The sequence below is a fragment of the Actinokineospora fastidiosa genome (assembly GCF_014648415.1).
GTDB lineage: Bacteria > Actinomycetota > Actinomycetes > Mycobacteriales > Pseudonocardiaceae > Actinokineospora > Actinokineospora fastidiosa.
In genome coordinates this window covers 1-56,487 of record NZ_BMRB01000013.1, presented here as the reverse complement: position 1 = coordinate 56,487, position 56,487 = coordinate 1, and the positions used below count along the sequence as shown (strand labels likewise).

Sequence of the window (56,487 nt, the reverse complement as noted above, 5' to 3'; positions counted from 1 at the left end):
CCGGGCCGTCGAGCACCTCGTCGGTGATCTCCCAGCCGCGGTGGGCGGGCAGGCAGTGCAGCGCGATGGCGCCCGGGGCGGCGCGGCTCATCAGGTCGGCGTTGACCTGCAGCCGCCGGAACGGGCTGACGCGGTCGCGGCCGTCGTTCTCCTGGCCCATGGAGGTCCAGGTGTCGGTGACGACGACGTCGGTGCCGTCGATGGCGGCCTCGGGGTCGGTGAACTGGGTGACGCTGCCGCCGGTCTCCGCGGCGCGCTTCTCCGCGGCGGCGACGATCTCCGGCTGCGGCTGGAAGCCCTCGGGGGCCACGACCCGCACGTGCATGCCCGCAGTGGTGCCGCCGAGCAGCAGCGAGTGGGACATGTTGTTGGCGCCGTCGCCGAGGTAGGTCGCGGTGACGCCCGCGAGCCTGCCGTGGCGCTCCTCGATGGTCTGCAGGTCGGCGAGGACCTGGCAGGGGTGGAACTCGTCGGTCAGCGCGTTGATCACCGGGATGCGCGACGCCGAGGCCATGGCGTCCATGCGCTTCTGGGCGAAGGTGCGCCAGACGACGACGTCGACGTAGCGGGACAGCACGCGGGAGGTGTCCTCGATGGTCTCCTCGCGGCCCAGCTGCATCGTGCGCCCGTCCACCACGATCGGCTGGCCGCCGAGCTGGGCGATGCCGACCTCGAAGGACAGCCGGGTCCGGGTGGAGTTCTTCTCGAAGATCGCCGCGACCGACTTCCCGGCCAGCGGCCTGCCGCCCAGCGGGTCGGCCTTGACCGCCTTGGCGAGGTCGAGGACCTCCCGCTGCTCGGCGGGGCTGAGGTCGTCGTCGCGGAGGAAGTGCCGGACCATCAGGTTCCCTCCAGGATCGACGGCAGCGCGGCGACGAACCCGGCGGCCTGCTCGTCGGTGAGGACCAGCGGCGGGGCCAGCCGGACCGCGTCGGGTTGGACGTTGTTGACGAGGAAGCCCTTGCCCTGCGCGGCTTTCGCGACGTCCGCGGCGACGGGCCGGGTCAGCGCGATGCCCAGCAGCAGGCCTGCGCCGCGCACCCCGGCGATGAGCGGGTGGTCGAGCGCCTCGACGCCTGCGGCGAGGTCCTTGCCCACGGCGGCGGTGTGGTCGAGCAGGCCGTCGGCTGCGATGGTGCGCAGCACGGCCAGCCCGGCGGCGCAGGCGACCGGGTTGCCGCCGAAGGTGGTGCCGTGGTGGCCGGGGCCGAACAGCTCGGCCGCGGCGCCGACGGCGACGCACGCGCCCAGCGGCAGCCCGCCGCCGAGGCCCTTGGCCAGGGTGAACACGTCGGGGACGATCCCGGCCTGCTGGAAGGCGAACCAGGAGCCCAGGCGGCCGATGCCGGTCTGCACCTCGTCGAGCACGAGCAGCGCGCCCGCGGCCGCGGTGATCTCGCGGGCGGCGTGCAGGTAGCCGTCCGGGGCGGGGATGACGCCGCCCTCGCCGAGGACGGGCTCGATGAACACCGCGGCGGTGTCGGCGTCGACGGCGGCGCGCAGCGCCTCCACGTCGCCGAACGGGACGTGCTCGATCCCGGGCACCAGCGGCTCGAACGGCGTGCGCTTCGGCGGCTGGCCGGTCAGGGTGAGCGCGCCCATCGTGCGGCCGTGGAAGGCGCCCGTGCAGGCGATGACCTTGGACCGGCCGGTGAGCCGGGTGAGCTTGAGCGCTGCCTCGTTGGCCTCCGCGCCGGAGTTGCAGAAGACCACGCGCGCCTGGCCGGTGAGGCCCGCGACGTCGAGCAGGGCGTCGGCGAGCTCGACGGTGACCTGGTTGGCGTAGAGGTTGGAGGTGTGGCCGAGGGTGGCGATCTGGGTCGACACGGCCTCGACGATCGCGGGGTGGGCGTGGCCGAGGACGTTGGTGGCGATGCCCGCGAGGAGGTCGGTGTAGCGGTTGCCGTCGGCGTCCCAGACGTGCGCGCCCTCGCCGCGCACGAGGGTGAGCGCGGGGGTGCCGTAGTTGTTCATCATCGCGCCCTGCCAGCGCGACTGGCCTTCGGCGTTGGAGCCGATCATTCTTCCCCCTCGTTCGGTAGCACCATGGTTCCGACCCCGGTGCCGGTGAAGACCTCCAGCAGCACGGAGTGGGCGAGTCGCCCGTCGATGACGTGGGCGCGCGGCACGCCGCCCTGGACGGCGCGCAGGCACGCCTCCATCTTCGGGGCCATCCCGCTCTCCAGCCCGGGCAGCAGCTTCTCCAGCTCGCCCGCGCGGATCTCGTGCCGCAGCGACGACCGGTCGGGCCAGTCGGCGTAGAGGCCCTCGACGTCGGTGAGCACGACGAGCTTCTCCGCCCGCAGCGCGACCGCGAGGGCAGCGGCGGCGGTGTCGGCGTTGACGTTGTGCGGCACGCCGTTGACGTCCGGCGCCACAGTGGACACGACGGGGATGCGGCCCGCGTCGACGATGTCCAGCACGGCGGCCGGGTTCACCGCGACGACGTCGCCGACCTGGCCCAGGTCGACCTCCTCGCCGTCGACGACGGCGGTGCGCTTCTCGGCGGTGAAAAGGTGCGCGTCCTCGCCGGAGATGCCGACCGCGTGCGGGCCGTGCTGGTTGATCAGCCCGACGATCTCCCGGCCCACCTGCCCGGTGAGGACCATCCGGACGACGTCCATCGCCTCCGGCGTGGTGATCCGCAGGCCCGCGGCGCGCTCGGTCGGGATGCCGAGGCGGTCGAGCATGGCCGAGATCTGCGGCCCGCCGCCGTGCACGACGACCGGGCGCAGGCCCGCCAGGCGCAGGAAGACCATGTCCTCGGCGAACGCGCGCTTGAGGGTGTCGTCGACCATGGCGTTGCCGCCGTACTTCACGACGACGAGCGCGCCGTGGAACCGACGCAGCCACGGCAGCGCCTCGATGAGGATGGCCGCCTTTTCTGAGGGGCTGGTCATGAGCTGTACGCGCTGTTCTCTTCGACGTAGCCGTGGGAGAGGTCGGTGGTCAGGACCGTGCCCGTGCCGGGGCCCGCGTGCAAGTCGATCTCCACGGTGATCTCGCGGCCGGTCAGGTCGGCCAGCGAGCGGTCGTCGCCGCGCCCGCCCGCCCGGCACACCGCGACGCCGTTGATCGTGATGTCGAGGGCCTGCGGGTCGAACGCGGTGGGCGCGTTGCCGACGGCCATGGCGATGCGGCCCCAGTTGGGGTCGCTGCCGAAGAAGGCGGTCTTGCACAGCGGGTCGCGCGCCACGGTGCGGGCGGCGGCGACGGCCTCGGCGTCGGTGGCCGCGCCGCGGACGGTGATCGACACGTGCTTGGTGACGCCCTCGGCGTCGGCCTGGAGCTGGGCCACCAGGTCGGCGCAAACGCTTTCCAGGGCTTGCGCGAACTCGGCGGCGTCGGGCTTGACGCCCGACGCGCCGGAGGCCAGCAGCAGGACGGTGTCGTTGGTGGAGGTGCCGCCGTCGACGTCGAGCCGGTTGAAGGTCCGCGCGACCGCGTCCTTGAGCGCCTTGTCCAGAGTGGACTGGTCGACGTCGGCGTCGGTGGTGATGACCGAGAGCATGGTGGCCATGTTCGGCGCGCACATGCCCGCCCCCTTGGCGAACCCGCCGACGGTGAAGCCCGACCGGGTGAGCGCGACCTGCTTGGGGACCGTGTCGGTGGTCATGACCGCCGTCGCGGCAGCCAGGCTGGCCGCCGGACCGCCCGCCAGTTCCTTCGCCGCGATGTCCACTCCGGACTTGACAGCGTCCATCGGCAGGCGCTCGCCGATGAGGCCGGTGGAGCAGACGGCCACCTCGACCGCCCCGACGCCGAGGACGTCGGCGACCTTCTCGGCGGTGGCGTGGCTGTCCTGGAAGCCCTCGGGGCCGGTGCAGGCGTTCGCGCCGCCGGAGTTGAGGACGACCGCGCGCAGCCTGCCGGTGGTCAGGACCTGCTGCGACCACAGCACGGGGGCGGCCTTGACCTTGTTGGTCGTGAACACGCCCGCCGCGGCCTGCGCGGGGCCGTCGTTGACGACCAGGGTCAGGTCCGGGTTGCCGGAGGCCTTGATGCCCGCGGCCACGCCCGCGGCGCGGAACCCCTGGGCGGCGGCGACTCCGGTGGTGCGGTCGAGTGCGGTCACGGGGCGACTCCCACGGTGGACAGGCCGGTGGTCTCCGGCAGGCCGAGCGCGATGTTCATGGACTGCACGGCGGCGCCCGCCGTGCCCTTGGTGAGGTTGTCGACCGCGCCGACGGCGATCAGCCGGTCGAGGTCGGGGTCGACGGTCACCTGGAGTTGGACGGCGTTGGAGCCGAGGACGGCCGCCGTGGTGGGCCAGCGGCCCTCGGGCAGCAGGTGCACGAACGGCTCGTGCTCGTAGGCCTTGGCGTAGGCGGCGCGGACCTCGTCGCCGCCGCCGGTGAGCTGGGCGCTGCAGGTGGCGAGGATGCCGCGCGGCAGCGGCGCCAGGACCGGGGTGAAGGAGACCGCGATCGGGCGGCCCGCTGCCCTGCCGAGGTTCTGGGCGATCTCCGGGGTGTGCCGGTGCGCGCCGCCGACGCCGTAGACGCTGAGGGAGCCCATGACCTCCGAGCCGAGCAGGTGCGGCTTGAGCGCCTTGCCCGCGCCGGAGGTGCCGGAGACGGCGACCACGACGACCTCGGGGTCGATCAGGCCCGCGGCCAGGGCGGGGGCCAGCGCCAGGGAGCTGACGGTGGGGTAGCAGCCGGGCACGGCGATCCGCCGGGCGCCGACGAGCGCGTCGCGGCCGCCGGGGAGTTCGGGCAGGCCGTAGGGCCACGCGCCCGCGTGCTCGCCGCCGTACCAGCGGTCCCACGCGGTGGGGTCGTTCAGCCGGTGGTCGGCGCCGCAGTCGATGACGAGCACGTCGTCGGGGAGCTGGGCGGCGATGGCGGCGGAGTGGCCGTGCGGCAGGGCGAGGAAGACGACGTCGTGGTCCTTCAGGACCTCCGGCGTGGTCTCGGCCAGGACGCGGTCGGCCAGCGGAAGGAGGTGCGGCTGGTGCTCGCCGAGCGCGCTGCCCGCGTTGCCGCCCGCCGTCAGCGCGCCGATCTCGACGTCGGGGTGGCCGAGGAGCAGGCGCAGCGCCTCCCCCCCGGCGTACCCACTGGCCCCCGCGACCGCGACCCGAACCGTCATGCGAATGATTATGCACACTCATGCAAAGTCAATCAAGACAGGGGGTGTGAACCCCACCGGGGCCAGGGCCCGTGTAGGCGGCGTAGGCAACCAGGGACGGGCTGCGAAGCCCCGCGAACCACGGAGACACCATGCGCAAGGCGAAGACCTACCGAGTCGCGCTGGCCGGAGTCATCGGCGCACTCGGCCTGACCATGCTGGGCGCCGGTCCGGCGCAGGCGGCCACCCCGGGCACGATCAAGGTCTGCACCGGCAAGGACTTCTTCATCACGGTGAAGTTCCCGGGCCGGGGCGGGCTGTCCATCACCCCGGCCAAGCGCCCGTACAGCGTCACCTGCCTGGACACGTGGGTGGGCGGCAACGGCGCGAACGAGCGGATCGACGTCTACACCGGCTCGCGCTACCTCGGGTCGTCGATCTACAACAGCGCCCGCGGGGCCGAGGTCCACGGCGTCCCCGGCCCGAGCTTCTACGTCGTCTAGGAGCGCTTGCGGGCGATCGTCACGCCGTCGCGCAGCGGCAGCATCACCACGTCCACGCGCGGGTCGGCCACCACGAGGTCGTTGGTGCGCATGATGGCGGCGGTGGCCTCGTCGGCCGGGTCCGGGTCGAGGACCCGGCCGCCGCGCAGGACGTTGTCGAGGAGGACGAGTCCGCCGGGGCACAGGCGGGTGACGATCTCCTCGTAGTAGTCCGGGTAGGACACCTTGTCCGCGTCGATGAAGGCGATGTCGAGGTGTTCCTCGGTCGGCAGGGCGCGCAGCGTCTCGATCGCGGGCGCGATGCGCAGCTCGATCCGGTCGGCCACCCCCGCGCGCTCCCAGTAGCGGCGGGCGACGGCGGTCCACTCCTCGCTGACGTCGCAGGCGAGGAGTGTGCCGTCGGCGGGCAGGCCGCGGGCGATGCAGAGCGACGAGTACCCGGTGAACACGCCCACCTCGACCGCGCGGCGGGCGCCGGTGATCCGCACGAGCATGGTCAGGAACTCGCCCTCGTCGTGCGAGATCTGCATGCTCAGCGCGTCCGGGAAGGACCGCGCGGTCTCCTCGGCCAGCTCGCGCAGCAGCTCGTCCGCCGGGCTGGAGTGGGCCAGCAGGTAGTCGGACAGGTCGGCGGGCAGGACGTCCATCGGGTCCCCTATCGGTAGTGGTCGAACGCCTCGGTGACGCGGTCGCGGTCGGCGCCGTCGGCCAACAGCAGGTGCAGGAGCACGCGGGCCTTCGCAGGGTCGAGGAACCCCGCGTGGACAAGGCCGCGGTCGAGCAGGTCGCGCTCGGAGCCGGGGTAGCCGTAGGTCTGGCGCAGCACCGAGCCCGACCCGGTGCGCGAGGCCAGCACGACCGGGATGCGCGCGGCCACCTCCGCCACCAGCGGGACCATGTCCGCTGGGACGTGGCCCGCGCCCAGCCCGGCGAGGACGACGCCGTCGAAGGCGGGGGCCGCGCAGCGCAGCAGACCGCCGTCGTCGCCGAGCGCCACCGTGACCAGGCCGACCCGGATGTCCTCGACCTTCGGCCCGATCGGCACGGTCAGCCCGACCCTGGGGAAGCCGCGCAGCCTCGGCTCGCCCTCGACGACGAGGCCGAGCGGGCCGAAGCCGGGCGAGGCGAACGCGCCGGTGCTGCTGGTGTGGCCCTTGCGCACGAACCGGGCGCCGTGCACCTCGTCGGACATGACGACCAGCACGCCGAGGCCGCGCGCGTCCTCCGACGTGGCGACCTTCACCGCGGCGAAGAGGTTCGCGGGCCCGTCAGCGCCCGGCGACGCGGGCGGGCGCATCGCGCCGGTGACGACCACCGGGGTGTCGCCGGGGACGGTGAGGTCGAGGAAGATCGCGGTCTCCTCGATGGTGTCCGTGCCGTGGGTGACCACGATGCCGTCGGCGCCCGCGGCGATCTCCTCGCGGACAGCGTCGGCGAGGGCGACGAGGTCGGCGAAGCCGATCGACGGGCTGGGCAGGGTCCGCACAGTCCGGGCGGTGATGGCGGCGTCGAGGTCCGGCAGGGCCTTGACCAGGTCGTCGGCGCCGAGCGCGGGGACGACGCCGCCGCCGGGGGCGGGGACCATGGCGATGGTGCCGCCCATGGCGAGGATGGCGACTCGTTTCACAGGGCCTCGATCAGGTCGAGCAGCGGCTCCCACGGGTCGTCCGACGGTCCGTCGGCGATGTGGACGCCGTAGCTGAGCAGGGTTTCCAGGTGGGCCTCCCACCTCGGGTGGGCCCGCTGCGCGGGGTTGGCCTGGGGCCGCACGACCACCGGGACGCCCGGGGTGCCGACGGCCTCGTTGAGCGCGGTCATGGCCTGGTTGTCGGAGATGCCCACGGCCAGCTTCGCCACCGAGTTCGCGGTGGCGGGCACGAACAGGAACGCGTCCGGCATCGGGTACGGCTTGGGCTCGTCCGGCAGCCGCGACTCCCACCGCACCGGCAGGTCGGTGAGCGACCGCAGCCGCGCGACCTCGCCCGCCGCCTCCAGCCACCGCGCCGCGGTCGGGGTGAGGGTGATGGCCAGCCGCCAGCCCCTGCGGGCCGCGGGCACGGCGACCTCCAGCCGCAGGCGGTGCTCCACGCCACCGCCCCCGGCGGAGACCAGGCCGAGGATCATCTGCGGACCAGCGCGCAGAACATGGCGTCGGTGCCGTGCCGGTGCGGCCAGAGCTGCACCGCCGGTCCCGCGCCGAGGTCCGGCACGCCGGGGAAGAACTCGCGGGCGTCGAGCTGGGTCGCGCCGGTCTTGCGCAGCACGTCGGAGACCACGCCCTCGGTCTCGGCCAGGTGCGGCGAGCACACCACGTAGGCGACGACGCCGCCGGGGCGCACGAGCTCCAGCGCCGCGGTGAACAGCTCGCGCTGGAGCTTGGTGAGGTCGCCGACGTCGCTCGGCTGACGCCGCCACCGCGCCTCCGGACGCCGCCGCAGCGCGCCGAGACCGGTGCAGGGGGCGTCGACCAGGACGCGGTCGAAGCCCGGCTCGAGACCGCAGTCGCGCCCGTCGGCGACGTGCACGGTGACCGGCATGCCCGCGGTGGACTGCTCGACCAGCCGCGCGCGGTGCGGGGCCTGCTCGACGGCGTCCAGCGTGCCGCCGTTGATCCCGACGAGCGCGCCCAGCAGGGCCGCCTTGCCGCCGGGACCCGCGCACAGGTCCAGCCAGCGCTCGTCAGGGCCGTCGACGGGCACCCTGGTCAGGGCCAGCGCGCACAGCTGGCTGCCCTCGTCCTGCACGCCCGCGAGGTTCTCGCGCACGGGCGGGAGGTCGCCGGGATCGCCCGCGCCCGCCTCCATGCGCACGCCGTAGGGCGAGTACGGCGCGGGGTCGCCCCCGGTGAGCGCGGCCAGCTCCTCCGCGCTCAGCTCGCCCGGCCGGGCCACCAGGTGCACGGCGGGGCGCTCGTCGTCGGCGCGCAGGGCGGCGGCGAGTTCCTCGCCGGTGGTGCCGAGCGCGTCGGCGAACGCGCGGGCGATCCAGTGCGGATGCGCCGTGCGGGCGGCGATGTTGCCGATCGGGTCGTCCGGGGCGAGCCGGTCGAGCCAGGCGTCCTCGTCGTTCTCGGCGACGCGGCGCAGGACGGCGTTGGCGAAGCCGGTGACGCGGGAGCCGAGGTCGGCGCGGACCAGGTCGACGGTCGCGGCGACGGCAGCGTGCGCGGGGATGCGGGTGCGCAGCAGCTGATAGGCGCCCAGGCGCAGGGCGTCGAGCAGCGGCGGCTCCACTTTGGACAGCGGGCGGTCGACGCACGCGGCGAGGACCTCGTCGAGCAGGCCCCAGGCGCGGCAGGTTCCGTAGGCCAGCTCGGTGGCCAGCGCGGCGTCCCGGGTGGACAGCCTGCGCTCGCGCAGGAGCTTGGGCAGCACGAGGTTGGCGTAGGCGTCGTCGGCGCGCACGGCGCGGATGGTGTCGAGCGCGGCCCTGCGGGCCGGGTCGTCGACGGGCGGCCGGGCCGGGCCCGACGAGCGCCGCGGCGGGTGCGAGCGCGGCGGGCGGGCGGGGCGGCGGTTCACGACAGGGCCTCCCCCGGCTCCGGACGCACGCCGCGGGCCCAGTCGGTCGCGGCCATGCGCTTCTTGCCCTGCGCCTGCACGTCGCCCAGCGCGACGGCGTGCGTCGCGGTGCCCACGAGCACGCGTTTGCGCTCCACGCTCAACTCCCCCGGGGCCAGGTCCACGTCCGCGACGGTGGTCACCGGGCCCAGCTTGACCCGCTCACCGCGGAACAGCGCCCACGCGCCCGGGTCGGGCGTGACGGAGCGGACCAGCCGGTCCACCGCGAGCGCCGGGTGCTTGAAGTCGACCTTGGCGTCCTCGACGAGGACCTTCGGCGCGTAGCTGACGCCGTCGGCGGGCTGCTCGACGGCGGCCAGCGCCCCGGCGGCGACGCCGTCCACCGTGGACACGAGCAGGCCCGCGCCCGCCTCGGCCAGCCTGCCGAGCAGGTCGCCCGCGGTGTCATCGGGCCGGATCGGCTCGGTGAGCACGCCGAACACCGGGCCCGCGTCCAGTTCCCTGACGATGCGGAACGTGGTCGCCCCCGTGATCTCGTCGCCGTGCTTGATCGCCGCCTGGACCGGAGCGGCGCCGCGCCACGCGGGCAGGACGGAGAAGTGCAGGTTGATCCAGCCGTGCTTCGGGATGTCCAGCACCGACTGGGGCAGCAGGTTGCCGTAGGCCACGACCGGGCAGCAGTCCGGCGCGAGGTCGGCGAGCCGGGCCTTGAAGTCCGGGTCGGACGCCTTGACGGGCGTGAGCACCTCGATGCCGTGCTCGTCGGCCAGCGCGCCGACCGGCGAGCGGACCAGCCCCCGGCCGCGGCCCGCGGGCGCGTCCGGCCGCGTGACGACGGCGACGACCTCGTGGCGGCCGCTGGCCAGGAACGCGCGCAGCGAGGGCAGGGCGGCTTCGGGGGTTCCCGCGAACACCACCCGCATCAGCGCGCCCCGAACAGCGGGTGGGGGCTCTGCTTGATGGTGGGCACCGTCCCGTCGAACCAGGACGCCGACCGGATCTCGGCCATCGCCCGCTTGCGCGTGTCCTCGTCGAGGCGGTCGAGGAACAGCACGCCGTCGAGGTGGTCGGTCTCGTGCTGGATGGCCCTGGCCAGCAGGTCGCTGCCCTGGATCTCGACCGGCTCGCCGTGCATGTTCCAGCCCCGCGCGACGACGTTCTTGGCCCGCACGCAGTCCCAGTACAGGCCCGGGATCGACAGGCACCCCTCCTGGCCGTCCTGCTCGTCGTCGCCGACAGCGGTCCAGGCCGGGTTGACCAGGTGCCCGGCCACCCCGTCGCAGTTGTAGGTGAACACCCGCAGCCCGATGCCGATCTGCGGCGCGGCCAGCCCGGCGCCGCCCTGGGACTGCATGGTGTCCCAGAGGTCGCTCACCAGCGTGCGCAGCTCCTTGTCGAAGTCCACGACCTCGACCGCGGGCGTGCGCAGCACCGGATCACCGAAGAGCCGGATCGGCTGGACGGTCACGCCTTCTCCCTACTGTCGACTGGCCACCAGTCTATGGGTGGTTCAGATGAGGTCGAGCGGGTCCACCCGCACCCGCAGCGGCTCCTGGTCCTTGCGCATGGCGCGGCCGCGCTGGGCGTGGTTCAGGGCCTCGGTCAGCTCCCGGCCGCGCGCCCTCGGGACCCGGACGAGCACGCGCTCGCGCGTCTCGGCGACCGGGACCGGGCCCAGCACCTCGCCGCCCGCAGGCATGCGCAGCTCGGCCAGCAGGGTCGCCACGGCGTCCGGGCTGCCCTCCACCGACGCCATCCGCACCGCGGGCGGGAACCCCAGCTCGACCCGGCCCGACAGCTCCAGGTCGGCGTGCCACACCGGGTCCCAGCGGACCAGCGCCTGCACGGCGGGCAGCGCGGAGTCGGCCACGACCACGACCCGGCCGCCATCGCCGCCGGGGCGGACGAGCGCGGCGGCGGTCATCCACCGGCGCAGCGCCTCCTCGGCGGCGCGCAGGTCGGCCCGGGACAGCAGGGCCCAGCCGTCGAGCAGCAGGGCGGCGCCGTAGCCGCCGTCGGCCACGGGCTCGGCGCCCGGGGTCGCCACGACCAGCGCGGGCTCGGCGTCGACGCGGGCGAGCACCTCGGCCGCCCCGGACGTGCGCACGGGGACGTCGGCGAAGGCGCGGCCCAGCTCCTCGGCGGTGCGCTTGGCGCCGACGACGGCCGCGCGCAGCCGCCGCGACCCGCACGCCGAGCAGCGGAAATCGGCAGCGGGCGTCGCGCACCAGCGGCAGACCGGCGGCCGGTCGGGACCGCCGACCAGGCCGAGCGGCCCGGCGCAGCGGCGGCACCGGGCCGGGGTGCGGCAGTCCTGGCAGGTCACCGCGGGCACGTAACCCCGGCGCGGCACCTGCACCAGCACCGGGCGGCCCGCCTTGATCGACGCGCGCGCCGCGTCGAACGCCAGGGACGGGATGCGCGCCGTGCGGGCGGCCGGGTCGCGGGCCAGCTGCGAGTCGTGCTCGCCGACCGCGCTCACCCGGGGCGCGCTCGCCCGCACCCGGTCGCGCCCGGCGATGATCTGCGGCGCCCAGCCGGACTCGGCCAGCAGCTGCGCCTCGGCCGTCCTGGCGAACCCGGCCACCAGCACGCCCGCGCCGCCGAGCCGCGCCCGCTCGATCAGCACCTCCCGCACGTGCGGGTACGGCGACCGCTGGTCTGCGTGCTGGTCGTCGCCGTCGTCCCAGATCACCAGCACGCCCGGGTCGGCGACCGGCGCGTAGGCCGCGGCCCGGGTGCCGACCACGATGCGCGCCCCACCGCGGCGCACCCGCAGCCACGCCCGGTACCGCTTGGCGGGCCCCAGATCGGCGGACAACGCGACCACCGCGTCCTCGCCCGCCAGCGCTACACACGCCGCGTGCAGCCGGGCGACGTCGCGGTGGTCCGGCACGACCAGCACCGCGCCGCGCCCCGCGGACGCCGCCGTCACCGCGACCTCGGCAAGGCGGGCGGGCCAGTCCTCCCCCGGCAGCGCCTGCCACACCGCGTTGGCCTGCCTGCCGGACCGGATGGCGTCCAGGAACGCGCGCCCGCGCGGGTACTCGGCCCAGCCGTCGGCGGGCGGCGCGGCGGGCACGGGCGCTGGCTCGCCGGGCGGCTCGGCCTCGACGCGGGCGTGCCTCGGCGGGACGGCCAGCCGCAGGACGTCGATCATCGCGCCCGCGTAGCGGTCGGCCACCGCCCGGCACAGCGCCGCGATCTCCGGAGCCAGCACCGGCTCCGGGGAGATCACCTTGTCCAGAAAGGACGGGTTCTTGTGCTCGGAGCGCGCCACCCGCTCGATGAGGAACGCGTCCACCAGCTGACCGGCGAACCGGACCCGCACCCGCGCGCCCGGCACGGCCTCGGCGTCGAAGCGGGCCGGGACCAGGTAGTCGAAGAGCTGGTCGAGGTGCGCCAGCGGCACGTCGACGTACACCTTGGCCACCGGCAGCCGCGCGGCGGGCTCCGGTCGGCCCTTCGGCGGCGGCGGGGCGGGGACCTCGACGGTGAACAGCGCGTCGGGGTCGGTGTCAGGCATGCCCGTGGTGTATCAGACCACGACGACGGTTACCGGGATCGGGGGTCGCGCCCACCGGAGTCGTCACGCTGGCCGGGGTCGTCGCCGGGCCCGGAGTCGTCGTGGTAGGCCGCGTACATGGCCGCGACCTCGGCGCGGTTCGCCGGGGCCGCCTCCTCCCGGATGCGCCGGTTCAGCCCGACCGGGTAGCCGTGCTTGATCAGCCTGCGCTCGGAGGCGTCCTCCATGAACGACAGGGAGAAGTACAGGCCGGTGACGTAGCCCGCCGCGATCATCGACAGGCGCAGGCTCAGCGGCCCCGGGACGAGCAGCAGCAGCCACAGCGGCAGGAACAGCACCATCACCCTGGCGAAGTGGCGGGCCACCCAGGTCGGCGCCGTGAGATCCCACAGCACCCAGGGGCGGTAGCGGTCGGGGAGGGTGCCGCCGACCGCGTACCAGAGCCAGCGCAACGGACCGGGCCGCACGGCCTCGATGGTATGCCGGGTCATCCCTTCCGGTTAGCCAGGGTCGGTGCCGGTGAAACCCAGAGCGGGCCGCCCGGTCGGACGGCCCGCTCGGCAATGCGTCGGTCAGGAGCCGACGGCCTGCTTGAGGTCGTCGGCGCGGTCGGTGCGCTCCCACGGCAGGTCGACATCGGTGCGCCCGAAGTGCCCGTAGGCGGCGGTCGGGGCGTAGATGGGCCGCAGCAGGTCCAGGTCGCGGATGATCGCGGCGGGGCGCAGGTCGAACACCTCGCGGATCGCCTCCTGGATCTTCACCGGGTCGGCGTTCTCCGTGCCGAAGGTCTCCACGAACAGCCCCACCGGCGCGGCCTTGCCGATCGCGTAGGCGATCTGGACCTCGATGCGCGAGGCCAGGCCCGCGGCGATCGCGTTCTTGGCGACCCAGCGCATGGCGTAGGCGGCCGAGCGGTCGACCTTCGACGGGTCCTTTCCGGAGAACGCGCCGCCACCGTGCCGGGCCATGCCGCCGTAGGTGTCAACGATGATCTTGCGACCCGTCAGCCCAGCGTCACCCATCGGACCACCGATGACGAAGCGACCAGTGGGGTTCACCAGCAGGCGCACGCCCTCGGTGTCCAGCTCCAGGTTCGCCAGCTCGGGCAGCACGACCTGCTCCCGCACGTCGGCGCCGAGCAGCTTCTCCAGGTCGATGCCGTCGGCGTGCTGCGACGACACCACGACCGTGTCCAGGCGGACCGGCTTGTCCCCGGCGTACTCGATGGTGACCTGGGTCTTGCCGTCCGGACGCAGGTACGGCAGCACGCCGTCCTTGCGGACCTTCGTCAGCCTGCGCGCGAGGCGGTGGGCCAGCGCGATCGGCAGCGGCATCAGCTCGGGGGTGTCGTTACAGGCATAGCCGAACATCAGGCCCTGGTCGCCAGCGCCCTGCCGGGCGATCTCGTCCTCGGCGTTCTCCACCCGCGACTCGTAGGCGGTGTCGACGCCCTGGGCGATGTCCGGGGACTGCGCGCCGATGGCCACGTTGACGCCGCAGGAGTTGCCGTCGAAGCCCTTGGCGGAGGAGTCGTAGCCGATCTCGAGGATCTTCTCCCGCACGATGGTCGGGATGTCGGCGTAGGCCTCGGTCGTCACCTCGCCGACCACGTGCACCTGGCCGGTCGTCACCAGCGTCTCCACCGCGACCCGGGACCGGGGGTCCTGGGCCAGCAGCGCGTCCAGGACGGAGTCGCTGATGGCGTCGCAGATCTTGTCCGGATGCCCTTCGGTGACCGACTCCGAGGTGAACAGTCGGCGGCTGCCTGTCTCAGTCACGGGGTACCCCACTCATCCGTCCGAGGGTTTGCTGGTTGACGCCCATTATCGGGGCCGGATTCATTCCCGCACCGAACCGAGCATGTTGGCGACTGCGTCCCACACTTCGGTCGCCATTTGCGCTTTCGACCCGAGCGCGATCGGCCGCTCGGCGCCGTCGGCGGCGAGCAGCCACCCGGAGTTGTCCTCGGTGCCGAACGCCTTGCCCTCCCCCACGGCGTTGACAACCAGCAGGTCACAGCCCTTGCGGGCGAGCTTGTCGCGGGCGTGGTCGAGCACGTCCGCGCCGCTGTCGCCGGTCTCGGCGGCGAAACCCACGATCACTTGCGCCTTGCGCTCCGGGTCACCCGAACGGGCCTCGACGAGCTCGGCGAGCACGTCGGGATTGCGCACGAGCGCGACAGGGTCCGGGTCGCGGCCGGTCTTCTTGATCTTGTACTCGGCGCGCTCCGCAGGCCGGAAGTCGGCGACCGCGGCGGCCATCACGACGATGTCCGCGTCGGCGGCGGCCGCGTGCACGGCGGCGCGCAGCTCCTCGGCGGTGCCCACCCGGACGAGGTCGACGCCCGCGGGCTCGGGCAGCGGCAGCGTGTGCGCCGACACCAGGGTCACGTCGGCGCCCCGGGCCGCGGCCGTGCGGGCCAGCGCGTAGCCCTGCTTGCCCGACGAGCGGTTGCCCAGGAAGCGCACGGGGTCCAGCGGCTCGCGCGTGCCGCCCGCGGAGACCACAACGCGGCGGCCCACCAGGTCGCGGGGCAGCGCGTCCGGCCTGCTCAGCAGCAGCCGGGCGAGGTCGATGATCTCGGCGGGGTCGGCGAGCCTGCCCTTGCCGGTGTCCGCGCCGGTCAGCCTGCCCGCGGCGGGGTCGGGCACGATGACGCCGCGCTCGCGCAGCGTGGTGACGTTGGCGCGGGTGGCGGGGTGCTCCCACATCTCGGTGTGCATGGCCGGGGCCATCAGCACCGGACAGCGCGCGGTGAGCAGCGTGCTGGTGAGCAGATCGTCGGCCAGGCCGGTCGCGGCCTTGGCCAGCAGGTCGGCCGTGGCGGGCACGACCACGACCAGATCGGCTTCCTGTCCGAGCCGCACGTGCGGCACCTCGGGCACGTCGGCGAAGACGCCGGTGGCCACCTTCTGCCCGGACAGCGCCTCGAACGTCGCCGCCCCCACGAACCGCAGGGCCGCCTCGGTCGGCACGACGCGCACGTCGTGACCGGTCTCGGTCAGGCCGCGCAGCACCTCGCACGCCTTGTAGGCGGCGATGCCGCCGCCGACGCCGAGTACGACCCGGGGACGGCGGGCGGTCACTCGCCCTCGGTGTGCTCGAGCAGCCCCGAGTGGATCTCGCGCAGGGCGATGGACAGCGGCTTCTCGCGCGGGCCGGGCTCGACCAGCGGGCCGACGTACTCCAGCAGGCCCTCGCCCAGCTGGGCGTAGTAGTCGTTGATCTGGCGGGCGCGCTTGGCCGCGTAGATCACCAGGGCGTACTTCGAGCTGACCTTGTCGAGCAGGTCATCGATCGGGGGGTTGGTGATGCCTTCCAGCGGCGTGCCGGTCTGCTCGCCGATTCCCAGCTCGGTGGGGGTGATCACTCGCAACGCTCCAGCTTGTCAGACGAATCCGTGAGCACCAAGGTTAGCAACTCCGCGGCGGCGGTCCTGACGTCGGCGTTGACCACGACGGCGTCGAACTCCTCGGCGGCGGCCAGCTCACGCTTGGCCACCTCCAGCCTACGCGCGACCACGTCCTCCGGTTCGGTCCCTCGGCCGGTGAGCCGGGCGACGAGCGTCTCCCAGCTGGGCGGCATCAGCATGACGAGCTGCGCGTCGGGCATCGCCGCGCGCACCTGGCGGGCCCCCTGCAGCTCGATCTCCAGCACCGCGGGCCTGCCCTGGGCGAGCGCGTCCGCGACCGCCGCGCGAGGCGTGCCGTAGCAGTTGCCCGCGTACTCGGCGTGCTCCAGCAGCTCGCCGTCGGCGACCATGCGGTCGAACTCCGGCCGATCGACGAAGTGGTAGTGCGCGCCGTCGACCTCCCCGGGCCGGGCGGCCCGGGTGGTCACCGACACGCTGAAGTAGATGTCCGGGTGGAGGCGGCGCAGCTCCGCCACCACGCTGGACTTCCCGACCCCGGATGGCCCCGACACGACAGTGAGCCGGGGCCGGGCGATGTGCTCGCCCGACCCCGGCCCACGGCCGCTCATCGGCTCGGTCACTCGCCGGAGAACTCGGCGAGCAGCGCCTTGCGCTGGCGGTCGCCCAGGCCGCGCAGCCTGCGGCTGGGCGCGATCTCCAGGCGCTCGATGATCTGCTGGGCCCGCACCTTGCCGACGCCCGGTAGGGCCTCCAGCAACGCGGTGACCTTCATCTTGCCCAGCACCTCGTCGTTGTCGGACTGGGCCAGGACGTCCTTGAGGGTGGTGCCGCCTCGCTTCAGGCGCTCTTTGAGTTCGGCGCGGGCGCGTCGGGCGGCAGCCGCCTTCTCCAGCGCTGCGGCCCGCTGCTCGTCGGTCAGCTGGGGAAGGGCCACGATTTCCTCCGTGGGGTGGGATTTCCGGATCGGTGCCGCGACGTTACCGAGCCCTGGCCTGCGACGACAACGCGGGGGCCGGGTTGTACCGGCGGTGACGGCGGCGCTAAAGTTGATCAACGATCGGTGACGGCAGACCGAGTTGACCAGGCGAAACAGCACTAAACCGGACACCTCGGGATTTCGTCACCCACCGCGCCCGTCCGCCCACGTGCTGCGCACGGTGAGGCGTGCGCCACTCACCAGGCCGCCGGAGTCCACCCGGACAGAGCAACGTCGCGACCTGCGCTAACGATGTGAATGGGGACAAAGAGGACCCGAACGGCCGCGAGTCGGCCGTCCGGGTCCGGACAAAACGTGCGTCAGGCGGTGGCGGCCACCTCGTCGCGCAGCCGCAGCGCCGCCGCGCGGACGGCACCCGCGTCGGGGCCGTGCCGCAGGACGTCGCGCGAGCTGGTCGGCAGCACGTGCCGACCGGCGCCGAACAGGCGGGCCAGGTCGGCCGGACCCGCGCCCTGCGCGCCGACGCCCGGGGCCAGGATCGGCCCGTTGAGCGCGCTCAGGTCGACCCCGGTCTCGGCCAGCGTGGCGCCGACGACCAGGCCGATTGACCCCATCGGCACGGCGCCCGCGTTGCGGGCCGCAGCGGCGTCCACCACGGCCTGGGCCACCGAGCGGCCGTCCGCCCGCGCCCGCTGGACCTGCGCGCCCTCGGGGTTGGACGTCAGCGCCAGCACGAACACCCCGCGCCCGGTGGCCTCCGCGGTCGCCAGGGCGGGCTCCAGCGAGCCGAACCCGAGGTAGGGCGACAGCGTGACCGCGTCCCCGGCCAGCGGCGAGCCGTCGGCGAGGTAGGCCTGGGCATAGGCGGCCATGGTGGAGCCGATGTCGCCGCGCTTGGCGTCGACCAGCACCAGCGCGCCCGCCGCCCCGGCCTCGGCGATGACCCGTTCCAGGACGGCGACCCCGCGCGAGCCGTGGGCCTCGAAGAAGGCCGACTGCGGCTTGAGCACCGCGATCTCGCCCGCCAGCGCCTCGACGCAGGTCAGCGCGAACCGCTCCAGCCCCTCGGCGTCGCGGGGCAGGCCCCACGCGTCCAGCAGGCCCGGGTGCGGGTCGATGCCCACGCACAGCGCCCCCCGGGCGTCGACCGCGGCGGCCAGCCGCGCGCCGAAGCCGGTCACCGGGACGCCCGCAGCGCGGTCTGCAGCTCCTGCAGCGGCCGCACGCCGATCTCGTCGCGGATGAGCGCCTCGATGCCGTGCACCGCGGCCGCTGCGCCCTGGATCGTCGTGACGCACGGGATGTCGCGGGCCACGGCGGCCGTGCGGATCTCGTAGCCGTCCACGCGGGGGCCGTGGTTGCCGTACGGGGTGTTGATCACCATGTCGACGCCGCCGGAGTGGATCAGCTCGACGATGTTGTCCTTGCCCTCGAAGTGCTTGCGCACCACCGTGCACGGGATTCCGTTGCGGCGCAGGACCTCCGCGGTGCCCGAGGTCGCCAGGACCTCGAAGCCCAGGTCCGCCAGGCGCTTCACCGGGAACACCATCGCGCGCTTGTCGCGGTTGGCCACGGAGACGAACACCTTGCCGGAGGTCGGAAGCGAGCCGTAGGAGGCCGTCTGCGACTTGGCGAACGCCTTGCCGAAGGACTCGTCGATGCCCATGACCTCGCCGGTGGACTTCATCTCCGGGCCCAGCAGCGAGTCGACGCCGTGGCCCTCGGGCGTGCGGAACCGGTGGAACGGCAGCACGGCCTCCTTGACAGCGACCGGCGCGCCCTCGGTCAACTCGGCCCCGTCGCCGTCGGCCGGGAGCATGCCCTCGGCGCGCAGGTCGGCGATCGTGGCGCCGAGCATGATCCGGGCGGCGGCCTTGGCCAGCGGCACGGCGGTCGCCTTCGACACGAACGGCACCGTGCGGCTCGCGCGCGGGTTGGCCTCCAGCACGTAGAGCACGTCGTCCTTGAGCGCGTACTGCACGTTCAGCAGTCCCCGCACGCCGATGCCCTTGGCGATGGCCTCGGTCGAGCGGCGCACGGCCTCCAGGTCGGTGCGGCCCAGCGTGATCGGCGGCAGCGCGCAGGCGGAGTCGCCGGAGTGGATGCCCGCCTCCTCGATGTGCTCCATGACGCCGCCGAGGTAGACCTCCTCGCCGTCGCACAGGGCGTCGACGTCGATCTCGATGGCGTCGTCGAGGAACCGGTCGACCAGCACCGGGTGCTCCGGGGTGATCTCGGTGGCGCGCTTGATGTACCCGGCCAGGGAGTCCTCGTCGTAGACGATCTCCATGCCGCGGCCGCCCAGCACGTAGGACGGGCGCACGAGCACCGGGTAGCCGATCTCGTCGGCGATGCGCTTGGCCGCGGCGAACGAGGTGGCCGTGCCGTACTTGGGCGCGGGCAGCCCGGCGGAGGTGAGCACCTCGCCGAACGCGCCCCGGTCCTCGGCCAGGTGGATGGCCTGCGGCGAGGTCCCCACGACCGGGACGCCCGCGTCGGCCAGCCGCCGCGCCAGCCCCAGCGGGGTCTGCCCGCCGAGCTGGACGACCACGCCCGCGACCGTGCCGGACATGCGCTCGGAGTGCACGACCTCCAGGACGTCCTCGAAGGTCAGCGGCTCGAAGTACAGCCGGTCGGAGGTGTCGTAGTCGGTGGACACGGTCTCCGGGTTGCAGTTGACCATGACCGTCTCGTAGCCGGCCGCCCGCAGCGCCATCGCCGCGTGCACGCACGAGTAGTCGAACTCGATGCCCTGCCCGATGCGGTTGGGCCCGGAGCCCAGGATGAGCACCTTGGGCTTCTCGTGCTGGGGCGTGACCTCGGACTCCGCGGCGGGGTCCAGCTCGTAGGTCGAGTAGTGGTACGGCGTGCGGGCGGCGAACTCGGCGGCGCAGGTGTCGACGGTCTTGAACACCGGCCGCACCCGCAGCCGGTGGCGCAGGGCGCGGACGCCGTCCTCGCCAGCCAGCTCGGGCCGCAGCGCGGCGATCTGGCGGTCGGAGAGGCCGTTGTGCTTGGCCCGCCGCAGCAGGTCCTCGTCCAGCACCGGCGCGGACTCGATCTCCGCGCGCAGCTCGACCAGCATCGCGATCTGGTCGATGAACCACGGGTCGATGCCGGAGGCGTCGTGCACGTCGGCGACCGACGCGCCCATCCGCAGCGCGCGTTCGACGGTGTAGAGGCGGCCGTCGTGCCCGGTGCGGAGCGCGTCGAGCGCGGACTCCTGGGTCATGGTGTCCGGGTCGGGCGTCGTCCAGAAGCCGACGGCCTTCGTCTCCATCGACCGCAGCGCCTTGCCCAGCGCCTCGGCGAAGTTGCGGCCCAGGCTCATCGCCTCGCCGACGGACTTCATCGTGGTGGTCAGGGTCGGGTCGGCGCCGGGGAACTTCTCGAAGGCGAACCGCGGCACCTTCACCACGACGTAGTCCAGCGTCGGCTCGAAGGAGGCCGGGGTCTCGCCGGTGATGTCGTTGGTGATCTCGTCGAGGGTGTAGCCGATGGCCAGCCGCGCGGCGATCTTGGCGATCGGGAAGCCGGTCGCCTTCGACGCCAGCGCGCTGGAGCGCGACACGCGCGGGTTCATCTCGATGACGACCATGCGCCCGGTCTGCGGGTGGATGGCGAACTGGATGTTGCAGCCGCCGGTGTCCACGCCGACCGCGCGCAGCACGGCGATGCCGGTGTCGCGCATGACCTGGTACTCGCGGTCGGTCAGCGTCATCGCCGGGGCGACGGTCACCGAGTCGCCGGTGTGCACGCCCATCGGGTCGATGTTCTCGATGGAGCAGATGACGACCACGTTGTCGCGGCGGTCGCGCATCAGCTCCAGCTCGTACTCCTTCCAGCCGAGGACGCTCTCCTCGATGAGCACCTCGGTGACCGGGCTCTCGGCGAGCCCGGTGGAGGCCAGCCGCTCCAGCTCCTCGTGGGTGTGCGCCATGCCGGAGCCGAGCCCGCCCATGGTGAACGACGGCCGGATGACGACCGGCAGGCCCAGCTCGGCGACGGTCTCGCGGACCTCGTCCATCGAGTGGCACACCCGGCTGCGCGGGGTCTCGCCGCCGATCTCGGCGACGATGTCCTTGAACTTCTGCCGGTCCTCGCCGCGCTGGATGGCGTCGATGTCGGCGCCGATCAGCTCGACGCCGTACTTCTCCAGGACGCCGCGCTCGTGCAGCGCGACCGCGGTGTTGAGCGCGGTCTGCCCGCCCAGGGTGGCCAGGATCGCGTCCGGGCGCTCCCTGGCGATCACCTTCTCCACGAACTCCGGGGTGATCGGCTCGACGTAGGTGGCGTCGGCGAACTCCGGGTCGGTCATGATCGTGGCCGGGTTGGAGTTCACCAGGCTGACCCGGATGCCCTCGCTGCGCAGCACGCGGCAGGCCTGGGTGCCGGAGTAGTCGAACTCGCAGGCCTGGCCGATGACGATCGGGCCGGAGCCGATGACCAGCACGTGCTGGATGTCGTCGCGCTTGGGCATCAGCGACCGCCCTCCATCAGGTTCGCGAACCGGTCGAACAGGTCCGCGGCGTCGTGCGGGCCCGCGGCGGCCTCGGGGTGGTACTGCACGGAGAAGGCGGGCACGTCGAGCGCGCGCAGACCCTCGACCGTCCCGTCGTTGGGGCAGACGTGGCTGACCTTGGCGCTGCCGAAGGGCGTGTCGAACTCCTCGCCCGCCTCGCCCTCCAGCGCGAACCCGTGGTTCTGCGCGGTGATGGCGACCGCCCCGGTCTCCACGTCGATCACCGGGATGTTGATGCCGCGGTGGCCGTAGCGCATCTTGTAGGTCCCCCGGCCGAGCGCGCGGCCGAGGATCTGGTTGCCGAAGCAGATGCCGAACAGCGGGATGCGCCGCTCCAGCGCGGCCCTGGTCAGCTCGACCGCGTGGTCCATCGTCGCCGGGTCGCCGGGCCCGTTGGACAGGAAGACCCCGTCCGGCTCGACGGCCAGCAGGTCGTCGATGGCGCTGGTGGCGGGCAGCACGTGGGTCTCGATGCCGCGCGCGGCCATCATGCGCGGGGTGTTGGACTTGATGCCCAGGTCCAGCGCGGCCACGCGGAACCGGGTCTCGCCCGCGGCGGGGACGACGTAGGTCTCGCGCGTGGTGACCTCGTCGGCCAGCGCGGCGCCCAGCATCCTCGGGCTCTCCAGCACCTGGACGACCATCGCGTCGTCGGTGGTCAGGGCCTCGCCGGAGAAGACACCGGCGCGCATGGCCCCGCGCTCGCGGATGTGGCGGGTCAGCGAGCGGGTGTCGACCCCGCTGATGCCGACGACGCCCTGGCTGGTCAGCTCGTCGTCCAGCGAGCGGCGGGAGCGCCAGTTCGACGGCGTCCGCGCGGGATCGCGCACGACGTAGCCGGAGACCCAGATGCGGGTGGACTCGTCGTCCTCGTCGTTCCAGCCGGTGTTGCCGATCTGCGGCGCCGTGGCCACCACGATCTGCCGGTGGTAGGACGGGTCGGTCAGCGTCTCCTGGTAGCCGGTCATGGCGGTGCAGAACACCACCTCGCCGAAGGTGGCGCCGTGCGCGCCGAAGGCGCTGCCGCGGAACACCCGGCCGTCCTCCAGCACGAGCGCGGCCGGTGTGCGTGTGGTGGTCATGGGGTTCCTCCCGTGAGCGCGCGGAGCGCGGGCACCCACGTCTGGTAGTCGTCCTTGTCGTCGGCGCGGAAGCCGGTGTCGAACTCGTGGCCGTCGACGCGCCAGCGCACGACCAGCAGCCCGTCGCCGCCCATCACCTTCCCGGCGATGCCGGGCGCGGTGCGGGCGTCGACCACGTCCTCCGCGGGGATCCAGACCGGCTCGGCGCCGGTCCGGTCGAACAGCACGCCGTCGGCGAGCAGGTGGGCGGTGGCCTCGGCGCGGAAGCCGACGTCGCCCACCGCGACCCGGTCCTGCCAGCCCGCGTCGGTGACGGTGCTGGCGTAGACGCCGGTGCTCGGCGGCAGCAGGTCGGCGGCGGTGCCCGCGCGGACCGCGGCCAGCAGGTCGGCGGGCGCCTGCGGGAAGGCGGGCAGGTCGGCCTGGCGCCTGCGGCGGTTGCGGTAGCCCCACCACATCAGCGCGACCAGCCCGACCAGCACCGCGAGCGTCGCGAGGGTGAGCAGCGCCCTGGCCATCAGCGGTCCGCCTTCCCGGAGTCCACGGTCGCGGAGTCGTTCATCAGGCCACCTTCCCGTCCCGCGCGGTGAAGCGCCCGCGCAGCAGGGTGGCGATGACCGCGCCGGGCAGCTCCATGCCCTCGTACGGGGTGTTGCCCGCGATGCTGGCCAGGGCGGCGCCGTCGACGGTCCACCGGGCGTCCGGGTCGACCAGGGCCAGCGTGGCGGGCTCGCCGACGGCGATCGGGCGGCCGTGGTCGGGCAGCCCGGCGATCTCGGCGGGCCGCTCGCTCATGACCCGCGCGACGCCGCGCCAGTCGAGCAGGCCCGGCTCGACCATGGTCTTGACCACGATGCCCAGCGCCGTCTGCAGGCCGAGCATGCCCGGGCGGGCCGCGGACCACTCGCAGTCCTTGTCCTGCGGGGCGTGCGGGGCGTGGTCGGTGGCGACGCAGTCCACCACCCCGTCGGCCAGCGCCTGGCGGAGCGCCGCGGCGTCGGAGTGGCCGCGCAGCGGCGGGTTGACCTTGTTGACCGGGTCGTAGGTGGCCAGCCGGGAGTCGTCCAGCAGCAGGTGGTGCGGGGTGACCTCGGCGGAGACCCGGGTGCCGCGCGCCTTCGCCCATGCCAGGACGTCGACCGTGCCCGCGGTGGAGACGTGGCAGACGTGCAGCCGGGCGCCGACGTGCCGGGCCAGCAGGCAGTCGCGGGCGACGATGGCCTCCTCGGCGACCGCGGGCCAGCCCGCCAGGCCGAGGCGGGCGGCGGTCTCGCCCTCGTGCGCCTGCGCGCCGACGGTCAGCCGGGGCTCCTCGGCGTGCTGGGCGATCACCGCGTCGAGCGCCTTGGTGTACTCCAGCGCGCGCCGCATGATCAGCGGGTCGGCGACGCAGAGGCCGTCGTCGGAGAACAGCCGGACGTTCGCCTGCGAGCGGGCCATCGTGCCCAGCTCGGCCAGCTTCTCGCCCTTGAGGCCGACGGTGACCGCGCCGACCGGGTGCACGTCGACCAGGCCGACCTCGCGGCCGCGGCGCCACACGTGCTCGACGACGACGGCGTTGTCGGCGACCGGGTCGGTGTTGGCCATGGCGAAGACCGCCGTGTACCCGCCGAGGGCGGCGGCCCGCGAGCCGGTCTCGATGGTCTCGGTGTCCTCGCGGCCCGGCTCGCGCAGGTGGGTGTGCAGGTCGACGAAGCCGGGCAGGGCCACGGCGCCCTGCGCGTCGAAGATCTCGCCCGCGGTCAGGTCCTTGCCGATCTCGGTGATGACGCCGTCCTCGACCCTGATGTCGACCGCGTCCTCGCCGTAGGGGCGGACGTTCTTCAGCACGATCACGCTTGGTCCTCCTCTCCGGCCAGCAGGTGGTACAGGACCGCCATCCGCACGTGCACGCCGTTGGCGACCTGCTCGGTGATGGCCGCCCGCGGCGAGTCGGCGACCGCGTGCGCGATCTCCATGCCGCGCAGCATCGGGCCCGGGTGCAGCACGACGGCGTGCTCGGGGAGCATCGCCAGCCGCGTGGCGTTGAGCCCGTAGTGGACCGCGTACTCGCGGGCGGACGGGAAGAAGCCGCCGTGCATGCGCTCGGCCTGCACGCGCAGCATCATCACCGCGTCCAACGTAGGCAGTTCGGCGTCGAGGTCGTAGGAGACCGTGAGGCCGCTCACCGGCCAGTCGGCCAGTGCGGTCGGCAACAGCGTCGGCGGCGCGACGACCACCACCTCCGCGCCGAGGGTGGTCAGCAGATGCACATTGGACCGGGCCACCCGGCTGTGCAGCACGTCGCCGACGATGCCGATCCGGCGGCCGTCGATCCCGCCGAGCCGGTCCCGCAGGGTGGCCGCGTCCAGCAGCGCCTGGGTCGGGTGCTCGTGCGTGCCGTCGCCCGCGTTGACCACGCAGGTGCCCACATCGGACAACCAGCCCGCCAGCCGGTGCGCGGCGCCGGATGCCGGGTGGCGGACGATCACGCAGTCCGCGCCCGCGGCGGCCAGGGTCAGCGCGGTGTCGCGCAGGGACTCGCCCTTGCCGACCGACGACCCGCCCGCGGAGACGTTCACCACATCGGCGCTCATCCACTTCCCGGCGATCTCGAAGGAGACCCGGGTCCGGGTGGAGTTCTCGTAGAACATGGTGATCACGGTGCGCCCGCGCAGCGTCGGCAGCTTCTTCACCTCGCGGCCCAGCAGCGTCCGCTTGAGACCGTCCGCGGTGTCCAGGATCGCCAGCGCGGTGTCCGCGTCGAGGCGGTCGGCGCCGAGCAGATGCCTCATGGGGTGTCCCCGCGGTTGAGCAGGACGGCGTCGCGGCCGTCGATCTCGGCGAACAGGACGGAGACCTCCTCGGTGCGTGCGGTGGGCACGTTCTTGCCGACGTAGTCGGCGCGGATCGGCAGCTCGCGGTGGCCGCGGTCGACGAGGACGGCCAGCTGGACCGCGCGGGGGCGGCCCGCGTCGCGCAGCGCGTCGAGGGCCGAGCGGATGGTGCGGCCGGAGAACAGCACGTCGTCGACCAGGATGACCAGCGCGTCGTCCACCCCGGACGCGGGCAGCTCGGTCGCCCCGAGCGGACGCGTCGGGCGGCGGCGCAGGTCGTCGCGGTAGAGGGTGACGTCGAGGGTGCCCGTGGGCACGGTCACGTCGGTGAACTCGGCGATCTTGGCGGCCAGCCGCCGGGCCAGGGGGACCCCCCTGGTCGGGATGCCCAGTAACACCACAGGGCGGGCCTCGCTCGCGTCGAGCGAGGTCTTCTCGATGACCTGATGGGCCATCCGGGCGATGGTGCGCGCGACGTCGCCCGGCGTCAGCAGCTCGCGCCGCCCGGCCGGGTCCGTCGCGCCACGGTCTCGCGGCGCCACGCTGGACTCCTTCCCCGCCTCGCTGGACGGGTCCTTAAAGGATGTCGGTTAGGCTCCTGACCTGGAGCCACCGCGACGGTACCAGGCGCGGGCGCGGACCCGAGCGGGTGGTGTGCCCGGTTCGACACGGTTTGGAAAAAGACCCAGCTTGACCTGGTGACAACTCTGGGTAACCATTACTCTGCGTGTCGATTTGAAGCTACCCGCGGCAGTCCATAGCGCCGACGGGGCGAACGAATGGAGAACCGCCGCATGGGCGACTACGCCAAGGCGCTAGGAGCCAAGCTCCGCGCGATCCGCCAGCAGCAGGGGCTGTCCCTGCATGGCGTCGAGCAGAAGTCCGGTGGCCGGTGGAAGGCTGTCGTCGTCGGCTCCTACGAGCGCGGCGACCGGGCCGTCACCGTGCAGAAGCTGGCCGAGCTCGCGGACTTCTACGGCGTGCCGGTGGTGGAGCTCCTGCCCGAGGGCCGGGTGCCCTCCGGCGCCGAACCCGCCACCAAGATCGTGATCAACCTGGAGCGGCTGCAACAGCTGCCCGCGGAGAAAGTGGGACCGCTGGCCCGCTACGCCGCCACCATCCAGAGCCAGCGCGGCGACTACAACGGCAAGGTCCTGTCCATCCGGACCGAGGACCTGCGGTCGCTGGCGATCATCTACGACATGACCCCGGGCGAGCTGACCGAGCAGCTCATCGACTGGGGCGTGCTGCCTCCCGAGGCCAGGCCGTCCAAGGAAGACTGACGGGAAAGCGGGCGCACCTCCATGCCGAGGGTGCGCCCGCTTCCGCATCGCTAGAGGGTGGCCCGCAGCCGGTCGGCGATCCCGCCGATGCGGCCGAGGACGCCGTTGACGAACCGGGGCGAGTCGTCGGTCGACAGCGACTTGGCCAGCTGGACGGCCTCGTCGATGGCCACCGGGTCGGGCACGTCCGTCGCCCACAGCAGCTCGTAGAGGCCCATCCGCAGGATCGCGAGGTCCACGGCGGGCATGCGCTCCAGGGTCCAGCCCTGGGCATGCTCGGTGAGCAGCTCGTCGATGCGCGCCCGGTGCGCGGAGACGCCCTCCACCAGGGTCACGGTGTAGTCGTTGACCGGCGGCACGTCGGGCGAACCGACCCGGTCGGCGAGCAGGGTGACCGGGTCGACGCCGCGGACGGCGGCCTCGAACAACAGGTCCACCGCCCGCTTGCGGGCCTTGCTCCGCGCTCCCATCTCAGCCGCTGACCCGGCCGAGGTAGCGGCCGTCGCGGGTGTCGACCTTGACCTTCTCGCCGGTGCTGACGAACAGCGGCACCTGGATCTCCGCGCCGGTCTCCAGCCGCGCGGGCTTGGTGCCGCCGGTGGACCGGTCGCCCTGCAGGCCCGGGTCGGTGTGCTCGATGACCAGCTCGACGGAGGTCGGCAGCTCGATGAACAGCGGGGTGCCCTCGTGCGAGTTCACCGTCGCGGTGCTGTTCTCCAGCATGTACTTGGCGGCGTCGCCGACGACCTTGGGGTCGATGCTGATCTGCTCGTAGGTGTCGGTGTCCATGAAGACGTACTCGGACCCGTCGTTGTACAGGTACGTCATGTCCCGGCGGTCGACGGTCGCGGTGTCGACCTTGACGCCCGCGTTGAAGGTCTTGTCGACGACCTTGCCGGTCAGCACGTGCTTGAGCTTGGTGCGCACGAACGCGGGGCCCTTGCCGGGCTTGACGTGCTGGAACTCCACGACGGACCAGAGCTGGCCCTCCAGGTTGAGCACCAGGCCGTTCTTCAGGTCGTTGGTCGAGGCCACGGGGTTGTTCTCCTGTGTTTCCGGCGCGCCCGGGTGGCGTCCGACGGGGTCAGACGACCATGAGCTGCTTGGTGGTCAGCGTGAGGAGTTCAGGACCTGCGTCCCGCACGACGAGCGTGTCCTCGATGCGGACGCCGCCCCTGCCGGGCAGGTAGACGCCCGGCTCGACGGTGACCGCCATGCCAGCGGCGAGTGTACCGTCGCCGGTCTTGGCCAGACTCGGGGCCTCGTGGATGCGCAGCCCGACGCCGTGGCCGAGGCCGTGCGGGAAGAACTCGCCCTGGCCCGCCTCCTCGATCACCCGCCTGGCCGCGGCGTCGACCGCGGCGACCTCGGCGCCGGGCCTGACCGCCGCCCTGCCCTCGGCCTGGGCCAGCGCGACCAGCTCGTACAGCTCCCGCTGCCAGTCCTCGGGCTCGCCGATCACCAGCGTGCGGGTCATGTCCGAGTGGTACCCGTCGACGAGCGCGCCGAAGTCGAGCTTGACGAAGTCGCCCTGCTGGAGGACGGCGTCGGTGGGCCGGTGGTGCGGGATCGCCGAGTTCGCGCCCGCGGCGACGATGGACTCGAAGCTGGGGGCGGCCGCGCCGTGGTCGAGCATGCGGGCCTCCAGCTCGCGCGCCACCTCCCGCTCGGTGCGCCCCGGCCGGATGCCGCCGTGCTCCACCAGGTCGGCGAGCGCGCGGTCGGCGGCGGCGCAGGCCATGCGCAGGGCGTCGACCTCGGTCTCGTCCTTCACCAGGCGCAGTCGCTCGACCAGGTCCGGCGCGCGGGTCAGCTCGGCCTCGGTGGCCGCCTTGAGCACGTCGAGCCCGTCGACGGTGACGTGCTGGCTCTCGAACCCCACCCGGCCGCGCGCCTCGGCGGCGACGGCGGGCGCGCTGGCCCGCTCGATGACATGCCGCATATCGGGCACCTGGCGCTGCGCCTGGGTCGTGTAGCGGCCGTCCGTGCAGAAGACGTCGTCGCCGTCCACGGTGACCAGGAGGGCGGCGTTGGACCCGGTGAAGCCCGTCAGGTACCGGATGTTGAGCAGGTCGACGACGAGAAGCGCGTCCAGGTCGCGGTCGCGCAGGAGGGCGCGCAGGGCGTCCCGGCGGGGAGCGTGGGATTCGGCCATACCCGCGAGCCTAGGCAGGGCGGCGGCTACCCTCCAGTAATGCGGATGTGGCTGGTGCGCGGCGCGGTGCTGGCGGTCGTCCACGCGGCGGCGGCCGTCCTCGTGGCGCTGCTGAGGGCGAGCGACCCGACCGGGCAGTCCACGCTGTCGGCGCTGGTGCTCGGTCTGCTCGCCGGCGTGGCGGCGGTCTGGGCCGCGGTCGACGGCTGGCGGGGCCTGCCCGACCGGGGCCGGACCTGGGTGTACGCGGCCCTGATCGCGGGCGTGGGCTCGGCCGTGCTGGGCGTCATCGGGCGGGCGGTGTTCGTGGACGAGACGGGCGTGAGCGCGCTGGGCTCGGCACTGACCGGCGGCGCGGCCTTCACCGCGCTGCTGGTGCTGGTCCCGGCCGGGCTCGGCCTGCTGGTCGGTCCCCGCCTGGCGACGCGCTAGAGGTGCGCTCCGCGCGGGTAGGCGTCCCACTCGGCCTGGCTGATCTCGGTCGCGCGGGAGCCGTTGACGGCGAGCAGCACCGGGTCGGTGATGGTCCAGAGCCTGCCGTCGTCCAGGACGAAGCCCACGCGTGACCCCGCGCGGACGGCCGGGGCGCCCGCGGGCAGGTGCGCGGCGACCGGCACGGCGTCGAGCCCGGGGACGCGGGGCAGCACGCGGTAGGAGATCCGCTCGGCGACCGACCGCCGCTCGACCCGCAGGACCCGTCCGCCGCGGATGACGTCGACCGTGCGGCGGGGCGACGGGACGGCGAAGCCGTCGAGCGCGGCCAGGATGCGGGCCGGGTCGTCGCAGGCCGCGGTGTCGGTGAGGTCCAGCCCGAAGTGCGCCAGGTCGGTCGGGGCCGCCTCGACCCGGGTCGCCCGGACGAGGTCGACGGGGACGCGGTCGCACGGGTCGGTCCGGGACGGGACGGCGTGCCCGCTGCCGTTCCTGACCAGCCCGGGCCCCTCGGCCCACGGGCCCGGCACCAGGACCGGGTCGTAGGGCTGGGTGCGGAACTCGCGGTCCCAGAAGGTCAGCGTGGTGCCGCCGTCGGTCTCGTGGGCGATGGCGAACGCGGCGAGCGCGTCGACCCACATGAAGTCCACGCTGAACGCGTCGACCACCGAGCGGAGGCGGGGTCCGCCGGTGCCGCCGGGGACGAAGCCGTCCGGGCCGAGCACCTCGACCCCGGACCGGAACGCCGGGTCGGACGAGCGCAGCACGAACTGGCCCGCCCCGTTCCACCCGGCCGCCCGGCCGGTGGTGTCGGTGAACATCAGGTGGAAGCGGCCGTCGAGGAACACCGCGGCGGGCTGGCCCGCGCCGTAGGCGTTGTCGCGGAGTTCGTCGCGGGCGGAGGTCACGATGGGCCTGCCGCCGTTCGCCCTGGTCCAGCGCTTGCCGTCGGTGCTGGTGGCCAGCCCGATGGCGTTGCCGTGCGCGTGGTCGCCCGCGGCGCCGGTGTAGTAGAGGTAGTAGATCCCGCCGACCCGGATCACCGACGGGTCGCAGGTGTGCATGCCGTCGAAGCCGGTCCGGCTGCCGGAGAACACCGCCTGCCCGCCGCTGCCGTCCGGCCCCCGGAAGGGCTTGGCGAGGTCGGTGGTCTCGGCGAGCAGCAGGTCGTCGCCGGGTGGCGCGGCGGAGCCGAGCTGGCTGCACCACCACATCCGGTACTTGCCGCCCTCGCGCAGCAGCGTCGGCGCGTAGTTGTAGGGCGCGCCCGCGCTGCCCGCGGCGACGACGCCCTTGCTCTGCCTGCCCCGGTCGGTGCCCAACGGGGCGGGCGCGGCAGGGCGGGGCTGCACGGCGGGCGGCGTGGTCGTGACCCGCTCGCCCGGGGGCGGCGGCTCGACCACGCCGGTGCCGGTCGTGCACCCGGCCACGACGAGGAGAGCCAGGACCACGGCGAGCCGCGGTCGCCGGACCCGGCTGAGCATGAGCGGTGGGGACCTTTCGTGCCGGTGACGCGTTCCGCCCAGTCTAGGAGCGCCGATCGGCCCACGGCCGCGTTCGGCGACATGGCCGAATTGATCACACCCGGGCTCAGGCCCGGGCGGCCCCCGCCAGCCAGCGCAGCGCCAGCGCGTAGCCGTCGACGCCGAGGCCGACGATCACGCCCACCGCGATGTCGGACAGGACGCTGTGCCTGCGGAACTCCTCGCGCTTGTGCACGTTGGAGATGTGCACCTCCACCAGCGGCGCGCTGAGCTGCGCCGCGGCGTCGCGCACGGCGATGGAGTAGTGCGTCCACGCGCCCGCGTTGAGCACGACCGGCAGCTTGCGGTCGGCGGCCTCGTGCAGCCAGCCGACCATCTCGCCCTCGTGGTCGGTTTGCCGCACCTCGACCTCGACGCCGAGCTCCAGGCCGGTCTTCACGCACAGCTCGACCAGGTCGGCGTGCGTGGTGCTGCCGTACACCTCGGGCTCGCGGGTGCCGAGCCTGCCCAGGTTCGGGCCGTTGAGGACGAGGATCACAGCAGCACCCCGCCCCCGCTCGGCTCGGCGGCCACCGCCGAGTAGGCCGCGGCCAGCAGCGCCGGGTCGGGCCCCTCCAGCCGGGTCGGCTTGGCCAGGCCGTCGAGCACGACGAAGCGCAGCACGCCCGACTTGGTCTTCTTGTCCCCGAGCATGCCCTCGATCAGCTGCGGCAGCGCGTCGGCGTCGTAGCTGACCGGCAGCCCCAGCGCGGTGAGGATCGCCCGGTGCCGGTCGGCGGTGGCGTCGTCGAGCCTGCCCGCCAGCCGGGCCAGCTCGGCGGCGAACACCATGCCGACGCTGATCGCCGCGCCGTGCCGCCAGCGGTACCGCTCGCGGCGCTCGATGGCGTGGCCGAGGGTGTGCCCGTAGTTGAGGATCTCCCGCAGGCTCGACTCGCGCAGATCGCTGGCCACCACGTCGGCCTTGACCTGGATCTTGCGCCGCACCAGCTCGGCGATCACCTCGCCGTCGGGGTCGACGGCGGCGGCCGGGTCGGCCTCGATCAGGTCGAGGATCACCGGGTCGGCGATGAAGCCGCCCTTGACCACCTCGGCCATGCCCGCGACCAGCTCGTTGCGCGGCAGCGACCCCAGCGTCGCCAGGTCCACCAGCACGGCGGCGGGCTCGTGGAACGCCCCGACCAGGTTCTTGCCCGCGTCGGTGTTGATCCCGGTCTTGCCGCCGACGGCGGCGTCGACCATGCCCAGCAGCGTCGTGGGCACGTTGACCAGCCGCACGCCGCGCATCCAGGTGGCCGCGACGAACCCGGCCAGGTCCGTCACCGCCCCGCCGCCGAGCGCAACGACCGTGCCCTGCCGGTCGAGCCCGATCCGCCCGAGCACCTCCCAGCAGAACCCGGCCACCGACAGCGCCTTGCCGTCCTCGGCGTCCGGGATCTCGATGCGGTGCGCGTCCACCCCGGCAGCGGCCAGCTCCTCGCGGATCTGCTCGGCGGTCGCGGTCAGCGTCGGCTGGTGCACGATGGCCGCCTTCGACGACCCCCGCACCACCTCGACGAGCTCGCCGAGCAGCCCCTTGCCGATCACCACGTCGTACGGCTGGCCGGTGGCCACCCTGATCCGCACCGGCTGCTCGGTTCCCACGGTCTCTCCAGTCCTCTCGGTCACGCCGGGCCCGTCACGCCTCGGCGAGTTCGGCGGTCAGCCGGGCCACCACGTCCTCGGCGCTGCTGTGGTCGGTGTCGACCTCCACGGTGGCCACCTCCCGGTACAGCGGCAACCGCGCGTCCAACAGCTCCTTGAACTTCGCCCTCGGGTTCACCCCGGCCAACAGCGGCCGCGCCGTGGACAGCCCCGTCCGCCGGACACCCTCGGCCAGCCCGACGTTGAGGAACACCACGGTGTGCCCGCTCAGCCGCTCCCGCGTCCGCGCCGACAGCACGGCCCCACCGCCGAGCGACAGCACCCCGTCGTGCTCAGTCAGCGCCCTGGCGACCGCGTCCTCCTCGGCGGCCCGGAACGCCTCCTCGCCGTCCTCGGTGAAGATCTCCGCCACGGACTTGCCCACAGCAGCTACGACATCGGCGTCGGTGTCGCGGAACCCGACCCCAAGCGCCGCCGCCAGCGCCTCGCCCACGGTCGTCTTCCCGGCCCCCGGCGGCCCCACGACCACGGCGACGGGACGGGCCCCGCCCCCTCCCCCGCCCCGACTCACCAGCGCTCCCGCAGCGACGCGAGGTAGCCCTCGACGTTGCGCCGGGTCTCCGGCAGCGAGTCACCGCCGAACTTCTCCAGCGCCGCATCGGCCACCACCAGCGCCACCACGGACTCCAGCACGACGCCCGCCCTCGGCACGGCGCAGACGTCGGAGCGCTGGTGGATGGCCACCGCGGGCTCGCCGGTCACCACGTCGACGGTCGCCAGCGCCCTGGGCACGGTGGAGATGGGCTTCATCGCCACCCGCACCCGCAGCGGCTCGCCGTTGGTGATGCCGCCCTCGAGCCCACCGGCCCGGTTGGACCGCCTGCTGACCCCGGTGACGGTGCCCTCCGCCCGGTCGATCTCGTCGTGCGCCTGGCTCCCCCACCGCGTCGCCGTGGTGAACCCGTCGCCGATCTCGACCCCCTTCATGGCCTGCACACCCATCAGCGCCCCGGCCAGCCGCGCGTCGAGCCTGCGGTCCCAGTGCACGTGCGAGCCCAGCCCCGGCGGCAGCCCGTAGGTGATGACCTCGATGACCCCGCCGACGGTGTCGCCCGCCTTCTTGACGGCCTCCACCTCGGCGACCATCGCCTCGGTCCCCGCCGGGTCGAACGCGCGCACCGGGCTCTCGTCGATGGCCGCGAGGTCACCGGGCCCCGGCAGCGGCCCCTCCGGCGCCCGCGCCCCGCCGATCGACACCACGTGGCTGACGATCTCGGCCCCGAACAGCTGCCGCAGGAAGTTCCGCGCCACCGTCCCGGCCGCCGTCCGCGCCGCCGTCTCCCGCGCGCTGGCCCGCTCGAGCACGGGCCGCGCCTCGTCGAACCCGTACTTCTGCATGCCCGGCAGGTCGGCGTGCCCCGGCCGTGGCCGGGTCAGCGGCTCGTTGCGGGCCTGGCTGGCCAGCACCTCGGGGTCCACCGGGTCGGCCGCCATGACGGTCTCCCACTTGGGCCACTCGGCGTTCTCGATCCGCACCGCGATCGGCCCGCCCTGGGTGATCCCGTGCCGCACCCCGCCGAGGATCTCGACCTGATCGGTCTCGAACCCCATCCGCGGGCTGCGCCCGAACCCGAGCCGCCTGCGGGCCATCTGCGCGCCCAGGTCGGCGGTGGTGACCTCGACTCCGGCCACCATTCCCTCGAGCACGGCCACCAGCGCGGGTCCGTGCGACTCTCCAGCGGTCATCCAACGCAGCACGCCCGGAATACTTCCATGCCCGCCGCGCGCCCGGTCGCCGGGATCACCCCGAGCCACCACGGGAGCAACCGCGAATCCGCAGCTCAGACCACCCGCGTCCGCTCACCGGACACCGAACCACCTCCCGGAATCTGCATCAAGTGACATCACGACCTCACATCCCGACGATCACCAAGGCGCACGCCGCCCCGAGCATCCCCGGCCCGTGGGGCGCGCCCGACCGCCACCGGGGCACCGCGGCGATCAGCGCCAACGTCACCAGCGACGCGCCCACGAGCGCCACCAGCAACGCCTCCACGCCGACCACACCCAGCACCGCACCGACCATCAGCGCCAGTTTCACGTCACCCCCGCCGAGCGAGCCCGGCCGCACCCACGCGATCACCGCGTGCACCGCGAAGAACCCGACCGCCCCGAGCACCGCGCGCACGGCCACCTCACCGCCGCCACCCGCCACCGCCGCGACCGCCAGAGCGGCCGCGAGCAGCGGCAACGCACCCAGGGTCAGCGCGTCGGGCAAGCGCCGATGGCGGATGTCCACGAGCACGAGCGGCACCGCCACCCACGTCAGCACGCACGCCGTCGGCACCCACCACCCGGGTAAGCCGCCTGCCGCCCACTGCGCCGTGATCACCGCCCACAGGGCCGCCGTCGCCACCTCGCACGGTCCAGGCGGCACCGGCGTTCCCCGGGGCAGAGCGCTCACCAGCAAGCGCGCGGCCACCCCGGCAGCGCCGCCACCGAGGACGGCCAGAACCACCGCGACGGCCGGTTCGGCGACCAGCAACGCCACAGCCATCGCGGTGACACCGAGCAAGCCGACAAGAAGTCCAGTACGCATCGAAGATCTCCCGTTCGCATCAATCGGAGCACTCGCTCCGATTGCTACGGTACGCACGAACAGGCGTTCGACGCCAGGGAGTTCACTCAGAGCGGAAGGGGCAGCACTCCGCCGGTGGCCGAGCACAGGGCGTCCCGCATCTCCCGGCGCGGCGCTTCCCTGCCCGTGAACTGCTCCACCTGCCCGAAAGCCTGGTGCAGCAACATATCCAGCCCCGTCGCCAGCACCCCGTCCCGCGCCTCGGCCAACGGCGTCGGCCACGGGTGATAGATCACGTCCAGCACATGCGGGGCCCGCGCCAACGACGAGGCCAACCCCTCGGTCGCCCCCGCCGGAGCGGTGTTCACCAGCACGGACGCCGACTCGGCCAGCGCGTCGAAATCCGTCTCCGACCACCGGAGCACCCTCAGCGCCAGGCCCAGCCGCTCCGCGCACACCACCGCGTCACCCGCCCGCGCGGGCTCCCGAACGACCACCACCGCACCGGGAATCCCCAGCTCGACCACGGCGGCCAACGCCGCACACGCCGTCCCGCCCGCCCCCAGGACCACCGCGTCCCCGGGCCCCGGGGCGAACCCGTTGGCCCGAAGCGCGCCCGTGACCCCGTCGATGTCCGTGCAGTCCGCGCGCCAGCCCGAGTCGACCCGCACCAGCGTGTTCGCCGCGCCGACCGCGCGCGCCCGGTCCGTCGCCGAGTCCGCCACCGCGAGCGCTGCCCGCTTGCCCGGCATCGTCACCGACAGGCCCGCCCACTCCGGGCCCAGCGACCCCACCAGGCCGGGCAGCCGCCGCTCATCGCACTCGACCCGGTCGTAGGTCCAGTCCAGGCCCAGCGCCGCGTACGCGGCCGAGTGCAGCACCGGCGACAGCGAGTGCGCCACCGGGGAACCCAGCACGGCAGCCCGAGTCCGCTCCATCAGAACGCGCCGTTCTCCCTGGCCAGGTCGCGGTTGTCCAGGTGCTCCTCGTAGGTCTCCGCGAAGCACGACGTGCCGTCCTTCTGGCACAGGACGAAGAACAGCCACTTGCCCGCCGGGGGCTCGGCGACCGCCGCCAGCGCCTCCTTGCTCGCGGACGAGATCGGCGTCGGCGTGAGGCCCATGTTCTTGTACGTGTTGTACGGCCCCGCGCGCTCCCGGTCGGCGTCGCTGGTGGCGATGTTCGGCCGATCCAGCACGTAGTTCACCGTCGAGTCGAACGCCAGCTCCATGCCGATCTCGAGTCGGTTGTAGATGACCCGCGCGACCTTGCCGAAGTCCTTCTCGATCCCCTCGCGCTGCACGAGGGAGGCCATGGTGAGGAACTGGTACGGGGTGAACCCGGAGGAGTCGGCGATCCCGGGCATGCCGTAGCTCTGCCAGTGCGCGGAGGAGTCCGCGAGCAGCTTCTTCCACAGCTCCTCGGCCGTCGCGCCCGGCCGCACGTCGTAGACCGCGGGCGCGACCAGCCCTTCCAGCCTGCGCTCACGCGGCGCCTTGTTCGCGTCGGCGAGCGCCCAGTCCGGCACGCCCAGGTTCGCCAGGTCGGCCTTCTCCGCCACCTGCAGCAGGTCCTTGGCGGCCACGCACGTGCTCTTGCCGTTCAGCTCCGCGCAGGACGCCTTCGACAACAGGGACGCGACGCCCGGCGTCACGGTGTTGTCGGCCTTCTTGATGTCGTGGAGCTGCGTCCCCGGCTTGATCTGCAGGTTCCCGACCCGCGCCTCGGGGTCGACGATGCGGGTGACCGCGTCCTGCCCGGAGATCTTCGTGCGCATCACGTAGAAGCCCGGCTGGATCGACCGCACCTGCGCGTTGTTCTCCGCGGCCGCCACGAACGCCCGCGAGCTGGCCACCACGCCCTGCTCGACCAGCGTCCCGGCGATCGCGCCGGTCGAGTCGCCCGGCTTGACCTCGATGACGATGTCGGTCTCGCCGGGCCCGGCGAAGTCGTCGTACCCGCCCAGGCCGGAGAGCTGCCGCCAGCCGTACCAGACGCCCGCGCCGATCAGCAGGACTATCAGCAGCCCGAAGACCGCCAGCTTGACCCGCTTGCCCCGGGAGCGGTGGTCGCGGTCGGAGTGGTCGTCGAACAGGTCGAGTCCGTCGTTCATGGCTCCTCCGCGGTCCGGGCGAGCGCCGCCGCCCTGGCGTCCAGCCAGCCCTGCAGGATCTCCACGGCGGCGGCCTGGTCGACGACCGCCCGCTGCTTCTTCCCGCGTACCCCGCGGTCGCTGAGCATCCGCGAGGCCGAGACCGTGGTGAGGCGCTCGTCGGCGAGCCGGACCGGCACAGGCGCGATCCGCTCGCCGAGCGCGGCAGCGTAGGCCCGCGCGCCCTCCGCGGCGGGCCCGTGCCGTCCGGCGAGCGTGCGCGGCAGTCCGACCACCACTTCCACCACCTCGTGCTCGGCGACGAGCGCGGCGAGCTGGTCGAGGTCCTTGAGAGTCCGCTCGTCGCGGGACAGCGTAACGAGCGGCGTGGCGAGCACCGGAGCCGGATCGCTCAGCGCGACCCCGACCCGCACGGAGCCGACGTCGACCGCGAGCCTGCGCCCGCGGCCGGGGTCGTCGGCCCCGGGCCGGTCGGGACGGGTCACGAGGCCAGCGCGCCGCGCAGGGCGGTGATGGCAGCGTCGATCCCGCCGGGCTCGGTGCCACCGCCCTGGGCCATGTCGGGCTTGCCGCCGCCGCGGCCGCCGATGGACGGGGCGAAGGCGGGCACGAGCTTGCCTGCGGCCAGCCCGGCGTCCCGGCCCGCGGCCGTGGTGGCCACGACGAAGGCGACCTTGGGGCCGTCGGCGGAGAACAGCGCGACCACGCCGGGGCGCGAGCCGAGCCGGTTGCGGACCTCGACGGCGAGCGTGCGCAGGTCGTTGCCGCCGATGCCGTCCGGGGCGCGCAGCGCGACCAGGGCGGTGCCGTTGATGTCCTCGGCGGCGCCCGCCAGCTCACCGGCGGAGGACAGCAGCTGGGCGGCGCGCAGCTTGTCCAGCTCCTTCTCGGCCTGGCGCAGACGCTCCACCAGGGCCTCAACGCGCGCGGGCACGTCCTCGTCGGGCACGCGCAGCATCGAGGCGAGGTTCTGCACGAGCGCGCGCTCCTTGGCCAGGTAGCGCATGGCGTCCATGCCGACGTAGGCCTCAAGGCGGCGGCTGCCCGAGCCGACCGACGACTCGCCGATCAGCGTGATCGGGCCGATCTGGGCCGAGCGCTCGACGTGCGTGCCACCGCAGAGCTCGCGCGACCACGGGCCGCCGATCTCGACCACGCGCACGGTCTCGTCGTAGGTCTCGCCGAACAGGGCGACCGCGCCCATCTCCTGGGCGCCGCCCATGTCCGTGTAGACCACGCGGACGGGCAGGTCGTTGCGCACGGCGAGGTTGGAGACCTCCTCGATCTCGCTGCGCGTCTCCGGGGAGAGCGCGCCGGACCAGGCGAAGTCCAGACGCAGGTAGCCGGGCTTGTTGTAGGAGCCGCTCTGCAGCGCCGACGGGCCGAGCACCTCGCGCAGCGCGGCGTGCACGACGTGCGTCCCGGAGTGGCCCTGCCGGGCGCCGATGCGCCACTCGGGGTCGACGCGAGTCTGCACAGCCAGGCCCTCGGTGACCTCGCCGCGGCGCACGCGGGCCTGGTGCACCCACAGCTTGCGGGCGACCTTCTGCACGTCGAGGACTTCCAGCTCGACGCCGTCGCCGACGATCAGCCCGGCGTCGGACTCCTGGCCGCCGGACTCGGCGTACAGCGACGTGCGGTCGACGACGACCTCGACGATGTCGCCCTCCACCGCGGACGGCACCCGCACGCCCTCGCGGACCAGGCCGCGGACGACGGCCTCGGTGTCGAGCTCCTGGTAGCCGGTGAACTCGGTGGCGCCGAGGGCGAGCAGGTCGCGGTAGACCGTCTGGTCGCCGTGGCCGGTCTTCTTGACCGCGGCCTTGGCGCGGGCGCGCTGCTCGGCCATCAGGTCGCGGAAGCCCTGCTCGTCGACCGACAGGCCCTTCTCGGCGGCCATCTCCAGGGTGAGGTCGATGGGGAAGCCGTAGGTGTCGTGCAGCTGGAAGGCCTTGTCGCCGGGCAGCTGCGAGCCACCGGAGGACTTGATCTCGCCAGCGGCCATGTCGAAGATCTTCAGGCCGCTGGCCAGGGTGCCGAGGAAGGTCTCCTCCTCGTTGCGCACGACCGACTCGATGCGCGGGAAGTCCTTGACCAGCTCCGGGTACGACGGGCCCATCGTGTCGCGCACCACGGCGGCGAACTCGGGCAGCACCGGCTCGGTGACGCCCAGCAGGCGCACCGAGCGCACGATGCGGCGCAGCAGGCGGCGCAGCACGTAGCCGCGGGCCTCGTTGCCGGGGGTGACGCCGTCGCCGACCAGCATCACGCCGCTGCGGGCGTGGTCGGCGATGACGCGGAAGCGCACGTCGTCGACCGGGTTGCCCGCGCCGTAGCGGCGTCCGGACATCTCCTCGGCCTTCGTGATGACCGGGCGCACCAGATCGGTCTCGTAGACGTTGTCGACGCCCTGCAGCAGATAGGCGACGCGCTCGATGCCCATTCCGGTATCGATGTTCTTGGCGGGCAGCTCGCCCAGGATCGGGTAATCCTTCTTCGCCCCGCCCTCGCCGCGCTCGTTCTGCATGAAGACGAGGTTCCAGATCTCCAGATACCGGTCCTCGTCCACGACCGGGCCGCCTTCGCGGCCGTGCTCGGGGCCGCGGTCGTAGTAGATCTCCGAGCAGGGGCCGCACGGGCCGGGGACGCCCATCGACCAGAAGTTGTCCTCGACACCGCGCCGCTGGATCCGCTCGGCGGGCATGCCCGCGATCTTCTGCCAGAGGTGGAAGGCCTCGTCGTCGTCGAGGTAGACGGTGACCCAGATGCGCTCGGGGTCGAAGCCGTAGCCGCCGCTCTCCTGGCTCCCGGTGATCAGGTTCCAGGCGTGCTCGATGGCCTCGGCCTTGAAGTAGTCGCCGAAGGAGAAGTTGCCCGCCATCTGGAAGAACGTGTTGTGGCGGGTGGTCTTCCCGACCTCATCGATGTCACCGGTGCGCACGCACTTCTGCACGCTCGTGGCGCGCGGATAAGGCGGCGGGGCCTCTCCCAGGAAGTACGGCTTGAACTGCACCATCCCGGCATTGACGAACAGGAGGTTGGGGTCGTCCAGGATCAGCGACGCGCTGGGCACCTCGGTGTGCCCGGCGTTCGTGAAATGCGTCAGGAAACGGCGGGAGATCTCGTGGGTCTGCACGGTCTTGGTCCTCGGTTGGTCTGACAGGCGGGCGGGCGGCGGCGGACGGCGGTCAGGCTCGGCCGTCCGCCCGGCGCGCTCGCGCGTCGGTGCGGCGGGTGCGCACGCCGCTGCGGCGCTCCACCATGTCGGCCAGCTCGTCCTCGCGCTCGGCCATGCCCGCGCGCACGTCGGCGCCGAACGCGCCGATGGCGCCCGCGAGCTCGCGGACGGCGTCACCGACGTTCTCGGCCATGCCCGACGGGGTGACGGCGTGGGCGGTGCGCCGCGCCTTGCGGGACAGGGCGACGCCCGCGGCGAGGCCGACGCCGACCCAGAAGATCCGGCTCATCAGCGCGCACCCCGCTTGCGCCGGGCGTGCTTGCCCTCGATCTCGCCCTTGGCGCGGCGGCGGGCCTTGATCGCCTTGCCGATGCCGTAGGACAGGGCGGCGGCCTTGACCAGGGGGCCGCCGAGGGTCGCGGTGAACACCGAGGTCAGCGCGGAGACGTTGCCGGTGACGGCCTGCGCGTTGGCCGTGATGCCGTCGACCCGCTCCAGCTGCGTGTTCACGTGGGTGATCGTGGTGTTGGCGCCGGTGAAGAGCGGGTCGCTGTTGCGCTCCGCCTTCTGGACGGCGCTGGTGACGGCGTCCAGGGTGCGACCGAGCTTGAACAGCACGATGCACAGCACGATCGCCACGACCGCGAACGCGCCCGCGCCGATCAGCCAGGCAATCTCCCCTGCGGTCACACGCCCTCCTCGTCCGGATTGATCGGCGTCAGGCTACCGCGCGGTCCGGCGGCCGGTGCTGCCGGACCAGTGTCCGCGCCCTTGTGAGCCGTAGCCACTCAGATTTCGCGAATGTGGACAACTTCGGGCCTGTGGACAACTGCCGCCGAAGCCCGGCCGATTCCCGGTTCACTGGTCACGTATCACCCGCCGCAATTTCGGAAGGCGATCGGCCAATGCGCGTTCGGAACCACGATTCGTGGGGTTGTAGTAGTCACGACCGACAAGCTCGTCCGGCGGGTACTGCTGGGCGAGCACACCCTCGGGCACGTTGTGCGGATAGCGGTATCCGGTGGCGTTGCCGAGCTTCTTGGCGCCCGCGTAGTGCCCGTCCCGCAGGTGGGTGGGGACGCTCCCCGCCGCGCCCGCGCGCACATCGGACATCGCGGCGTCGATGGCGGTGATGACGGCGTTCGACTTGGGGGCGGTGGCCAGGTGCACGGTGGCCTGCGCCAGCGCGAGCCTGCCCTCGGGCATGCCGATCAGCTGCACGGCCTGAGCGGCGGCGACGGCCGTCTGCAGCGCCGTCGGGTCGGCCATGCCGATGTCCTCACTGGCGTGCACGATCAGCCGCCGGGCGATGAACCGCGGATCCTCGCCCGCCTCGATCATGCGCGCCAGGTAGTGCAGGGCGGCGTCCACGTCGGAGCCGCGGATCGACTTGATGAACGCGCTGGTGACGTCGTAGTGCTGATCGCCCTGGCGGTCGTAGCGGACGGCGGCCTTGTCCACTGTGGCCTCGACGGTGGCGAGGTCGACGACCTTGGCCTGGGTCGCGCCCGCCGAGTCCGCCGCGGCCTCCAGCGCGGTGAGCGCGCGCCGGGCGTCGCCACCGGCGAGCCGGACGATGTGGTTTTCGGCGTCGGCGTCGAGGGTGACGGCGCCGCCGAGTCCGCGCTCGTCGCCGACGGCGCGGCGGACGAGGGCGCGGACGTGGTCGTCCTCAAGGGGCTTGAGCTGGAGCACGAGCGAACGGGAAAGGAGTGGTGAGACGACGGAGAAGAACGGGTTCTCGGTGGTCGCGGCGACCAGCAGCACGGTCCGGTCCTCGACCGCCCCGAGCAGGGCGTCCTGCTGGGTGCGGGAGAAGCGGTGGACCTCGTCGATGAACAGGACGGTCGACTCCCCGGAGCGCCCCAGCCTGCGACGGGCGTCGTCGATGACGGCGCGGACCTCCTTCACGCCCGCGGTGAGCGCGGAGAGCGCGACGAAGCGCCTGCCGATGGCGGAGGAGACGAGCGTGGCCAGGGTCGTCTTCCCGGTCCCGGGCGGTCCGTAGAGCAGCAGGGAGGCGGGCGCGGCCCCCTCGACCAACCTGCGCAGCGGCGCCCCCGGCCCCAGCAGGTGGTCCTGCCCCACGACCTCGTCCAACGACGCGGGCCGCATCCGGACAGCCAGCGGCGCCCGCTGGTCAGCCACCCGGGTGGCCGGTGCAGCCTCAGCGCCGTACAGGTCGAAGTCGAACTCCTGTTCCACAACCCCCGACGCTACCCGCTGCCCCGAGAATCGCGACCACAGGTGGTCAGCCCACACCGCGCCCACGACCTCGGCCCGAACTCACGGCCCAGGCGGTCGGTGGTGCGTCCACACGGCCCTCGCCCGTCGACGCTGGCCTCCCCGCGCCCTGCCCGCTGGCGTCCTGATCCGTGCCCGCTGGCGCCCTGGGTCGCCGCCGTCCCTGGTCGCCGAGGACGCTAGGCGCCGAGGACGCCGGCCGCCGCCATTGGTCACCGGCACTGGCCGCCGCGTCGCTCGCCGTCGCGGTCGCCAGCCGCCGCTGTCCGCCGCCGTCACTGGCCGCCGCGCGGCTGGTCGTCGCGCCGCTGGTCGTCGCGGTCGCCAGCCGTCGCGGTCGTCAGTCGTCGTGGTCGCTGGCCAGTGCGGTCGCCGGGCCGTCACGGTCACTGGTCGCAGCGGTCGCTGGTCGTCGCCGTGCTGCCTGTCGCGGTCGGGGCGTCTGCCGTCCCTCGTCGTCTGTGGCGGTGCGGGGGCTAGGCGGCTTCGGCCTGGTGGACTGCTGCCCACTGGGACAGGCGGTGGGGTGCGTCTTGCGGCGTGCACCGCCACATCCCGGCGTCGGTGCAGCGGCGGACCACGTCGCCGTGGTCGCGCCAGAGGCGTAGGCCGCGGCGGATCAGGAGGGTGACGTTCTTGCGGGACTCGGCGATGTCGCGGGCCAGGCGGCGGATGAAGGTGCGGGCGCCGCCGGGGGCCAGGACAACGGCGTCGGCCAGGACTCCGGCGTCGCGGCAGGCGGTGACGATCCGGTCGGCGAACAGGCCCTCGGCGATGAAGGCGGGGGCTCCCGTCGCTATGACTCGGGTGGAGCCCACTCGTCGGTCGGTCGCGATGTCGTAGGTCGGGATGTCCGCCTCGCCGGTTGTGGCCAGGCGCACGATGGCCGCGACGGCGTCGTCGGCGTTCCAGGAGCCGGGGGCGTCCCAGTCGACCCGTCCGGCGGCGTCCCTGGGCAGCAGCGGGTCGCCGCCCTCGCGGTAGAAGTCGTCCAGCCGCACCACCGGCAGGCCGAGCCGAGCCGCCAGTGTGGACTTCCCGGACCCCGACGGGCCGGACAGCAGAATCACCGGAATCAACGCCACGGGACGCCATTATCCCATGCCACCGACCATGCTCGACTGATCGTCGGCCGTGTCAGGATGACGGGGCACATCCGACGCGCCAGGGGGAGACATGTCGTACCTCGGTTCCCACTCATCCGCCCAGACGGACGACCCGTACCGCGGGGACACCGGCGAGGTCAGCGGGATCTACCGCCCCGCCGACGGCATCGATGCCCTGGTCCGCCCGAAGTCGACCGCCACGTTCGTCGCCCCCGGCTCCGCCACCGACGGCAGGTTCGGCCTGTTCCGCTGGCAGATGGCCCCGAGGGCGGGCGGCCCGAGCGCCCACTTCCACCGCACGTTCTCCGAGTCGTTCTACGTCCTCGACGGCACCGTCCGCCTCTACAACGGCGAGAAGTGGATAGACGCCACCGCGGGCGACTTCCTCTTCGTCCCCGAGGGCGGCGTCCACGCCTTCCGCAACGACTCCGACGCCCCCGCCGACATGCTGATCCTCTTCGCCCCCGGCTCCCCGAGGGAGAACTACTTCCAGGAGCTCGCCGAGGTCGCCGACAAGGGCCTCACCCTGTCCCCGGAGGAGTGGAAGGACCTCTACGCCCGCCACGACCAATTCATGGTCGACGGCTGACACCAGCCACGAAGGCCAGCACGTCGGGACAAGTCGGCGCGCCCGCGCGAGGAAGCAGCACGAGACGCGCCGGGTGGTGTCCTCTCGCCACCGCTGGCTGAGCTTCCCGAGGGGCGGGGCGAAGCTTTCCGCAGCAGAAAGGCCGCCGGGGCGCACCACCTGCGACCGGTGACGGCAGCAGCCCGCAACGGCACCCTCGCACCGACACCCACGCGCGACGGAAGCAGCTGGCGACCCAAAGCGACGGCCGATCGAAGCACCCACCGATCGGAACGACTGGCAACCCGAAACGACCGCCGATCGAAGCAATCGCCGATCGAAGCGACCGACGGGTGCCGACGGAACGGTTGGCGCGACGACGACCGGCCATGGAACAGACGAACTGGCCCAGGTAGGTGAACCCGGCTGGGATGGTGTCGTCGGGGTGCACCGGCGACGGAACCGATCGGCCACGGAACCAACCGGGCGACAGAACCAACCGGCGACGGCGGCTGACAACCGCCGCCTGTTCGTCTCCGGCCGCCACGACGACATGATCGTGTCCAGCGGCGAGAACGTCTTCCCCGCCCTGTGGAGGAACTGCCGCTGAGCCTGGACCAGGTCGCCGAGGTGCCTGCTCAACCCCGTCCCCCAACCCCGGCCCCAGACGTCGGGAGGTGCAGGTGGGAGGGGTGCGGCGCAAGCGCTGAGACGTGAGCACTGATTCTTTGGCGGGTCGTCTACCTGGCGACACCCAGATCTCACCGGTGGTGAGGGCGGGGGCTCGATCGTGTGAGCGTGACGGCGCTGGGGATTACTCCGCTCACCTGGACCGCGACGCGGTTGGCTGTGTTGGGCGATTCCACGGGGGTTGGGGTCGGGGACCCGGTGGCGGGCGGGTGGCGCGGGGTGGGGGCGCTGCTGGCCGAGGCGTTGGGGGCCGTGGAGCACAACGTGGCGTTCGAGGGGGCTCGGGTCGCGTGCGTGCGGGGGCGGCAGTTGCCCCTGGTGCTGGAGGGCAGGCCCGACGCCGCCATCGTGATCGCCGGGATGAACGACACGCTGCGGTCGGACTTCGATCCGGTCCGGTTGCAGGAGGACCTCGGGCACATCGTGACGCGGTTGCAAGCGAGCGGGGCTCGGGTGGTGCTCGCGCGCTACCACGACCACGGACGGGTCTTCCGCATGCCGTCAGTCCTGAAACGAGCCCTGAAGAAGCGGATCGACCAGCTCAACGACGTCATCGACCAGGTGCAGGCCGACACCAAGGCCGGGCTCCTCGACCTCGACGCCATCCCCGGCGCGTACGAGCACGCCGTGTGGAGTGTCGATCGGCTGCACCCCTCCGAGCTGGGGCACCGGCTGCTCGCCGAGGGCTTCGCCGCGCGGCTGGCCGAGACCGGGTGCGCGATCAGCACTCCGGTGAGCCTGGTCTGCCAGGGCGGACGCCGGATCACCGTCGCCCACCACATCGCCTGGTTGATCGTCCGGGGCATCCCGTGGCTGTGCCGCCGGGGCCGCGACCTGCTCCCGCTGATGGTGCGCGCGGTGGTCGAGCGCCGGACGTAGGGTGCGGGCATGCCACTGGTCGACCGCACCCTGCTGGGCCCCGGCCCGTCCAACCCCTACCCCGAGGCCACCGCCGCGCTGGCCGCGCCGCTGCTGGGCCACCTCGACCCGGAGTTCCTCCGGATCCTGGACGAGACCTGCGCGCGCCTGCGCACCGTCTGGGGCACGGGGAACGCCCGCACGCTGCCGCTGTCGGGCACCGGCTCGATCGGCATGGAGGCGGCGTTCGCCAACTTCGTGCGCCCGGGCGACACCGTCGTGGTCGCCGTCAACGGCCTGTTCGGCGAGCGCATGACCGACGTCGCCGCCCGCTACGGCGCGGACGTCGTGCGGGTCGACCACGAGTGGGGCCAGCCGGTCGACGTCCAGCGGGTCGTCGAGGCGCACCCGAGCCCGGCGATCATCGCCGCCGTGCACGCCGAGACCTCGACCGGCGTGCGCAGCGACATCGCGGCCCTGGCAGCGGCGGCCCCCGACAGCGCGCTCGTCCTGGCCGACTGCGTCACCTCGCTGGCGGGCATCCCCGTCGACATCGACGGGTGGGGCGTCGACATCGCCTACGCGGGCACGCAGAAGTGCCTCGGCGTCTCCCCCGGCCTCGCCCCGTTCACCGTGTCCGAGCGCGCCTGGGAGCGGCGCGCGCAGCGCCCGCCGACCTGGTACCTCGACCTCAACCTCATCGGCGCGTACGTCGACGGCTCGCAGGGCGGCCGGACCTACCACCACACCGCGCCGGTCGCGCTGATCGCGTCGCTGCACGCCGCGCTGGGCCGCATCCTCGACGAGGGCCTGGAAGCGGTCTACGAGCGCCACCGGGCGGCGGGCGAGCACCTGCAGCGGGGACTCCAGGACCTGGGCCTCACCCTGTTCGCCGAGGAAGGCCACCGGCTGCCCGAGCTGACCACCGTCACCGTCCCCGACGGCGTCGACTCGGCCAAGATCCGGCAGATCCTGCTGACCGAGCACAACATCGAGATCGGCGCGGGCGCGGGCCGCTACGCCGCGTCCGTGTGGCGCATCGGCCTGATGGGCCACAACGCCCGCGTCGAGCGGGCCGACCTGGTCCTGGCCACGCTCGGGCGGCTGCTCAGGAGCTGAACGCCGGGTACAGCGGCAGCGGCGTGTCGCCGAAGCGGGCCCGCAGCCCGCGGGCGACGGCGATCGCGTGCTCGGCGATGTGGTCGGCCCCGCCGCGGTGCGCGGCGGTGGCCAGGCCCGTCCACCGGGCGGCCAGCAGCGGCCCCTGGTCCGGCGTCGGCCCCGAGTGCCGCGAGCCCACCCGCTCCGCGGACGGGTGGGTCAGGTGCCGCCAAGTCGCCAGCCACACCCAGAAGAGGTGGGCGTCGAGCAGCCGGGGCAGCAGGACGGAGTCCTCGGCGAGGTCGGGCCACATGGCGGTGACCTCGGCGCGCCACGCCGCGATCATCGCCTCGATCATCCCGGGCGGCAGCGCGAAGGCGCACCAGCACGACGGGAACGGCACGGCGATGGCGGCCGCGTCGAACATCATGTTGCGGACGCAGCCGCCCTCGAAGTCCAGGAACCGCACGCCGCGGCTGGTGATCAGGTTGTTGTCCGGGCAGGTGTCGGACGGGCTGAACGCGCGGTGGCGGGCGGCGTCGAGCAGGTTGAGGGTGCCCGCGGCGTGGCCGATGACCTCGTCGGAAGTGGCCACGCCGAACTCCGCCAGCAGCAGCCGGGGCAGGTCGGCGATGGCGATCGGGCCGTCCTCGGACAGCGGGTCCTTGTTCGTCGGCGGGTTGAGCCTGCGCAGCAGGGCGTCGAAGTCGGCCTCGCGGCCCGCGGTCGTGGCATGCAGGCGGCCCAGCGACCGCGCCCAGGACAGCAGGGCGGCCTCGGCGGCGCGCGAGTCGGTCCCGTGCAGCTTGTCGGCCAGCGTCGGCGCGCGGCCGAGGTCCTCCATCACCAGCAGCCCGGCCTCGCCGTCGTGGGCGAACAGCTCCGGGCACATGCGGTCCTCGGCGGCCAGCGCGTTGAACATCTGGTAGCTGACGGCCTCGCGCACCCACGAGTCGCGCGGGGCGGCGCCGGTCGGCACGTAGCGCTTCACCGCCAGCGTGCGGGGCAGGGAGAACGGGCTGGCCGCCACCTTCACCCGCAGCACGACGGACCGGTCGCTGCCGCCGAGGTCCTCGGGGTCCCCGAGCTGGATGCGCGCGCCGAACCGCTTGCTGAGCACCGACTCCGCGGCGACGACAGTGGCCAGGACCTCTGCCTCCGCGGCGTCGCGGCTGTCCTCGGGCGGATCGGTGGTGATCTCCACTGTCATCCTCTCCGACCCTACTCCCGCTCCGTCTTCTTCCCTTGACCGGCGTGCAGGCGCTCCTGGCGACCGTACTGGTGGTCATCGATCAAGAGGGAGGTCCGCCCGGCGAAATAACGAGGTCGGACCAGTGTCAGCCCGGCGACAACGGGCGGTTGGCGTCCCCTGCCGCGCGGCGCCGCAGCACCAGCACGGCGGCCGCCGCCGCGACGATACCCACCAGGTTGATGGCCAGCTGCGCCGCCGACTGGCCCATCCGCTCCCACTGCCCGAGGATGGCGGCGACGGCCACGTAACCGGCGGCGGGCACGGTGGTCACCGAGATGAACACCCCGACGAGCGCGGCGGACTTCGCCGAGGTCATCGACAGCATCCCGGCAGCGCCCGCGAGCACGGCCACGATCAGCGACCACGGCCCGACCTCGTAGACGAAGTCGACCTGGTGGTCCTCCCCGGCGATGGCCGAGGCGTCGAACAGCCCGGCCGCGTTGCCCAGCCAGGCGCCGAGCGCGGTGACGAGGATGGCCAGCGGGAACCCGACGGCCAGCGCCAGCGCGGCCCGCCTGACCAGGTCGAACCGCTTGCGGACCAGCCCGACGGCCACGCCTGCCAGCGGCCCGAACTCCGGGCCGACGACCATCGCGCCCACGATCGTCACCGGCGAGTCGGTGATCACCCCGACCGCGGCGAGCAGGCAGGCGATGACGAGGAACGCCAGGAACGTGCCGTTGAGCCGGGACTCCTCGCCGGTCTTGGCGAGCAGGTTCTCCCACACCACCGCGTCGGCGGCCTCGCCGGGCGCGCGCGCCTCGGCCTCGTCGGCCTGGTCGGACAGCACGACGTCGATCTGCTCGAGGCTCAGCCCGCCGCAGTGGTCGATGCCCAGCCCGGCGAGGGCGGCCAGGATCTCGTCGGCCGCCTCGCGGGCCACCATCGCCTCGATGACGTCGCCCGCCGGGTGCACGGCGGCGCCCGGCAGGTGCACCAGGTGCGCCGCGCCCGGGTGCGCCCGCAGGACGGACAGCACCGCGGACGCGTCGTCTGCCGGGCAGACCGCGCGCAGGTGCAGCATCAGTCGGTCGCGGGCGCCTTCGGCTTGGCGTCCACGCCCGCCTCCTTGCGCTGGTCCGCGGTGATGGGCGCGGGCGCGCCGGTCAGCGGGTCGTAGCCGCCGCCGGTCTTCGGGAAGGCGATGACGTCGCGGATGGACTGCTCGCCCGCCAGCAGCATGACGATGCGGTCCCAGCCGAAGGCGATGCCGCCGTGCGGGGGCGGGCCGTAGGCGAAGGCCTCCAGCAGGAAGCCGAACTTCTCCCTTGCCTCCTCCGCGCCGATGCCCATCAGCGCGAACACCCGCTCCTGCACGTCCTTGCGGTGGATACGGATGGACCCGCCGCCGATCTCGTTGCCGTTGCAGACCAGGTCGTAGGCGTAGGCCAGGGCGTTGCCCGGGTCCTCCTCCAGCCGGTCGATCCACTCCGGGGTCGGCGAGGTGAACGCGTGGTGCAGCGCGGTCCAGCGGCCGCTGCCGACGGCCACGTCGCCCGCGCTCGCGGCGGCCTCGGCCTCCTCGAACAGCGGGAAGTCCACGACCCACACCAGCGACCACGCCGACTCGTCGATCAGCCCGCAGCGGTGGCCGATCTCCAGCCGGGCCGCGCCGAGCAGCCCGCGCGCGGAGTTGGCCTCGCCCGCGGCGAAGAAGACGCAGTCGCCGGGCTCGGCGCCCGCGGCCTTGGCCAGGCCCTCGCGCTCGGTCTCGGACAGGTTCTTGGCGACCGGGCCGCCGAGCGTGCCGTCCTCGCCGACGAGCACGTACGCCAGGCCCTTGTGGCCGCGCTGCTTGGCCCACTCCTGCCAGGCGTCGAGCTGCTTGCGCGGCTGGGACGCGCCGCCGGGCATGACCACGGCGCCGACGTAGGGCGCCTGGAACACCCGGAACGGGGTGTTGGCGAAGTACTCGGTCATCTCGGTCAGCTGCAGGTCGAACCGCAGGTCCGGCTTGTCCGAGCCGTAGCGGGACATGGCGTCGGCGTAGCTGATGCGCGGGAACGGCGTGGGCAGCTCGACCTCGGCCAGCTCCTTCCAGAGCGCGCCGATGATCTTCTCGCCCAGGGCGATGACGTCGTCCTGCTCGACGAAGCTCATCTCGATGTCGAGCTGGGTGAACTCCGGCTGCCGGTCGGCGCGGAAGTCCTCGTCGCGGTAGCAGCGGGCGATCTGGTAGTACCGCTCCAGGCCGCCGACCATGAGCAGCTGCTTGAACAGCTGCGGGGACTGCGGCAGCGCGTACCAGGAGCCGGGCTGCAGGCGGGCGGGCACCAGGAAGTCGCGCGCGCCCTCGGGGGTCGACCGGGTCAGCGTCGGGGTCTCGACCTCGAGGAAGCGCTCGCCGTGCAGCACGTCGCGGGCGATGCGGTTGGCCTCGCTGCGCATGCGCATGGCCCGGGCGGGGCCGCCGCGGCGCAGGTCGAGGTAGCGGTGGCGCAGCCGCGCCTCCTCGCCGACGGTCAGGTGCTCGTCGATCGGGAACGGCAGCGGGGCGGCCTCGCTCAGCACCTCGAGCTCGGTGGCCAGCACCTCGATCGCGCCGGTGGCGATCTCCGGGTTCTCGTTGCCCGCCGGGCGCGCGGCGACCTCGCCGACGACGCGGACGCAGAACTCCGCGCGCAGCCGGTGGGCGCGCTCGGCCATCTCGCCCTCGCGGAACACGACCTGGGCGACACCGGAGGCGTCGCGCAGATCGATGAAGATGACGCCGCCGTGATCCCGCCGCCGGGCCACCCAGCCGCTCAGGGTGACGGTCTGCCCGGCGTGCTCGGCGCGGAGGGTTCCGGCCTCATGGGTGCGGATCACGGTCGTCGCTGCTCCTAGTCCAGGTAATGGGTGGCCATGAGGCTAGCCAATCGACCGGCGCGCCCGTCCAGCAGGTTTCCGCGCCCCCGGCGTCACCCCACTAGGGGCCTCTCCCCCGGTCGGGTGGTGCACTTAGGTGGTCTTATACACCCGAACGGACGTATAGTTTTACCGCTGTTCGCCCTATCCGGTCACCGCTGGCAGCGATTTGGTTACCCATTAATTAACACTGCGGCTACCCACGGGGGCGTCCACGACGTAGTGTGACCCGCAGGGCGTAAGGGGTAACCCAGGGAGTGAACATGGGTAGCGGTATCACCCGCGAGCCAGTTCGTGAACTTCACCAGAACGGGAGGGTCCGCCAGGCGGTGACGGCAGAACAGCCGGAGTCCATGGCGGCCGACGCGTTCCCCACCGCACTGCGGGCCGCGATCCAGGCCAGCGGGTTGAGCCTCGATCGCATCCAGTACCGGCTGCGGGCGCGTGGGGTCTCGATCAGCGTGACGGCACTGAGCTACTGGCAGTCGGGCAGACGCAGGCCGGAGCGGGCGGAGTCGCTCGCGGCGCTCGGCCACCTCGAGGACGTGCTCGGCGTGCCCACCGGCTCGCTGATCGCCCTGCTCGGTCCCCCTCGGCCGAGGGGACGGGTCAACCGCGAGTCCTCCCGGCTGTCCATCGAGGCTCTCTGGGGCAACACCGAGCCGATCGCGCTCCTGCTCAAGCGCATCGACTTCACCACGGACGCCGCGCTGACCAAGCTCAGCCAGCACGACCGGATGGAGATCGGCGCCGACCGCGGCGAGAAGCTGATCGGCGTGCGCCAGGTCTTCCGCGCCGAACGCGACGGGGCCGACCGCACGATCATGGTCTACGACCTCGAACTGCCCGGCAGGCCGTTCCCCAGGGTCGTCGCGGGCGACACCTGCCGCATCGGCCGGGTGGCCAGGGACGAGGACGCAGGCCTGATCGCCGCGGAGATCCTGCTGGACCGGCCGCTGGGCCGCGGCGACACCACGATCGTGGACTACGCCCTGCAGCACCCCGGACCGCCCTACTCGCGCGGCGACGACAGCTACTGCCGCAAGTTCACCAGCCCGGTGCGGGAGTTCGTGCTGGAGCTGCGGTTCGACCCGCGCGCGCTGCCCACGTACCTGGAGCAGTACACCGCCGACCCCGACGACCAGGTGACCAGCAGGCGCAAGCTGGAGATCTCCCCCGACGGCAAGGCGCACGCGGTGGCCCTGGACTTCGGGCCGGGGATCATGTGCGTGCGCTGGGAGTGGCCGGACTGACGCCACCGCTGAGGGGTCTCCGCGGACACCCCTCAGCGGATCGTCAGTGACAGGTAGGCCCGCGCGATCCGGCCGTTCGGGCCCGTCGCCGTGACCGTGACCGCGTACGTGCGCCTGGCGGCCGACGCCCCCACGGTCACGGTCAGCCTGCTCTCCGCGCCCGCGGCGAGGCAGTCCGGCTCGAACAGCCCCAGCACCGCCTCCGGCAGGCCGGACACGGTCAGGGTCAGCGGCAGCGGCGCGGGTCCCGCCCAGGTGCGGATGTGCGCGCTGGCCTCGGCGAGCTGCCCGACGCACAGCGACAGCGGCCGCACCGCGACCCCGAAGTCGCCGTGCGGGGTGTCCTCGTCGAGGAACGGGTCGAACGCGTAGACCACGACGGTCCTCCTGCGATGGTCATGTGGTGACCACGATCGCGGGAGGCGTGCCGCGCTAACAATCCGTACGTCTCGCAGTACCGGTACGCAATCAACTGCGGAGGGTACTCACAGAAGCGTCAGCTGGCGGGGGCCCTCGACCGGCGGCACGGCTTGCGACCTCGGCATACCCCGGTCGAGCCCGTGCGCGCGGGCCAGCGGGGCGAACCGCTCGGCGAGCGCGGAGCGGTAGTGCGCGGACGCGGTGGCGCCGCCGCGGTAGAGATCGCGGTAGGCGGCCACCAGGTCGGGCCGCTCCCGGCCCAGCCAGGCCAGGTACCACTCGCGCGCCCCGCGCGGCAGCCGCAGCGGGATCATCGTGACGCCCGTGGCGCCCGCCGCTGCGATCTCGGCGAGCAGCGCGTCGAGCCGTTCGGCGGAGTCGGTGATGCCGGGCAGCACGGGCGCGACCATCACCCCGCAGGGCAGGCCCGCGTCGGTGATCCGGCGGACCAGGTCGAGCCGGGCCTTCGGGCTGGGCGTGCCCGGCTCCAGCGTGCGCTGCAGGTCGCGGTCGAGCAGGGCGATCGACACCGCGAGGCTGACCGGCACGTCGACGTCGGCCAGCAGCGGCAGGTCGCGGCCGAGCACCGTGCCCTTGGTGAGGATCGAGAACGGCGTGCCGGAGTCGGCGAGCGCGGCGATGATGCCCGGCATGAGCCGGTAGCGGCCCTCCGCGCGCTGGTACGGGTCGGTGTTGGTGCCCATGGCGACGTGCTCGCGCCGCCAGGAGCGCGCCTTCACCTGCCGGGCCAGCACCTCGGCGGCGTTGACCTTGACCACGATCTGGCGGTCGAAGTCGGCGCCCGCGTCGAAGTCGAGGTAGCTATGCGACTCGCGGGCGAAGCAGTTGTGGCTCACCACGCCGTTGGCGATGAAGTCGCCGGTGCCCGTGGTGATGTCGTACAGGGGCAGTTCGAGGCCCAGCGGGGCCACCGAGACCACCTTGAGGTCGACGTCGGACTTGATGGCCGCGCCGTCGATGGCCCGCTTGGCGGTGACCGCCGGGTCGATGGTGTGGAACAGGCGCAGGTGCTCGGCCAGGCCGCCGTCGACGCGCACGCACGCCTTGCCGTCCGGGGCCCTGCGCAGCTCGATCGCGTGCCGGAAGCCGAAGGCGGTCAGCGCCTCGGTGACTGCGCCCAGCGCGCGGGCGCCGAGGTTGGGCAGGCGGACGATGCGGTTGGCGTAGGTGCCGTCGGCATCGAACACGCCCGCGAGCAGGCCCTTGCGCCACTCGTCGGTCGGGGTGCGCGGCCACGGCACGGGCAGGCTCACGCCCAGTTCGCTGTCGAGGTACTCGACCACGCGGGCGGCGGCCTGGTCCAGCGCGGCCGGGCCGCCGTCGCCGCGGGCGACCCCGGCGAGGTAGCCGCGGCGGTAGTCGGCGGTGTCCTTGGGCGGCAGCGCGAAGCGGCCGGTGCCCATCAGCTTGTTGCCGGTGGTCAGGTGCGGGCGGCGGTTGCCGCCGACCATGTCGCCGGTGACGTGCTTCCAGCCGCGCTCGGTGAGGAACCGGTGGTCGCCGCTGGCGATGAGCGCGGTGCCGTCGGCCAGGGTGACCCGGTAGGCGGGCTTGACCGTCGACCAGTGCGCGAGCACCTCCGTGGGCACGTAGTGGCGGTAGCTGCCGCGCCGCTCGGTGCCGTAGATGCGGTCGCCGACGACCAGCCTGGAGATCGGCTTGACCGTGCCGTCGGCCATCAGCACCGGGGTGTCGCCGTGCAGGCAGTAGCTGCAGGCGTGGGTGCAGCCGCGGTACGGGTTGACCGTCCAGCGGAACGGCATCGGCGCGCCGTCGGGGAGTCTGTTGAGCACCGACTTGGCCAGGACCTCGTGGAACACCGTGTCCGCGAACTCCGGGGCGCGCACGCTGCGCACCAGCCCGGGAATCCCCGGCAGGGCGGGCTCGCCGCCCCGATCGACCCGCTGCCCGTCCCATCGCACACCCACAGTCGAACACATGTTCGAGATCATGGCAAGTGCCCGTAGGCTGCGGCCGTGTCACTCGATCAGGTGCTCGACCCGCTGCGGGCCACGGCGTTCACCCTGTTCGGCGCGCCCACCTCCCGGATGGAGGTGATCGGGTTCCTCACCGGGGCGCTGTGCGTCTGGCTGGTGGCCAGGCAGAACCCGTGGAACTGGCCGATCGGGATGGTCAACAACGTCGCGTTCTTCGCGCTGTTCATCACCGCGGGGCTGTACGCCGACGCGTGGCTGCAGGTGGTGTACCTCGCGCTGGCGGTGTTCGGCTGGTGGAAGTGGCTGCGCGGGGGCGACGCGAGCGGCACGCTGCCGGTGACCCGGACGTCGGTGCGGGAGTGGCAGGCGCTCGCCGCGGTCGGGGTCGCGGGCACGGCGCTGTTGACGTGGATCCTCGTGGTGGCCACGGATTCGACCGTGCCGTTCTGGGACGCTGTCACCACGGTGCTGTCGCTGTTGGCCACTTGGGGGCAGGCGCGCAAGAAGGTCGAGTGCTGGTGGCTGTGGATCGCGGCCGACGTGATCTACGTGCCGCTGTACGGGTACAAGGAGCTGTGGCTGACCGCGATCCTCTACATCGGATTCATGGCGCTCTGCGTCAACGGCCTGCGGCGGTGGTCGGCGGACCTGCGCTCGCCGGTGGCGGCGTGAGGTTCCGGCACGCGCTGGTGGTGGGCAAGTTCTACCCGCCGCACCGAGGGCACCACCACCTGATCCGGTCGGCGGCGGCGGTGTCGGAGCGGACCACGGTGGCCATGCTGGGGGCGTCGGTGGAGTCGATGTCCATCCCGGACCGGGTGTCGTGGCTGTCGGCCGAGCACTCGGGCGACCCGGGGGTGATGGTGCTCGGGGACCTCGACGACCACCCCATCGACTTCCACGACGACGCCGTGTGGGAAGCGCACCTGGGCGTGATCCGGGCGGTGCTGGCGCGCCGGGCGATGGCCGACGGCGGGTCTCCGGTGGTGGACGCGGTGTTCAGCGGCGAGGACTACGGGCCGGAGCTGGCCGCGCGGCTGGGGGCCGCCCACGTCCGGGTGGAGCGGCTGTCGGTGTCGGGGACGGCGGTGCGGCGCGACCCCGTGGGCCGGTGGGGCGACCTGGCGACGTCGACCCGGGCGGGGCTGGCGGTGCGGGTGGTGGTCGTGGGCGCGGAGTCGACGGGGACGACGACGCTGTCCCGCGCCCTGGCCGAGCACTTCGGCGCGCCGTGGGTCGGGGAGTACGGGCGCGAGCACACCGAGCGCAAGCTGGCGGCGGCCCGCGAGCTGGAGAAGGCGGCCCCGCCCGGGCTGGACGAGCTGATGTGGACCGACGGGGACTTCGTCGACGTGGCGCTGCGCCAGTCGGCGGCCGAGGACGCGGCGGCGGGCCAGGGCCCCCTGCTCGTGTGCGACAACGACGCCTGGGCGGCGACGGTGTGGGCGGAGCGGTACCTGGGCAGGCCGTGCGCGCTGCCGATCCCGTCCCGCGAGCCCGCGCTGTACCTGCTGACCGACCACGTCGGCGTCCCCTTCGAGCAGGACGGCTGGCGCGACGGCGAGCACCTGCGCGCGTGGATGACCGCCCGTTTCGCCCGCGCCCTGCGCGATCGGGGCGTGCCGTGGGTACTGCTGTCGGGAACACCGCGCCACCGACTGCGCCGCGCCGCCCGCGCGTGCGCCGAGGCCATGCGCACCCACCTGCGCTGGGCGCCCCCGCTCACCCCGGCGACCGAGGAAGGATGACCAGCGTGGACGACTGGCCCACCCACCCCATCCCCCGCGTCCCGAACCCGCCCTCCGGCAGCCCGCACCCCACCAACGGCCCGCACCCGACAGGCGGCACACACTCCACCAGCGGCACACACTCCACCAGCGGCACACACCCCACCAGCGGCACACACCCCACCGGCGGCCCGCAGCCGACAAGCGGCACACACCCCACCAGCGGCCAGCACCCGACAGGCG

At 73.3% G+C, this 56,487-nt stretch carries 56 protein-coding genes (1 of these 56 only partly in view); 9 read left to right on the top strand and 47 right to left on the bottom strand.

Annotated elements, in window-relative coordinates:
* The 5 genes in view from argF to argC are tightly spaced (each overlapping or abutting the next) and all read right to left on the bottom strand, a layout consistent with a single transcriptional unit that may run on beyond the window.
* Nucleotides 1-841, bottom strand: the 5' portion of a protein-coding gene (gene argF, locus IEY98_RS31905; protein WP_189214426.1) for an ornithine carbamoyltransferase. The gene continues 77 nt to the left of window position 1, outside the view; only the first 841 of its 918 coding nucleotides appear in the window; its start codon is at nt 839-841; the stop codon falls past the left edge of the window.
* The gene (locus IEY98_RS31900; RefSeq protein WP_189214425.1) at nt 841-2,022 is read right to left on the bottom strand and encodes an acetylornithine transaminase; all 1,182 of its coding nucleotides are present in this window, start codon (nt 2,020-2,022) and stop codon (nt 841-843) included. Before IEY98_RS31900 ends, argF begins: the two co-directional genes overlap by 1 nt.
* Entirely contained in the window at nt 2,019-2,900 is an 882-nt protein-coding gene (gene argB, locus IEY98_RS31895) for an acetylglutamate kinase (RefSeq protein ID WP_189214424.1), read from the bottom strand. The genes IEY98_RS31900 and argB overlap by 4 nt, the downstream gene beginning before the upstream one ends.
* Nucleotides 2,897-4,075 (bottom strand): bifunctional glutamate N-acetyltransferase/amino-acid acetyltransferase ArgJ, encoded by a 1,179-nt coding sequence (argJ, locus tag IEY98_RS31890; protein ID WP_189214423.1) that lies wholly within the window; start codon nt 4,073-4,075, stop codon nt 2,897-2,899. Before argJ ends, argB begins: the two co-directional genes overlap by 4 nt.
* Nucleotides 4,072-5,094 carry an N-acetyl-gamma-glutamyl-phosphate reductase gene (gene argC, locus IEY98_RS31885; RefSeq protein ID WP_189214422.1) on the bottom strand — a complete coding sequence of 341 codons (1,023 nt, stop codon included), beginning with the start codon at nt 5,092-5,094 and terminating at the stop codon, nt 4,072-4,074. The genes argJ and argC overlap by 4 nt, the downstream gene beginning before the upstream one ends.
* Before the next feature lie 131 nt (nt 5,095-5,225).
* Here argC and IEY98_RS31880 point away from each other — a divergent pair, with 131 nt between their 5' ends.
* Nucleotides 5,226-5,576: a hypothetical protein gene (locus IEY98_RS31880; protein WP_189214421.1), complete on the top strand. Its 351-nt coding sequence runs from the start codon at nt 5,226-5,228 to the stop codon at nt 5,574-5,576.
* On the opposite strand, the gene IEY98_RS31875 is transcribed toward IEY98_RS31880, so the two are convergent.
* From IEY98_RS31875 to pyrR, 20 genes are all read right to left on the bottom strand, one after another.
* Nucleotides 5,573-6,223: an O-methyltransferase gene (locus IEY98_RS31875; RefSeq protein WP_189214420.1), complete on the bottom strand. Its 651-nt coding sequence runs from the start codon at nt 6,221-6,223 to the stop codon at nt 5,573-5,575. The two genes, IEY98_RS31880 and IEY98_RS31875, sit on opposite strands and share 4 nt — an antisense overlap.
* Nucleotides 6,224-6,231: 8 nt before the next feature.
* Nucleotides 6,232-7,203 carry an asparaginase gene (locus tag IEY98_RS31870; protein ID WP_229787842.1) on the bottom strand — a complete coding sequence of 324 codons (972 nt, stop codon included), beginning with the start codon at nt 7,201-7,203 and terminating at the stop codon, nt 6,232-6,234.
* The gene (locus IEY98_RS31865; protein WP_189214419.1) at nt 7,200-7,700 is read right to left on the bottom strand and encodes a flavoprotein; all 501 of its coding nucleotides are present in this window, start codon (nt 7,698-7,700) and stop codon (nt 7,200-7,202) included. The genes IEY98_RS31870 and IEY98_RS31865 overlap by 4 nt, the downstream gene beginning before the upstream one ends.
* A complete protein-coding gene (locus tag IEY98_RS31860) occupies nt 7,697-9,097 on the bottom strand; it encodes an RsmB/NOP family class I SAM-dependent RNA methyltransferase (RefSeq protein ID WP_189214418.1) in 1,401 nt (466 codons plus the stop codon). Before IEY98_RS31860 ends, IEY98_RS31865 begins: the two co-directional genes overlap by 4 nt.
* Complete coding sequence (gene fmt / locus IEY98_RS31855; protein WP_189214417.1) at nt 9,094-10,020, bottom strand: methionyl-tRNA formyltransferase; 927 nt, start codon at nt 10,018-10,020, stop codon at nt 9,094-9,096. The genes IEY98_RS31860 and fmt overlap by 4 nt, the downstream gene beginning before the upstream one ends.
* On the bottom strand, nt 10,020-10,565 hold the full coding sequence (gene def / locus IEY98_RS31850; protein WP_189214416.1) for a peptide deformylase: 546 nt from the start codon (nt 10,563-10,565) through the stop codon (nt 10,020-10,022). Before def ends, fmt begins: the two co-directional genes overlap by 1 nt.
* Before the next feature lie 42 nt (nt 10,566-10,607).
* The gene (locus IEY98_RS31845) at nt 10,608-12,623 is read right to left on the bottom strand and encodes a primosomal protein N' (RefSeq protein WP_189214415.1); all 2,016 of its coding nucleotides are present in this window, start codon (nt 12,621-12,623) and stop codon (nt 10,608-10,610) included.
* 29 nt (nt 12,624-12,652) lie between these two features.
* Nucleotides 12,653-13,114, bottom strand: coding sequence for a DUF5313 family protein (locus IEY98_RS31840; RefSeq protein WP_189214414.1), 462 nt, complete (start codon nt 13,112-13,114; stop codon nt 12,653-12,655).
* A gap of 81 nt (nt 13,115-13,195) precedes the next feature.
* Nucleotides 13,196-14,377, bottom strand: a complete 1,182-nt coding sequence (gene metK, locus IEY98_RS31835; RefSeq protein WP_229787846.1) for a methionine adenosyltransferase — start codon at nt 14,375-14,377, stop codon at nt 13,196-13,198.
* Between the two features lie 84 nt (nt 14,378-14,461).
* Entirely contained in the window at nt 14,462-15,709 is a 1,248-nt protein-coding gene (gene coaBC / locus IEY98_RS31830) for a bifunctional phosphopantothenoylcysteine decarboxylase/phosphopantothenate--cysteine ligase CoaBC (RefSeq protein WP_189214412.1), read from the bottom strand.
* Nucleotides 15,706-15,993, bottom strand: a complete 288-nt coding sequence (gene rpoZ, locus IEY98_RS31825) for a DNA-directed RNA polymerase subunit omega (protein WP_189214411.1) — start codon at nt 15,991-15,993, stop codon at nt 15,706-15,708. Before rpoZ ends, coaBC begins: the two co-directional genes overlap by 4 nt.
* Entirely contained in the window at nt 15,990-16,604 is a 615-nt protein-coding gene (gene gmk, locus IEY98_RS31820) for a guanylate kinase (protein WP_189214410.1), read from the bottom strand. Before gmk ends, rpoZ begins: the two co-directional genes overlap by 4 nt.
* Before the next feature lie 8 nt (nt 16,605-16,612).
* Nucleotides 16,613-16,930: an integration host factor, actinobacterial type gene (gene mihF, locus IEY98_RS31815; protein WP_189214409.1), complete on the bottom strand. Its 318-nt coding sequence runs from the start codon at nt 16,928-16,930 to the stop codon at nt 16,613-16,615.
* Between the two features lie 362 nt (nt 16,931-17,292).
* Entirely contained in the window at nt 17,293-18,114 is an 822-nt protein-coding gene (gene pyrF, locus IEY98_RS31810; protein WP_189214408.1) for an orotidine-5'-phosphate decarboxylase, read from the bottom strand.
* On the bottom strand, nt 18,111-21,413 hold the full coding sequence (carB, locus tag IEY98_RS31805; RefSeq protein ID WP_189214407.1) for a carbamoyl-phosphate synthase large subunit: 3,303 nt from the start codon (nt 21,411-21,413) through the stop codon (nt 18,111-18,113). The genes pyrF and carB overlap by 4 nt, the downstream gene beginning before the upstream one ends.
* A complete protein-coding gene (gene carA / locus IEY98_RS31800; RefSeq protein WP_189214406.1) occupies nt 21,413-22,537 on the bottom strand; it encodes a glutamine-hydrolyzing carbamoyl-phosphate synthase small subunit in 1,125 nt (374 codons plus the stop codon). The genes carB and carA overlap by 1 nt, the downstream gene beginning before the upstream one ends.
* The gene (locus tag IEY98_RS31795) at nt 22,534-23,055 is read right to left on the bottom strand and encodes a PH-like domain-containing protein (protein ID WP_189214405.1); all 522 of its coding nucleotides are present in this window, start codon (nt 23,053-23,055) and stop codon (nt 22,534-22,536) included. Before IEY98_RS31795 ends, carA begins: the two co-directional genes overlap by 4 nt.
* Before the next feature lie 43 nt (nt 23,056-23,098).
* On the bottom strand, nt 23,099-24,373 hold the full coding sequence (locus tag IEY98_RS31790) for a dihydroorotase (protein WP_189214404.1): 1,275 nt from the start codon (nt 24,371-24,373) through the stop codon (nt 23,099-23,101).
* Nucleotides 24,370-25,311: an aspartate carbamoyltransferase catalytic subunit gene (locus tag IEY98_RS31785; RefSeq protein ID WP_189214403.1), complete on the bottom strand. Its 942-nt coding sequence runs from the start codon at nt 25,309-25,311 to the stop codon at nt 24,370-24,372. The genes IEY98_RS31790 and IEY98_RS31785 overlap by 4 nt, the downstream gene beginning before the upstream one ends.
* Nucleotides 25,308-25,895, bottom strand: a complete 588-nt coding sequence (gene pyrR / locus IEY98_RS31780) for a bifunctional pyr operon transcriptional regulator/uracil phosphoribosyltransferase PyrR (RefSeq protein ID WP_189214402.1) — start codon at nt 25,893-25,895, stop codon at nt 25,308-25,310. Before pyrR ends, IEY98_RS31785 begins: the two co-directional genes overlap by 4 nt.
* A 252-nt stretch (nt 25,896-26,147) precedes the next feature.
* Here pyrR and bldD point away from each other — a divergent pair, with 252 nt between their 5' ends.
* Nucleotides 26,148-26,636: a transcriptional regulator BldD gene (bldD, locus tag IEY98_RS31775; RefSeq protein WP_018686187.1), complete on the top strand. Its 489-nt coding sequence runs from the start codon at nt 26,148-26,150 to the stop codon at nt 26,634-26,636.
* Between the two features lie 50 nt (nt 26,637-26,686).
* On the opposite strand, the gene nusB is transcribed toward bldD, so the two are convergent.
* From nusB to IEY98_RS31760, 3 genes are read right to left on the bottom strand one after another with little or no spacing between them, the layout of a single operon-like run.
* Nucleotides 26,687-27,106, bottom strand: a complete 420-nt coding sequence (gene nusB / locus IEY98_RS31770) for a transcription antitermination factor NusB (protein WP_189214401.1) — start codon at nt 27,104-27,106, stop codon at nt 26,687-26,689.
* A gap of 1 nt (nt 27,107) precedes the next feature.
* On the bottom strand, nt 27,108-27,671 hold the full coding sequence (gene efp, locus IEY98_RS31765; protein WP_189214400.1) for an elongation factor P: 564 nt from the start codon (nt 27,669-27,671) through the stop codon (nt 27,108-27,110).
* Between the two features lie 49 nt (nt 27,672-27,720).
* Nucleotides 27,721-28,791, bottom strand: coding sequence for a M24 family metallopeptidase (locus IEY98_RS31760; RefSeq protein WP_189214399.1), 1,071 nt, complete (start codon nt 28,789-28,791; stop codon nt 27,721-27,723).
* 39 nt (nt 28,792-28,830) lie between these two features.
* On the opposite strand from IEY98_RS31760, the gene IEY98_RS31755 reads away from it, so the two are divergent.
* Nucleotides 28,831-29,223, top strand: coding sequence for a B-4DMT family transporter (locus IEY98_RS31755; RefSeq protein WP_189214398.1), 393 nt, complete (start codon nt 28,831-28,833; stop codon nt 29,221-29,223).
* On the opposite strand, the gene IEY98_RS31750 is transcribed toward IEY98_RS31755, so the two are convergent.
* The 14 genes from IEY98_RS31750 to IEY98_RS31685 all read right to left on the bottom strand — a co-directional run bounded on the left by IEY98_RS31750 (nt 29,220) and on the right by IEY98_RS31685 (nt 43,549).
* Nucleotides 29,220-30,707: a glycoside hydrolase family protein gene (locus tag IEY98_RS31750; RefSeq protein WP_189214397.1), complete on the bottom strand. Its 1,488-nt coding sequence runs from the start codon at nt 30,705-30,707 to the stop codon at nt 29,220-29,222. The two genes, IEY98_RS31755 and IEY98_RS31750, sit on opposite strands and share 4 nt — an antisense overlap.
* A 106-nt stretch (nt 30,708-30,813) precedes the next feature.
* Nucleotides 30,814-31,242, bottom strand: coding sequence for a type II 3-dehydroquinate dehydratase (gene aroQ / locus IEY98_RS31745; RefSeq protein ID WP_189214437.1), 429 nt, complete (start codon nt 31,240-31,242; stop codon nt 30,814-30,816).
* Complete coding sequence (aroB, locus tag IEY98_RS31740; RefSeq protein ID WP_189214396.1) at nt 31,242-32,351, bottom strand: 3-dehydroquinate synthase; 1,110 nt, start codon at nt 32,349-32,351, stop codon at nt 31,242-31,244. The genes aroQ and aroB overlap by 1 nt, the downstream gene beginning before the upstream one ends.
* Before the next feature lie 34 nt (nt 32,352-32,385).
* Nucleotides 32,386-32,922, bottom strand: a complete 537-nt coding sequence (locus IEY98_RS31735) for a shikimate kinase (protein ID WP_229787840.1) — start codon at nt 32,920-32,922, stop codon at nt 32,386-32,388.
* Nucleotides 32,919-34,109, bottom strand: coding sequence for a chorismate synthase (gene aroC, locus IEY98_RS31730; protein ID WP_189214395.1), 1,191 nt, complete (start codon nt 34,107-34,109; stop codon nt 32,919-32,921). The genes IEY98_RS31735 and aroC overlap by 4 nt, the downstream gene beginning before the upstream one ends.
* A 154-nt stretch (nt 34,110-34,263) precedes the next feature.
* The gene (locus tag IEY98_RS31725) at nt 34,264-34,908 is read right to left on the bottom strand and encodes a prepilin peptidase (protein WP_189214394.1); all 645 of its coding nucleotides are present in this window, start codon (nt 34,906-34,908) and stop codon (nt 34,264-34,266) included.
* 128 nt (nt 34,909-35,036) lie between these two features.
* Nucleotides 35,037-35,867 (bottom strand): shikimate dehydrogenase, encoded by an 831-nt coding sequence (locus IEY98_RS31720; protein ID WP_189214393.1) that lies wholly within the window; start codon nt 35,865-35,867, stop codon nt 35,037-35,039.
* On the bottom strand, nt 35,867-37,042 hold the full coding sequence (mltG, locus tag IEY98_RS31715; RefSeq protein ID WP_189214392.1) for an endolytic transglycosylase MltG: 1,176 nt from the start codon (nt 37,040-37,042) through the stop codon (nt 35,867-35,869). Before mltG ends, IEY98_RS31720 begins: the two co-directional genes overlap by 1 nt.
* Entirely contained in the window at nt 37,039-37,527 is a 489-nt protein-coding gene (ruvX, locus tag IEY98_RS31710) for a Holliday junction resolvase RuvX (RefSeq protein ID WP_189214391.1), read from the bottom strand. The genes mltG and ruvX overlap by 4 nt, the downstream gene beginning before the upstream one ends.
* Nucleotides 37,524-40,178, bottom strand: coding sequence for an alanine--tRNA ligase (gene alaS / locus IEY98_RS31705; protein WP_189214390.1), 2,655 nt, complete (start codon nt 40,176-40,178; stop codon nt 37,524-37,526). The genes ruvX and alaS overlap by 4 nt, the downstream gene beginning before the upstream one ends.
* A 52-nt stretch (nt 40,179-40,230) precedes the next feature.
* Entirely contained in the window at nt 40,231-40,509 is a 279-nt protein-coding gene (locus IEY98_RS31700; protein WP_189214389.1) for a hypothetical protein, read from the bottom strand.
* Nucleotides 40,509-40,910 carry a DUF948 domain-containing protein gene (locus tag IEY98_RS31695; RefSeq protein ID WP_189214388.1) on the bottom strand — a complete coding sequence of 134 codons (402 nt, stop codon included), beginning with the start codon at nt 40,908-40,910 and terminating at the stop codon, nt 40,509-40,511. The genes IEY98_RS31700 and IEY98_RS31695 overlap by 1 nt, the downstream gene beginning before the upstream one ends.
* Before the next feature lie 168 nt (nt 40,911-41,078).
* Nucleotides 41,079-42,401 (bottom strand): replication-associated recombination protein A, encoded by a 1,323-nt coding sequence (locus IEY98_RS31690; protein ID WP_229787844.1) that lies wholly within the window; start codon nt 42,399-42,401, stop codon nt 41,079-41,081.
* A gap of 539 nt (nt 42,402-42,940) precedes the next feature.
* Nucleotides 42,941-43,549, bottom strand: coding sequence for a uridine kinase family protein (locus tag IEY98_RS31685; protein WP_229787839.1), 609 nt, complete (start codon nt 43,547-43,549; stop codon nt 42,941-42,943).
* Nucleotides 43,550-43,640: 91 nt separating this feature from the next.
* On the opposite strand from IEY98_RS31685, the gene IEY98_RS31680 reads away from it, so the two are divergent.
* The 3 genes from IEY98_RS31680 to IEY98_RS31670 all read left to right on the top strand — a co-directional run bounded on the left by IEY98_RS31680 (nt 43,641) and on the right by IEY98_RS31670 (nt 46,805).
* Nucleotides 43,641-44,159 (top strand): cupin domain-containing protein, encoded by a 519-nt coding sequence (locus IEY98_RS31680; protein ID WP_189214387.1) that lies wholly within the window; start codon nt 43,641-43,643, stop codon nt 44,157-44,159.
* Between the two features lie 771 nt (nt 44,160-44,930).
* On the top strand, nt 44,931-45,707 hold the full coding sequence (locus IEY98_RS31675) for an SGNH/GDSL hydrolase family protein (RefSeq protein ID WP_308425942.1): 777 nt from the start codon (nt 44,931-44,933) through the stop codon (nt 45,705-45,707).
* Between the two features lie 9 nt (nt 45,708-45,716).
* The gene (locus IEY98_RS31670) at nt 45,717-46,805 is read left to right on the top strand and encodes a pyridoxal-phosphate-dependent aminotransferase family protein (RefSeq protein WP_189214385.1); all 1,089 of its coding nucleotides are present in this window, start codon (nt 45,717-45,719) and stop codon (nt 46,803-46,805) included.
* On the opposite strand, the gene IEY98_RS31665 is transcribed toward IEY98_RS31670, so the two are convergent.
* From IEY98_RS31665 to aspS, 3 genes are all read right to left on the bottom strand, one after another.
* Complete coding sequence (locus IEY98_RS31665) at nt 46,795-47,997, bottom strand: hypothetical protein (RefSeq protein ID WP_189214384.1); 1,203 nt, start codon at nt 47,995-47,997, stop codon at nt 46,795-46,797. The genes IEY98_RS31670 and IEY98_RS31665 overlap by 11 nt on opposite strands.
* Before the next feature lie 127 nt (nt 47,998-48,124).
* On the bottom strand, nt 48,125-49,063 hold the full coding sequence (locus tag IEY98_RS31660; RefSeq protein ID WP_189214383.1) for a DUF389 domain-containing protein: 939 nt from the start codon (nt 49,061-49,063) through the stop codon (nt 48,125-48,127).
* The gene (gene aspS / locus IEY98_RS31655; protein WP_189214382.1) at nt 49,063-50,847 is read right to left on the bottom strand and encodes an aspartate--tRNA ligase; all 1,785 of its coding nucleotides are present in this window, start codon (nt 50,845-50,847) and stop codon (nt 49,063-49,065) included. Before aspS ends, IEY98_RS31660 begins: the two co-directional genes overlap by 1 nt.
* A 368-nt stretch (nt 50,848-51,215) precedes the next feature.
* Between aspS and IEY98_RS31650 the strand changes: the two genes are divergently transcribed.
* Nucleotides 51,216-52,139: a helix-turn-helix domain-containing protein gene (locus IEY98_RS31650; RefSeq protein ID WP_189214381.1), complete on the top strand. Its 924-nt coding sequence runs from the start codon at nt 51,216-51,218 to the stop codon at nt 52,137-52,139.
* A gap of 32 nt (nt 52,140-52,171) precedes the next feature.
* Here the strand turns inward: IEY98_RS31650 and IEY98_RS31645 are convergent, their stop codons facing one another.
* Entirely contained in the window at nt 52,172-52,516 is a 345-nt protein-coding gene (locus IEY98_RS31645) for a hypothetical protein (RefSeq protein WP_189214380.1), read from the bottom strand.
* A gap of 108 nt (nt 52,517-52,624) precedes the next feature.
* Entirely contained in the window at nt 52,625-54,520 is a 1,896-nt protein-coding gene (locus IEY98_RS31640; RefSeq protein ID WP_189214379.1) for an intein-containing Rv2578c family radical SAM protein, read from the bottom strand.
* A 36-nt stretch (nt 54,521-54,556) separates the two neighbouring features.
* Here IEY98_RS31640 and pnuC point away from each other — a divergent pair, with 36 nt between their 5' ends.
* Entirely contained in the window at nt 54,557-55,189 is a 633-nt protein-coding gene (gene pnuC, locus IEY98_RS31635) for a nicotinamide riboside transporter PnuC (protein WP_229787836.1), read from the top strand.
* Nucleotides 55,186-56,265, top strand: a complete 1,080-nt coding sequence (locus IEY98_RS31630) for an AAA family ATPase (RefSeq protein WP_189214378.1) — start codon at nt 55,186-55,188, stop codon at nt 56,263-56,265. Before pnuC ends, IEY98_RS31630 begins: the two co-directional genes overlap by 4 nt.
* Nucleotides 56,266-56,487 lie beyond the last annotated feature (222 nt).

Bases quoted from the DNA above. Each gene is read 5' to 3' on its own strand.
- IEY98_RS31755 (WP_189214398.1), top strand. From the start codon at position 28,831: ATGCGGATGTGGCTGGTGCGCGGCGCGGTGCTGGCGGTCGTCCACGCG.
- IEY98_RS31640 (WP_189214379.1), bottom strand. From the start codon at position 54,520: ATGTGTTCGACTGTGGGTGTGCGATGGGACGGGCAGCGGGTCGATCGG.
- IEY98_RS31670 (WP_189214385.1), top strand. From the start codon at position 45,717: ATGCCACTGGTCGACCGCACCCTGCTGGGCCCCGGCCCGTCCAACCCC.
- IEY98_RS31680 (WP_189214387.1), top strand. From the start codon at position 43,641: ATGTCGTACCTCGGTTCCCACTCATCCGCCCAGACGGACGACCCGTAC.
- IEY98_RS31665 (WP_189214384.1), bottom strand. From the start codon at position 47,997: ATGACAGTGGAGATCACCACCGATCCGCCCGAGGACAGCCGCGACGCC.
- bldD (WP_018686187.1), top strand. From the start codon at position 26,148: ATGGGCGACTACGCCAAGGCGCTAGGAGCCAAGCTCCGCGCGATCCGC.
- IEY98_RS31760 (WP_189214399.1), bottom strand. From the start codon at position 28,791: ATGGCCGAATCCCACGCTCCCCGCCGGGACGCCCTGCGCGCCCTCCTG.
- argB (WP_189214424.1), bottom strand. From the start codon at position 2,900: ATGACCAGCCCCTCAGAAAAGGCGGCCATCCTCATCGAGGCGCTGCCG.
- carA (WP_189214406.1), bottom strand. From the start codon at position 22,537: ATGACCACCACACGCACACCGGCCGCGCTCGTGCTGGAGGACGGCCGG.
- IEY98_RS31785 (WP_189214403.1), bottom strand. From the start codon at position 25,311: ATGAGGCATCTGCTCGGCGCCGACCGCCTCGACGCGGACACCGCGCTG.
- IEY98_RS31795 (WP_189214405.1), bottom strand. From the start codon at position 23,055: ATGGCCAGGGCGCTGCTCACCCTCGCGACGCTCGCGGTGCTGGTCGGG.
- argC (WP_189214422.1), bottom strand. From the start codon at position 5,094: ATGACGGTTCGGGTCGCGGTCGCGGGGGCCAGTGGGTACGCCGGGGGG.
- nusB (WP_189214401.1), bottom strand. From the start codon at position 27,106: ATGGGAGCGCGGAGCAAGGCCCGCAAGCGGGCGGTGGACCTGTTGTTC.
- mltG (WP_189214392.1), bottom strand. From the start codon at position 37,042: ATGAACGACGGACTCGACCTGTTCGACGACCACTCCGACCGCGACCAC.
- carB (WP_189214407.1), bottom strand. From the start codon at position 21,413: ATGCCCAAGCGCGACGACATCCAGCACGTGCTGGTCATCGGCTCCGGC.
- gmk (WP_189214410.1), bottom strand. From the start codon at position 16,604: ATGAGCGGCCGTGGGCCGGGGTCGGGCGAGCACATCGCCCGGCCCCGG.
- IEY98_RS31720 (WP_189214393.1), bottom strand. From the start codon at position 35,867: ATGGAGCGGACTCGGGCTGCCGTGCTGGGTTCCCCGGTGGCGCACTCG.
- IEY98_RS31875 (WP_189214420.1), bottom strand. From the start codon at position 6,223: ATGGACGTCCTGCCCGCCGACCTGTCCGACTACCTGCTGGCCCACTCC.
- IEY98_RS31725 (WP_189214394.1), bottom strand. From the start codon at position 34,908: ATGGCTGTGGCGTTGCTGGTCGCCGAACCGGCCGTCGCGGTGGTTCTG.
- IEY98_RS31840 (WP_189214414.1), bottom strand. From the start codon at position 13,114: ATGACCCGGCATACCATCGAGGCCGTGCGGCCCGGTCCGTTGCGCTGG.
- IEY98_RS31700 (WP_189214389.1), bottom strand. From the start codon at position 40,509: ATGAGCCGGATCTTCTGGGTCGGCGTCGGCCTCGCCGCGGGCGTCGCC.
- IEY98_RS31660 (WP_189214383.1), bottom strand. From the start codon at position 49,063: ATGCTGCACCTGCGCGCGGTCTGCCCGGCAGACGACGCGTCCGCGGTG.
- IEY98_RS31865 (WP_189214419.1), bottom strand. From the start codon at position 7,700: ATGATCCTCGGCCTGGTCTCCGCCGGGGGCGGTGGCGTGGAGCACCGC.
- IEY98_RS31880 (WP_189214421.1), top strand. From the start codon at position 5,226: ATGCGCAAGGCGAAGACCTACCGAGTCGCGCTGGCCGGAGTCATCGGC.
- IEY98_RS31900 (WP_189214425.1), bottom strand. From the start codon at position 2,022: ATGATCGGCTCCAACGCCGAAGGCCAGTCGCGCTGGCAGGGCGCGATG.
- IEY98_RS31845 (WP_189214415.1), bottom strand. From the start codon at position 12,623: ATGCCTGACACCGACCCCGACGCGCTGTTCACCGTCGAGGTCCCCGCC.
- fmt (WP_189214417.1), bottom strand. From the start codon at position 10,020: ATGCGGGTGGTGTTCGCGGGAACCCCCGAAGCCGCCCTGCCCTCGCTG.
- IEY98_RS31750 (WP_189214397.1), bottom strand. From the start codon at position 30,707: ATGCTCAGCCGGGTCCGGCGACCGCGGCTCGCCGTGGTCCTGGCTCTC.